The following is a 56,481-nucleotide window of genomic DNA, read 5'->3' as shown; positions in this document are numbered from 1 at the left end:
TGGAGCGCCAGCGCCTCGCGGTGGCCCTGGAGCGAGGCGTCGACGAAGGCCGCATCGTATTGCGGACCGCCCTGAAGACCGGAAAGCTGCCCCAGGATCTGCGCCTTCTGCTCGTCCGAGGTCATGCCGCCGGGGGCGCCGCCGGGGCCCGGCACGCCGAGCACCCCGCCGACGGTTCCGGCCGCGGCCCCGGCCACGCCGCCCGCCACCGCGAGGGGCGCCGCCACCAGGCCGCCGACGAGTCCGCCGGGGCTCGCCAGACCTCCGCCCGCCAGACCTCCGCCGACCGGCACCGCCACGTTGCCGCCGGTGACCGCGTCGATCTTGTTGGCGAGGTTGACCTGCTCGGTCACCTCGGCCCGCGCGAACCGCTTGATCCGCGGGTTCCCGGTCTTGGCGTAGGCGTCCCGGGCGGTGTTCTCGAGGAAGAGGCCGCCCTTGGTGGCCATCGCCAGGTAGGCAGGGGTCGGCATGGCGCCGGCCGCGACCGGCTGGGCGACGGCGGTGCGGGTGACCGCCAGGGCGGCAGTGGCGGACGCGAAGCCGGCGAGGAGATGGCGGCGATGCATGAATCGGGCTCCGGGTGAGGGCGCGCAACCCGACGCTCTCGGCCCCGGATGCTCGGGGGGAGTAATTTTCTCGCCCTGCCGACGTTCCGCCGCGCCGAAACCCGGCGCCCCGATCGCGGCACTATCACGCAGCGCGGGCGTTCAGGCCCGGCGCGGCCACGCCTCCGGCGTCGCCCGCCGCGTGAAGCGCCGCCACGGCCGGCTCATCAGCGCGAAGGCCAGCACCACGCCGGCGGCGTACCAGCCGTGCAGGCTGGCGTAGCCGCCCTCCGGCGTCCAGGCGAAGCCCCCCAGGAAGACATAGGAGACGGCCGCCGCCAGGGTGCGGAAGGCGAGCAGCCAGGGATGCTGCAGGATCGGATCGCCGTTCGCGACCGCGATCCCGAGCCCGGTCAGGGCGAAGAGCACGCCGCCGAGCGGCAATCCGAGGAACAGCGAGAGGACGGCACGCAGGAAGAGCCCCGGCCAGTCGCGGCGGCGACGGGTGGAGGCGGGGATTGCGGGCGCGTCGGTCACGGTCGTGTGCGGCATGCGGCTTTCGGCGCTGGCGGGCCGCGCGACGCGGCCGGGGCGGATCAAGCCACCAGCGTGTAGCCCAAACCGGGCCGCTCGCTCCAGGGTGTCCGTGCGGCCAGGGTGTCCGTGCGGGAGGGGCCGCGCGAAGCGCTCCTCCCGCCGCTGCGCCGCGCCTCAGGTCTCCAGTTCGCTGTCCCAGTACAGGTAGTCGATCCAGGTGTGGTGGTACTGGCGGTGGTCGAATTCCGGCTGGCGGCGGTGCAGCTCGTGGCGGCTCGGCCGGCGCGGCTCGTTGAGGAGCGGCATCTCGGCCTCCTCGGGGGTGCGGTTGGCCTTGCGCAGGTTGCACGGGCTGCAGGCCGCGACGACGTTCTCCCAGCTCGACAGGCCGCCGCGGGAGCGTGGCACCACGTGGTCGAAGGTCAGGCCGCCGGAGGGCAGGCGCAGGCCGCAATACTGGCACGAGAACGTGTCGCGCAGGTAGATGTTGTAGCGCGTGAAGGCGGGGCTGCGCGCCATGGCGACGTAGCTCTTGAGCGCCACCACGCTCGGCACCCGCAGGGAGCGGCTGGGGGAGCGCGCCTCGACGTCGTAGCTCGCCACCAGGGTGACGCGGTCGAGGAACAGGGCCGTGAACGCATCCTTCCACGACCACAGCGAGAGCGGATTGTAGGAGAGCGGCCGATAATCCGCGTTGAGCACGAGGGTTTGAAGATCCAGCATCATCCTGCCCTGGCGACGGGCCGACCGCAGCGAAGGGGGCCGGCGCGATGCCGGTCCTCGCGGTGCTCGCCAGGAGAGGAGATGGGGACCATCGCCTACCCTCCGAGCCGGTCGGGAAGAGTGGGGGGACACGGCGGATGGACGCGGCGGCCGCTCGCGGAGCGCACGCCGTCGAGCCTGCCCGGGATGCGATCCGGGCGCCGTCTGGGCTGCCGATGAGGCGCGATCACCGCCATCCTCTCGCAGCAGAACGAAAAGGCCGTGTCCATCGGGGCTTAGTCTAATAGCAGCATGACAGGGTTGTGAAGGTTTCGGGTCGGGGCGTCTCGTCACGCCCCACCGGTTTCGCGCTCCACAGGGGAACGCCCGTCCCGTTCCCTCGGTCCGTCCTCCGCGCCGCGGTGCCGGATGCCGTGGCGTCAGGGTCCGCCCGGCACCGATTTTCGCCCCATTGATTCGCGATTCCCCCGGCCCGCCGCGTTCGACCGTCCGTCCCCGATGACGTAGGTGGGGCGGGCAACCGTCCCCGCCGCCCCGGCCGACGGGCGGCCCGCGCGGGCCCCCGGAGCCCTTGCGGCGGCGGGCGGACGACGACGCGACGCGGGTGAGAAGGAGTAGGCATGAGACAGCTTCGCCGATGGACGATCGCCCTGGCCGCATTCCTCGTGAGCCCCGGGCTCGCGGCTGCGCAGGGCCCCGCGGCGAAACCGGAGCGGGCCGTCCTCACCCAGGCGCAGGGCGCCAAAGCCGACGCCAAGGCCGACACCAAGGGCGAGAAGCCCGCCCAGCCCGCCGCGGCCCAGCCCGGCGCGCCCGCGGAGGCGGCCAAGCCCGCCGCCCCGCCGCCCCAGACCCCGATCTCCGAGCAGATCAAGCAGATCCGCGCCCAGCTCGACGCCGAGAAGGCCGACCTCGACCAGCGCGAGCAGGCCCTGACCCATCGCGAGCTGAACAAGGACGACCTCGCCCTCCTGCGCGAGGGCATCCCGCCGGTGGCCGATCGCCTGCGCCAGGTCGTCGACCAGCTCGGGCCCCGGCTCGATGCGGCCAAGGAGCGGCTGACCCAGCTCGGGCCCAAGCCCAAGGAGCCCGAGGGCGCCGACGTCGCCCAGGAGCGGGCCCAGCGCGAGGCCGGCGTCGCCGAGATCGACGACACCCTGCGGCTCGCCCGCTCGCTCCTGGTCCAGAGCGACCAGATCACCGACCAGATCAGCAACCGCCGCCGCGCCGCCTTCACCCGCGCCCTGTTCGAGCGCACCGACGGCCTGGTGAGCCCAAGCCTGTGGCTGCGCGCCACCAGCGACTACGGCCGCGACCTGCGGGCGCTGAAGGCCTCCCTCGACGACTCGGTCGTCCAGGTCCAGCGCCGGGGCACCGCGCTCAACCTCGTCCTGCTGGCGCTCGCGATCGGCGTGTCGGTGGCGCTCTATGTCGGGCGGCGCCACATCGCCCCCCGGGTCGGCCACCGCGCCTCGACCGACGCGCAGCCGTCCCGCTACGCCCGGGTGATGGCGGCCTGGCGGGTCTTCCTCGTCGGCGCCGTGCCGGCGGTGCTCGGCAGCTTCCTCGTCGGCTACACCCTCGACGTCACCGAGCTCCTGCCGGTGCGCCTCCTGCCCGCCGCCCACCGGATCGTCGCCTCGCTCGCCTTCGTGGCGGTGGTCGAGGCGATGGCCGACGCGCTGCTCTCGCCCGACCGCCCGGCCTGGCGCCTCGTCGCGATGACCGACGCCACCGCCGAGCGGCTGAACCGCCTGATCCTCGCCATCGCCTCGGTGATCGCGGTCGGGCGCACCATCGAGGGCCTGAACGAGGGCATCTCGCTCAGCCTGCCGATCACCATCGTCACCAAGGGGGTGTTCGCCGCGGTGGTCGCCGTGGTGCTGGCCGAGGGCCTGCGCCGGTTCGCGGCCCGGGCCGAGGAGGCCGACGAGGCCTGCCTCGGTCCCTACATCGCGGCCGAATCGAATGCCGGCATCGGCGGCCCCCTGCGCATCCTCGGCTGGATCGTGGTGGCGGCGATCGGCGCCTCGGCGCTGGTCGGCTACATCGCCCTGTCGTCGTTCCTGATCGACCAGCTGATGTGGACCGCGATCGCCGCGGCGATGCTCTACCTGGCGATCTCGAGCGTCGACGCGGTGGTCAGCTCGACCCTCCAGGACGATTCCCGCATCGCCACGGCGCTCCAGGCCAATACCGGCCTGCGCAAGCGCTCGCTCAACCAGATCGCGGTGCTGATCTCGGGCTTCGTCCGGGTGCTGCTCCTCACCGCCGCCGGCGTGCTGCTGCTCGCCTCCTGGGGCGTCGATTCGACCGACCTGTTCACCTGGGCCCAGGCCGCGTTCTTCGGCTTCACGGTCGGCGGGGTGACGATCTCGCTCTCGACAATCGCCATCGCGATCGGGCTGTTCACGCTGGGCCTCGTCATCACCAAGGCGATCCAGCGCTGGCTGGAGAACACCTACCTGCCGGCCACCGACCTCGATCCGGGCCTGCGCAACTCGATCTCGACGGTGAGCGGCTATGTCGGCTTCCTGCTCACCCTGGCGCTGGCCTTCTCGTATCTGGGCCTGAGCCTGGAAAAGCTCACCATCGTGGCCGGCGCCCTGTCGGTCGGTATCGGTTTCGGCCTGCAATCGATCGTCAACAACTTCGTCTCGGGCCTGCTGCTGCTCTGGGAGCGGCCGATCCGGGTCGGCGACCTCGTGGTGATCGGCGACAACGAGGGCTATGTCCGCCGCATCAGCGTGCGCTCGACCGAGATCCAGACCTTCGACCGCTCGGCGGTGATCGTGCCGAACTCGAACCTGATCTCCGGCGTGGTGAAGAACCGGGTGCGGGGCGACCGTACCGGGCGGGTCACGATCACGATCAGCGTCCTGCGCAACCAGGATCCGGTCCACGCCGCCGAGCTGATCGTCGGCTGCGCCAAGGCCCATGCCGACGTGCTCAAGGAGCCGCCGCCCCGGGTGGTCTTCCGCAAGATCGGCGATCCCTTCCTCGAGTTCGAGCTGATCGCGATGATCACCGACGTCGGCTCGCAGGCGAAAGTGCAGAGCGACCTCAACTTCGCGGTGTTCAAGACCTTGTCGGAAGGCGGCCTCATCCCCAATCTCGGACCCGGATCGAGCATCGTCACGGTTCAGGGGCTCGACGCGATGCAGGACGCCATGGGGCAGATCGCCCGCATGACCCTGCCCGGCGCCGCCCGCCCCGAGACCCGTCCCGAGGCTCGCCCCGATTCCGAGGCCGAGCGCCGCAGAACCCCCGAGACCGTGCCGTGACCGCCATCCCCGCCGCGCTGAGGCGCCTCGCCCTCCTCGCCCTCCCGGCCGGCCTCGCCGCCTGCTCGGCGACCGAGGCGACGCGGGTATCGAGCGCGGCGGGGGCGGGGCCGAGCCTGTACTGGCCGATGGCGGCGACCGGCGCCCAGATCGACGCGGGCGCCGCCCAGCAGATGATCGCGGCATACCGCAGCAACAAGGGCCTGCCCCCGCTCGCCCTCGATCCCGGCCTGCAGCGCCTGGCCGAGACCGAGACCGCCGCCATGGCGGCGGCCGGCCGCCCGAGCCAGGCCGACATCGTCAAGACCGTGGCGTCCCGGATGGGCTTCCCCGAGCCCGGCGCCAACCTCTCGGCCGGCTACCACACGCTGGCCGAGGCGTTCTCGGGCTGGCGCGAGAGCCCGTCCCACAACGCCGTGATGCTCGATCCGAGCGCGACCCGGATGGGCATCGCCACGGCCTACGCGCCGGGTTCGAAGTACAAGGTGTACTGGGCGCTGCTGGTGGCGAAGTAGGCCGCCCCGAGGCCGGTCGACGGGGACTGCCCGGCCGGTCCGATCCTCACCCCGGCTTGCGCGCCACGCTCAACAGGTTACCGACGTCGAGCGCCACCCCGAATCCGCCGAGGCCGAGCGTCTCCGCGGCGGCGAGGGTGGCGGGCTTCAACGGGCCGGGGAGGGGCAGCAGGCGCAGCCAGTAGCGCAGGGGATAGCGGTTGCGGATCGCCCGGATGGCGATGTCGGCAAAGCCCGCCTCGCCGAGCAGCCGCTCCAGGCTCGCCGGGCAGAAGAGCTGCATGTGCTCGATGTCGATGATCGGCGAGCGGCGGCCGAGCAGTCGGTTGATCGGCGCCCGGTAGTCGTGGGTGACGAAGGCGATCAGCCCGCCGGGCCGCAGGAGATCGAAGGCGGCCCGGGTCAGGGCGCGGGGATCGGGGACGTGCTCCAGGGTCTGGAAGCAGCAGACCAGGGACAGGCTGCCGGGGGCGTGGTCGCCGGGTTCGAACACCCCGATCCGCAGGTGGGGGCGGATGTCCGCCGGGGCGGCCTCGGCGGCGGCGTGCGAGGGCTCGACCCCGATCACCTCGGCAAAGCCCAGCCGCTGCAGGTCGCGCAGGAAGATCCCGCTGCCGGCGCCGATCTCGAGGGCGGTGCCGCCGCGATGCTCCGGGCGCAGGTGCGGCGCCAGGGCCTCGGCATAGGTGCGGGCGGCAAAGCGCGCCTCCTCGGCGCTGTCGTAGCCGGCTTGCCCGTAGGCATGCGCCAGGGCCTCGGCGCTCGGCGCCTCGGCGGCGTACACGGTCTCGCAGGTGCCGCAGCGCACGAGGCGGAACGACATGTATTCCGGCGGCTTGCGCGAGGCGAAGCTCAGCGCGCCGATCCGGGCCGGGTCGATCGAGGCCGACAGGAACGGGCGTGCGCCGCGCTCGGGCGTGCCGCAGACCGGGCAGTCGCGGCCCTTGAGCCCGTCGAGGAGCGCGGCCGGCGCGGTGGGATCGGGGCGGTCCGGGGTCACGGGCGCATCTCGTCGGTCGCGAGTGGGAGCGGGGGCGGAAGGGGAGGGCGCGCCGCGATGTCCGCGGGCGTCCCCGGCCGGGGCCGGCTTACGGGAACCCCGTCCCCCGCGGGGTCGGCGGCGCCTCGTTCATCAGCGTCACCGTCACCCGGCGGTTGGCCGGCAGGTAGGGGTTGTCGGGAAACAGCGGCTCGGTGTCGGCCTTGCCGGAGACCGACGCGAAGCGGTCGGCGGGCAGGCCGTTGCCCGCCAGGATCTCGCGCACGCTCACGGCGCGGCCGGCGGACAGCTCCCAGGGCGGGGCGGCGGAGCGGCGGCCGGGCCGGTCAGCGGCGGTGTAGCCGGTCACCGCGATGCGGTTGGGCAGCCGGCGCAGGGTCGGCACGATCCGCTCCAGCACCTGACGGGTGCGGTCGTTCGGCCGGGTCGAGCCCTCCGGGAACATCGAGCGGTTGTCCTGGTCGACGAGCGAGATGTCGAGGCCGCGCGCCGTGACCTCGATGACGATGCTCTTCGACAGTTCGGCGATTTCCGGCAGGTCCTGCAATGCCTGGCGCAGGGAGGTCATGGCGAGGCCGAAGCCGTCCTTGTAGCCGTGGTGCGAGATGCCGTCGGCCAGGATCTCGTCGTCCGTCGGCGGCTCGGCCCGGTCGGAGGCCTTCTCGGGCGGGATGTCGCGGACGTCCCGCAGCTTGGTCGCCGAGGGCAGGCCGTTCTTCTCGATGATGCCGTTGAAGCGCGATTCCCGGTTGGTGCCGAAGGCGTCGCGCATCGAGCCCGCCACCGCCTGCAGCTTCTTCTGGTCCTGGGTCGAATAGGCGGCGATCATGACGAAGAAGCTCATCAACAGCGCCATCAGGTCCGCGAAGGTCACGAACCAGCCGTGACCGCCATGGGCCCCGCCCCGCTTCTTTCTGGCCACCGCTCAGGTCTCCTCGAAGGGCGAATGCCCGTGGCTCGAGCCGCCTCGGCGGCCCCGTCCTCGCGGTGCGTCAGGCCGCCTCGGCGGCCATGTCCTCACGATGATTGTGCGGCAGGTAGGCGATCAGCATCTCGCGCACGAGCGACGCGCTCTTGGCGTCGCGGATCAGCAGCACGCCGTCGATGATGAGCGAGCGCGACACGTCCTCCTCCTCGAGCTTGACGTGCAGCTTGTCGGCGATCGGCAGGGTGATCATGTTGGCGATCAGCGCGCCGTAGAGGGTGGCCAGCAGCGCGGTCGCCATGGCGGGGCCGAGCTTCGAGGGGTCCGACATGTTGGCGAACATCGTCACCATGCCGAGAATCGTGCCGATCATGCCCCAGGCCGGCGCGCAGTCGCCGAAGGCGCGGTAGACCTTCGACCCCTCGTCGAGATGCATCAGGAAGTTGTCGCGGTCGCGTTCCATCGTGTCGCGGATGAACTCGCGGTCGTAGCCGTCGGCGATGTAGCGCACGCCCTGCGCCAGGAACGGATCGGAGATCTCGAGGCTCTCGAGCGCCATCGGGCCCTGGCGCTTGACCACGTCGGCGATCTTGGTGATCTCGTCGATCAGGTCGCGCGGCCGGACCGCCCGCATGTTGAAGGCGTAGCGCAGGCCCATCGGCACGCCGTGGACGATGACCGAGAACGGGAAGCGCAGCATGGTGGCGGCGGTGGCGCCGCCGAAGATCACGATCACCGCGTGCTTGTCGAAATAGGCGGCGAAGTTGCCGCCGTCGATCATGATCAGCACGAACACGACCGCGATGCCGCCGACGAGGCCGGCGCCGGTTGCGATATCCATCTGGGGTCGGCCTCTTCATGCGCCGCCGCGCGGCCCCCGCGATCGTGGGGCGCATCGTCGGACGTCGCGTGTGTCCTGGCCGGCAGATTACGCCCGACAGGCTCAACGAAGCGTAAAGGTCCCCCCTCCGCGACCCTGCGCCGTCATGCGCCGTTCAGCGAGAACCCGTTAAGAGAATCCCCATGCGATCGAACGGCCGCCACAACAAGGCCGCGCGCGGGGCAGGCGGCGGGCGAGGGCCAGGGCCGCGGACAGGGTCATCTCACCAGGGTTCACCGTCCATGCGGTTGATCAGGCTCTATGTTCGGGTCATGGGCCAGCTCGGCTCCGATCTGCGCCTCGGCGCGTTGCTGACCGCCGCCAACGTCGCCCTGGCGGTGGCGGCCTTCGCCGAGCCGGTGCTGTTCGGCCGCATCATCGACCGGCTCACCCACATGCCGGCCGGCGGCGCCGGCACGTCGAGCCTGCTCGGCCTCGTCGCCCTCTGGGTCGGCTTCGGCCTGTTCTCGATCGGGGCCGGCGTGCTGATCGCGCTCCACGCCGACCGGCTCACCCATCGCAGCCGCCTTTCGGCGATGGCGAACTACTTCGAGCACGTCCTCGACCTGCCGCTCGCCTTCCACTCGTCCAACCATTCCGGCCGGGTGCTGAAGGCGATGCTGGAGGGGACGAGCGGCATGGCGGCGACCTGGCTCGGCTTCTTCCGCGACCATTGCGCGGCGCTCGTCTCCCTCGTCGTGCTCCTGCCGATGACGCTGTTCCTCAACTGGCAGCTCGGCTCGATCCTGGTCGCCCTGATGCTGGTGTTCACCGGCCTCACCACCTTCGTGCTGCGCCGCACCGAGACGCTGCAGGGCGAGGTCGAGGCCTATCATTCGGGCCTCGCGGCCCATGCCTCGGACGCGCTCGGCAATGTGGCGGTGATCCAGTCCTTCACCCGCGCCAAGGCCGAGAAGGAGGCGATGCACGGCATCATCCGCGACCTCCTCGCCGCCCAGACCCCGGTCCTGTCCTGGTGGGCGCTGGCCTCCGTCGCCACCCGCGCCTCCGCCACGCTGACCATGACGGCGATCTTCGTCACCGGCATCGTGCTGCACGGCCACGGGCTGGCCACCGTCGGCGACGTGGTGTCCTTCATGAGCCTCGCCACCATGCTGGTCGCCCGGCTCGACCAGGTCGTCGCCTTCGTCAACAGCCTCTTCCTGCAGGCGCCCAAGATGCAGGAGTTCTTCGACATCCTCGACACCGTGCCGGCCGTCCACGACCGGCCCGGCGCCAGGTCAGTGGCGCGGCTCGACGGCACCGTGTCGTTCGAGGACGTGCGCTTCTCCTACGACGGCCGCCGCCCGGCGCTGGACGGGGTGTCGTTCTCGGCGCGGGCCGGCGAGACCGTGGCGCTCGTCGGCACCACCGGCTCGGGCAAGTCGACGACGCTCGGCCTGCTCCACCGCGCCTTCGACCCGGATGCCGGCACGATCCGCATCGACGGCGAGGACCTGCGCGACATCGGCCTCTCGTCGCTGCGCCACAACATCGGCGTGGTGTTCCAGGAGCCGATGCTGTTTGCCCGCTCGATCCGCGAGAACCTCCAGGTCGGCCGGCCCGACGCCACCGACGCCGAGATGCTCGACGCGCTCGAGCGCGCCCAGGCCTCCGAGTTCATGGCACGCCAGCCCGACGGTCTCGACACGGTCATCGGCGAGCGCGGCCGCTCGCTGTCCGGCGGCGAGCGCCAGCGGCTCTCGATCGCCCGGGCGCTCCTGAAGAACCCGCCGGTCCTGATCCTCGACGAGGCGACGAGCGCGCTCGACGCCACCACCGAGCGCAAGCTCCAGGGCGCGCTGGAAGCGGTGATGGAGGGGCGCACCACCTTCGTGATCGCCCACCGCCTGGCGACGATCCGCGACGCCGACCGCATCCTGGTCTTCCACGAGGGCCGCATCGTCGAGAGCGGCACCTTCGACGAACTGGTGGCTGAGGGCGGCCGCTTCGCCGCCCTCGCCCGGGCGCAGTTCATGGCGGCCGAGCCCGCGGCGGACTACGCCCTGGCGGCGTGAGGCGGTTGGCGGACGTTTCCTTCCGCCAACCGAATCACCGGCCCGCGCGGTGAAGCCGATCGAAATCCGAACCGTTGCGCAACCTTCCGAGCAGGCGGCGTCCTGAACAGTCTACGGCGATCCCGCCGAGAACCGGTAGGTGATGACGTTCCGGTACGTCGCCCCCGGATCCAGCCGGGCGGTGCCGAAGGCAGGCTGGTTGGGCGTGTCGGGAAACACCTGCGGCTCCAGCGCCAGCGCGTCCGACTGGCGGTAGGACAGGCCCGACTTGCCCACCGCCGTCGCGTCGAGGAAGTTGCCGGCGTAGAACTGCACCCCGGGCTGGTTGCTCGCGACCTCCATCACCCGGCCCGAGGCCGGGTCCTCGACGCGGGCGACGAGGTGGGCATCGGGGGTCGGGGCCGGCGTCACCACGAAGTTGTGGTCGTAGCCGCGCCCGCGCACGATCTGCGGGTCGCGCCCGTCGCGGATGCGCGCGCCGATCGGCGTGGCCTTGCGGAAGTCGAACGGGGTGCCGGCGACCGTCGCGATCTCGCCGGTCGGGATCAGGGTCTCGTCGACCGGGGTGTAGCGCTCGGCCGGGATCGTCAGGACGTGGTCGAGGATCGTCCGCCCCGAGCCCTCGCCCGCGAGGTTGAAGAAGCTGTGGTTGGTCAGGTTGACGATGGTCGGCTTGGTCGTGGTGGCCGTGTACTCGACCGTCAGGGTGCCGCCGGCGTCGAGCGCGTAGGTGACGCTCGCCGTCAGGGCCCCGGGATAGCCCTCCTCGCCGTCGGCGCTGAGGTATTGCAGCGTGACCGACGGGGTGGCGCCCTCCTTGACCGCGGTGATCGTCCAGAGCCGCTTGTCGAAGCCCTCGCGGCCGCCGTGCAGCGCGTTCGGGCCGTCGTTGCGGGCGAGCGTGTAGTCCCGGCCGTCGAGGGTGAAGCGGCCGGCCCGGATGCGGTTGGCGTAGCGCCCGACGCTGACCCCGAAATAGTTCGGCGCCTTGAGGTAGCCCGCCAGGTCCTTGTAGCCGAGGACCACGTCGGCGGCCCGGCCGGCGCGGTCCGGCACCTCGAGGGTGCGCAGGAGGGCGCCCCAGGTCAGGATCCGGGCGGTGAGGCCGCCATTGGCGAGCGTCACCTCCTCGACCGCGCGTCCGTCGGGCAGCGTCCCGAACGGCGACCGCCTGGCGTCGCCGGCCTGGGCCGTCGCGAGGCCGGCCGGCAGGGCGCAGGCGCATGCCAGCGCCGTGATCGATCCACGCATCCGCGTTCCCTCCATGGCTGCCGCCTCTCGGGCTGCCGCCTCTCGCGGGCGGCCGATCCGGCGCCTTTCCCGCGCCGGTCGCCATATACTCATACAAATCGCGGTGCGGTGGCAATGCCCTTGGGAGAGGTGGCGTGCGGCGCCCGGATTATTCCCGCACGGAGGAGTTCTGCCGGAGGGCGCATGACGAGCGCGCGTCCTCCGAGCGACGCCGCTTCCGGGGTCGCGATCGAAAGGGCGTATCAGCCCCCGTCGGCCCGGGCGGCGTCGCGCCAGGCGAGCACCACCCGTTCCAGCTCCGCCACGTCGCCGGGGGGCAGGCCGCCGAGGGTGCGGGTCACGTAGGCGCGCTGCGCCGCGATGCCGGAGCGCGCGAGCGCCAGGCCGGCTTCGGTCAGGTGCAGGGCGTGGGAACGCCGGTCGCCCGGGATCGGCCGGCGCTCGACGAGGCCCGCCTCGACCAGCCGGTCGATCAGCCCCGAGACGTTGCCCTTGGTGACGTAGAGGCGCTCGGCCAGCTCCTGCTGGGTCAGGCCCTCGCGCTCCGACAGGGTCGAGAGCGCGTCGAATTGCGGGATCGAGAGCCCGACCGCCTTCAACTCCGCCGCCACCGCGGCCGAGACGCGCCGGTGCAGGCGGATGAAGCGGAACCAGACCCGCAGCGGGTCGGCCCCGGCGGGGTCGTCGGCAGGGACGGCGGCAGGGACGGCGGCAGGGACGGCGGCAGGGGCGCGGGCGGGAGAGAACGCGGTCATCGGGATAGTTTACATCGGAACCATCTCGGCGCCATCCACCGCCGCCGCCGATCCCCCGGATGCGCGCGGGCGCCGCTCTAGCCGCCTCCGCACCGCTGCCGTAAGCTCCCCCTCCACGACCGCGGGCCCACGAGGCCCCGGCGATCGAGGGCGCGGCCGCGACCGCGCTCCACCACGGGAAGGAAGACACGCCATGCTCGGCCTGATGCAGGACTGGCCCCTGCTGATCCACCGCGTCATCGACTATGCCGCGCTCCAGCACGGCGCCCGCCCGGTGATCTCGCGTTCGGTCGAGGGGCCGATGCACCGGACGACCTACGCCGAGGTGCGGCAGCGGGCCTTGCGTCTCTCGAAGCGCCTCGCGGCCGACGGCATCGGGCTCGGCGACCGGGTCGCGACGCTGGCCTGGAACACCTGGCGCCACCTCGAGGCCTGGTACGGCATCACCGGCGTCGGCGCGATCTACCACACGGTCAACCCGCGGCTGTTCGAGGAGCAGATCGCCTACATCGTCAACCACGCCGAGGATCGGATTCTTCTCCTCGACCTGACTTTCCTGCCCCTCGTCGAGCGTCTGGCCGACAAGCTGCCGACGATCGAGCGCTACGTCGTGCTCACCGACGGCGCCCACATGCCGCCGACATCCCTGCGCAACGCCGTCGCCTACGAGGACTGGCTGGCGGAGGCCGACGACGACTTCGCCTGGGCGACCTTCGACGAGAACACGGCGGCCGGCCTCTGCTACACGTCTGGCACCACCGGCCTGCCGAAGGGGGTGCTCTACTCGCACCGCTCGAACGTGCTGCTCGCCCTGATGGTGAACAACCCGGCCTTCATCGGGCTCTCGCCCAACGACATGGCGATGCCGGTGGTGCCGCTGTTCCACGCCAATGCCTGGGGCTTCAGCTTCGCGGCGCCGATGTCCGGCGCCGGCCTCGTCATGCCCGGCCCGAAGCTCGACGGCGCCTCGGTGCACGAGATCCTGGAGACCACCGGCGTGACCGTGACGGCGGCGGTGCCGACCGTCTGGCTCGGCCTGCTCCAGCACCTCGACGCGACGGGCAAGCGCCTCACCCACCTCAAGCGCGTCGTGATCGGCGGCTCGGCCTGCCCGCGGGCGATGACCGAGCGGTTCGAGCGCGAATACGGCGTCACCGTCGACCACGCCTGGGGCATGACCGAGATGAGCCCGATCGGCTCCTACTGCTCGCTCAAGCCCGAGGTCGCCCATCTCGAGGGTGAGGCCCGCCTCGACCTCAAGATGAAGCAGGGCTACGCCCCCTTCGGCGTCGAGTTCCGGCTCACCGACGACGACAACCGCGACCTGCCCTGGGACGGCACCACCTTCGGGCGCCTCAAGGTGGCGGGCTTCGCGGTGGCCAAGGCCTATTTCCGCTCCGACGAGCCGATCCTCGACGATCGCGGCTTCTTCGACACCGGCGACGTCGCGACCATCGACGAGCACGGCTACATGGCGATCACCGACCGCTCGAAGGACGTGATCAAGTCCGGCGGCGAGTGGATCTCCTCGATCGACCTGGAGAACCTGGCGGTCGGCCATCCCGACGTGGCCGAGGCCGCGGTGATCGGCGTGCAGCACCCGAAATGGGATGAGCGTCCGCTCCTCATCGTGGTGCCCAAGGAGGGCCGCACCCCCGACAAGGCCGACATCCTGGCCTTCATGGCGCCGCGCATCGCCAAGTGGTGGATACCCGACGACGTGGTGGTGGTGCACGCCATCCCCCACACGGCCACCGGCAAGATCCAGAAGACGGCGCTCCGCGACCAGTTCCGGGACTACCGGCTGCCCGGCGCGGCGTGAGAGAACGGGGGGCGCCCCCGGGCGGGGCGCCCCCCATCCCGCGTGAATCCCCGGACGCCTCCCGGCGCGACCATTTCGCGCGTCCGCCGGACCGTGACGGCGGGCCGGCCGCGCCCATCTCGCGAAGGACGAGCGTCCGGCAGCGAGGGGTGCGATGGGGGCCGACCTGACCGTCTACTACGATGGGGCCTGCCCGCTCTGCCGCCGCGAGATCGCGCATTACCGCGGCCGGGCGGGGGCCGAGCGCGTGCGTTTCGTCGATCTCGCCGGCCCGGGCCGTCTCGATCCGGGGTCGATCGACTTGGGGCCCGGCCTCGACCTCGCCGCCGCCCGGGCCCGGTTCCACGTCCGCGAGGCGGACGGGCGCCTGGTCTCGGGAGCCGCGGCCTTCGCGCGGCTGTGGCGGCGTTTCGCGGGCTGGCGCTGGCTCGCCCGCCTCGTCGAGCTGCGTCTCTTCGGCTGGCGGCCCCTGCTGCCCTTCGCCGAGGCGGCCTACCGCCTGTCGCTGATCGTCCGGCCCTGGCTGGCGCGCCGCCTGCGCGACACGCATTGCGACGAGGCCTGCCGGTGAGCGCGCCGGCTCCCGAGGGTGCGCAGGGCTCGGCGGTCGTCGTCGGCGCCTCCGGCGGGGTCGGGGGCGCCCTCGTGGCGGCGCTCGCGGCGGGAGGGTCCCACGGCACGGTCTTCGCCCTGTCACGCACGCCTGCGCCCCGGCTCGACGGGGTGCGCGCCCTGGCGATCGACGTCACGGACGAGGATTCGGTCGCCGCCGCGGCCCGGAATGTGGGCGAGGCCGGCCCGGTCGGGCTCGTCGTCGTCGCGAGCGGCATCCTGCATGGGCCCGGCATCGCGCCCGAGAAGGCGATCCGGGCCCTCGACCCGGCCGCGATGGCGCGGGTCTTCGCCGTCAACACCCTGGGCCCGGCTCTCGTCGCCAAGCACTTCGTGCCGCTGATGCCCCGCAGGGGCCGCAGCGTCTTTGCCGCCCTCTCGGCGCGGGTCGGGTCGATCGGCGACAACCGGCTGGGCGGCTGGTACGCCTACCGGGCCTCCAAGGCGGCGCTCAACCAGGTGCTGCGCACCCTCGCGGTCGAGACCGCGCGCACCCACCCGGATCTGATCGTCGCAGGCCTGCATCCCGGCACCGTGCAGACCGGCCTGTCGCAACCGTTCCGCCCCGAGCCCGGCCCCGGCCTGTTCACCCCGCAGGAGAGCGCCGCCCACCTCCTGCGGGTGATCGCGGGGCTGACCCGGGAGGAATCCGGCCGCGTCCTCGCCTGGGACGGGCAGCCGATCCCGCCGTGAGTTTTCGGTGATTCCCGGGTGATGGGCCGGGGGCAGCCCTGTGCCCCCGCCGCCACGCTCCGCGAAATCCCTGTGCAGCACGTCCCGTTCGCCCTTGAGGCAACGCCTCCTTGAATGCGAGCGCGGCAGGATGGGGCCTGGCCGCGCGCGGGAGCAGGGATGGGTATCGAGGGCTTCGTCGTCGACGGGCTGACGCAGGCGGCGCAGCGGCGCGCCGCCGATCCGCGGGCCTCGGCCTGGGTGTCGGCCAATGCCGGGGCGGGCAAGACCAAGGTGCTCACCGACCGGGTGGTGCGCCTGCTGCTGCACGGCGCGGCTCCGGCCAAGATCCTCTGCCTGACCTTCACCAAGGCGGCCGCCGCCAACATGGCGATCCGGGTGTTCGAGCGCCTCGGGCGCTGGGTCACCCTCGACGAGGCGGCGCTGCGCGAGGAACTGACGGCCCTGGAGGGCGAGGCGCCGGACGGCGCCACCCTGCGGCGCGCCCGGCGCCTGTTCGCCCGCGCCGTCGAGACGCCGGGCGGGCTCAAGATCGAGACCCTGCACGCGCTGTGCGAGCGGCTGCTGCACCTCGTGCCGTTCGAGGCCAACGTGCCGGCCCGCTTCGTGGTGCTGGACGAGGCCCAGACCCGCGAGGCGATCGACCGGACGATCGACAACGTGCTGGCCGACGCGGTCGATACGCGCCACCCGCACCTCGCCGACGCGCTCGCCCTCGTCGCCCCCGAGGCGGCGGGCGAGGCCCTGCGCCGCGCCATGACGGCGGCGGTACAGAATCGCGGCCTGATCGGCCATCCCGGCGGGGTGCCGGCCCGCCTCGCGGCGCTGCGCGACGCCCTCGGGCTCGGCCCCGACGAGACGCTGCCGGCGATCGAGGCCCGGATGCGCGACGGCGGGCCCGACCTCGCCGGGCTGGCGGCGGCGCTCCGCACCGGCAAGGCCAACGACGAGAAGCGCGCCGACGCCCTGGCGCTCGCGGCCTCCGCCACCGGCCCGGCCCGGCTGACGCTGACGCTCGCGGCGTTCTTCAAGGACGAGGGCGAGGGCGACCCCTACGCCGCCTCGTCGCTCGGCACCAAGTCCGTCCCGGCCGAGGCCAAGGAGGCGCTGCTCGCCGAGCAGGCGCGGCTCGCCGGCTTGCGCGACCGCCTCAAGGCCGCCCGGGCCTTCGCCCGCACCGAGGCCCTGTTCACGCTCGCCGGCGAGATCCACCGGCGGATGGAGGCCCAGAAGGCGCGCCTCGGCGCCCTCGACTTCGACGACCTGATCCACAAGACCCTCGACCTGCTGACGCGGGTCGATTCGGCCTGGGTGCTGTACAAGCTCGACCGCGGCGTCGACCACGTCCTGATCGACGAGGCGCAGGACACCAACCCGCAGCAATGGGAGATCCTGCGCCGGATCACCGAGGATTTCTGCGCCGGCGAGGGCGCCCGCGAGGTGGGCCAGGGCCTCGCTCGCACCCGCTTCGCCGTCGGCGACCCCAAGCAGTCGATCTACAGCTTCCAGGGCGCCGCGCCGGAGGAGTTCGAGACCACCCGGCGGGCCTGGCGGCGCGACGCGGAAGCGGCGGGCCTGCCCTTCGCGGATGTCGGCCTCACCCTGTCGTTCCGCTCGGCGATCGGCGTGCTGCGGGCGGTCGACGCGACCTTCGCGCTTCAGGACCATTATCGCGGCCTGTCCTTCGGCGACACCGCGGTCGGCACCGTGCATTCCACCGCCCGGGTGCGGGCGCCCGGCCAGGTCGAGCTGTGGCCGGTCGAACGGCCGAGCGCCGAGGAGGAGCCCGACGCCTGGACCCATCCGGTCGACGCGATCGAGGCCGGGGCGCCGGCGCTCGTGGCCGCCCGGCGCGTCGCGAAGGCGGTGCGGCTCTGGACCACCTCGGGCGACGAAGCCGGCCGGGTCTGGCGCCCCGGCGAGGTCCTGATCCTGGTGCGCAAGCGCTCGGCGGCCTTCGAGGGCGTGATCCGGGCGCTCAAGGCCGAGGGCGTGCCGGTGGCCGGCCAGGACCGCCTCGACATCGCCGCCCACATCGCCGTCCTCGACCTCGTGGCGGCCGGCCGCGCCGCGCTGCTGCCGCAGGACGACCTGACGCTCGCGACCGCCCTCAAGACGCCGCTCGTCGGCCTCACCGACGACGACCTCGTCGGCATCGCGGCCGGTCGCGACCCGGCCGAGGCGCTGGTCGCGGCGCTGCGCCGCCGCGCCGAGGCCGGCGATCCGGCGGCCCTACGCGGCGCCGCCGCGCTCGATCGCTGGGCGGCGCTCGCCCGGGCGCACGGACCGTTCGGGTTCTACGCCGAGCTGCTGGGACCGCTGGGCGGCCGGGCGCTCCTGGTCCAGCGCCTCGGCGGCGAGGCGGGCGACGCGATCGACGTCTTCCTCACGGCCGCCGCCCAGGCCGAGGCCGGGCCCGACGCGCCCTCGCTCACCGGCTTCCTGTCCCGCTACGCCCCGAGCGGCGGGCGCGATGCCGGCGGCCATACGGTCAAGCGCGACCTCGATGCCGCCCGCGACGAGGTGCGGGTGATGACGGTGCACGGGGCCAAGGGCCTGGAGGCGCCGCTGGTGCTGGTGCTCGACGGCTGCGACGCGCTCGGTCGCGACCCGGCCCTGATCCCGATGCGGCTTGCCGACGGCAGCACCGTGCCGGTCTGGTCGAGCGCCAAGGCGTATGACTCTCCGGCGATCGCGGCCGCCCGCGACGCGCTCCACGCCAAGGCCGGCGAGGAGCACAACCGCCTGCTCTACGTCGCGATGACCCGGGCCAAGGACCGGCTGGTGATCGCGCCCTATTCCGGCAACGACAAGGAGACGCCGGCCGAGGCCTGGTGCGAGATGATCCGCCGCGGCCTGGTCGCGGAGTTCGGCGGCGTCGAGATCGCCGAGATGCCCTACGGCCCGGCCGAGAGCTGGCGCGAGGGTGCCGCCCTGCCGGAGGCCCCGGCCGCGCCCGAGGGGATCGCGGAGCCCGAGGCGGTGCCGGACTGGCTGCACCGCGCGGTCGTGCCCGAAGCCGAGCCGCTGCCGCCCCTCCGGCCGTCGGGCCTCGGGGCCGCCGACGAGCCGCGCCGCTCGGATGCCCGCTCCAGCGACCCGGCGGCGCGCCGCCGCGGCGTCCTGGTCCACGCCCTGCTGGAGCATCTGCCGAGCCTCGCCCCCGAGCGCCGGGCGGCGGCCGCCGAAGCCTTCGTCGCCGCCCGCGCGCCCGGCCTCGACGCCGGGCAGCGCGCGGCCACCGCGACGGAGGCCCTGCGTCTCCTCGAAGATCCCGGCCTCGCGGTGCTGTTCGGGCCCGACGCGCGGGCCGAGGTGACGCTCGCCGGCAGCATTCCGGTCGCGGGCGTCGCGCGTCCGGTGCATGGCCGGGTCGACCGGATCGCCGTGACCGGGGAAGCGGTCTGGCTCGTCGACTTCAAGACCGGTCGCCCGCCCCGGGACGGCGCCCCCGCCCCGCGCGGCCAGGCGGCGCAGGTCGCGCTCTACGCGCGCCTCCTGGCGACGATCTATCCCGACCGGCCGGTGATCCCGCTGCTGGTCTGGACCGCCAGGCCGCTCGTCCGCCGCCTCACCGCGGAGGAGTGCGCCGCTGCGCTCCACACGCTGGCGTGAGCGGGGGTGCGCCATCACACGAGCGGACCGGGGATGGCGCAGCCGTTAAGCTTGATCGGCCCCGGCCCGGTTCTTACCTTCACCCTCACGCGGGCCGGTCCGCGGCGTCGGCCGGCTTTCAAGGACGCAGAGAAGGATTTTGGCGATGGCAACCGTGAAGGTGACCGACGCGAGCTTCGAGCAGGACGTGCTGCAATCGGCCGAGCCGGTGGTGGTGGATTTCTGGGCCGAGTGGTGCGGCCCCTGCCGGGCGATCGGCCCGGCGCTGGAGGAGATCTCCAGCGAGATGAACGGCCGGGTGAAGATCGCCAAGGTCAACGTCGACGAGAATCCGGAGATCTCGGCCAAGTACGGCATCCGGTCGATCCCCACCCTGATGATCTTTAAGGACGGCGAGCTCGCCGGCCAGAAGGTGGGTGCGGCCCCGAAGGGCGACCTCTTCCGCTGGATCCAGGCCAGCGCCTGAGCGGAACCAAGCCAGCGCCTGAGCGGAACCAGGCCAGCGTCTGGGGCTCCGGCGATGGAATGACGGACAGCCCGGCCTCGCGGCCGGGCTGTCTTCGTTCGAACGGATTCGTTCGCCGTGTGGGGGCGGTCCGCCTGTCGCGGGCCTTCTCGACGCCGGTCGGGGGTCCGGGAGGGAGCCGAGAGACAATCGGGCCGCCAGAGCGAACGACCGGCGCCTCAACCCCGCCGCAGCAGCTGCAACGGGCTTCCCGGCCCATACGCCACCCAGATCGCCGCGCAGGCCGCCTCGCGGTCGGTCCGGAGCCGGCCGTCGAGGTCGTCGAGGGCGGCCTGGAGGCGGGCGGAGCGGATCTTCTGGAAGAAGTCGGCGTGGTTGAGCTGCGCCTGCGACGAGAAGGTCCGGAAATGCTCGGCATCGATCCGCACGCCGTCGCAGCGGCGGCTGGCGAGATCGGCCTCGATGCCGGTGAGGAGCACCGGATCCTGCGGGGAGGCCGGCTCCCGGTGCGGCTGGGCCGTGAAGCAGAAGGCCGCCCAGGCGGCGGCGACGAGAAGTGGCCGAACGATCATGGCTGCGCTCGTGCAAGGGCACGGGGTTGATCCTGCCCCACGGAATCGCCGGTTCCGACCGGCGTTCCCGAGCCCACCCTCCGTCATGTGCGCGAGCGCACGCGCCCGCGTCAGGCCGGATCGCGCTCGATCCAGGCCGGATCCATCGCCGGCATCGCCTCGTCGAACGGCGCCGGCCCGGGCGCCTCGCCGCGGATCAGGCTCTCGGCCTCGTCGTGGTCGACGTCGCGCATCTGCTCGGCGAGCAGCGCGAGGTAGCTCGCCGCGGCGGCGGTGCCGAACAATTCGGCGAAGCGCGCATGGGCCACCGCCGTCATCGTCTCGACCACCGCCTCGGGCGGGCTGCCGGCCGCGACGGCGTTGTCGAACACCGCCCGCCAGGCGCGCGACAGGCGCTCGCGCAGTTCGAAGGTATCGTCCACGGGGCGGCCTTTCCGGGCCGGGAACGGCCGGGGCGGAGTATGGCCGCGCGGCGACGTGGTTTCCAGGCCGGGAAGGGGTGTCAACCGGCCTGCCGGGCGCGATATCCGCCCCGGCGGCGTCCCGGCCGCGAGGGAGAACACCCGATGAAACTCTACGGCACCAGCCTGTCGCCGTTCGTCCGCAAGGTGCTGGTCGTGCTGGCCGAGAAGGGCGTCGAGGTCCGGCACGTGCCGCTGCGCTTCCACGACCCCGATCCGCGCTTCCAGGCCGCGAGCCCGCTCGGCAAGATCCCGGCGCTCGACGACGACGGCTTCCTGCTGGCCGATTCCTCGGCGATCATCCACTATCTGGAGCGCAAGCATCCGGCGCCGGCCTTGCTGCCGACGGAGGCCCGGGATCTCGGCCGGGCGATCTGGTTCGACGAGTTCGGCGACACCGAGCTGTTCCCGGTCCTGATCAAGCCCTTCGTGCAGCGGGTGATGCGGCCGAAGATGATGAACCAGCCCTGCGACGAGGCCGTGGTGGCCAAGTGCCTCGGCGAGGAGCTGCCGCGGCTCTACGACTACCTGGAAGGGCAGGTCGACGGGGAGTTCCTCGTCGGCGGGACCTTCGGCCTGGCCGACATCTCCGTCGTGACGAGCTTCCACAATCTGCGTCTCGCCGGCGAGACGGTCGATGCCGGGCGCTGGCCGCGGCTCGCGGCCTACGTCGAGGGCATCCTCGAGCGCCCGTCGTTCAAGACGGCGATCGCGGCCCGCCAGGGCTGAGGCGGGAGGCGAGGGGGCGGGATGCCGTCCCCTCGCTCAGCGCCTCGCTGTCATTAGCGTCCCTTGGCGCTGCGGCGATAGAAGCCGTCGACCTGGGACTGGGCCTCGGCCCGGTCACGCTCGTTGGCGGCCGCCATCGCCTGCTCCTGCAGGGTGACGATCCACTGGTCCTTCGGGCCGTCCGCCGCGTCGCGGGCCAGCGTCAGCCAGGCGAGGCCCCTGGCGCGCTGCACGGTGACGCCCTGGCCGTTGATCAGGAGCTGGCCGAGCAGCGCCTGGGCCGCCGGATGCCCCTTCTCGGCGGCGAGGTTGAACCAGCGCGCCGCCTGGCGCGGGTCCTGGGTCACGCCGGTGCCGTCGAGGTAGAGCCGGGCGAGGTTGTACTGCGCGTTCGGGTCGCCGTAGTACGTCGCCGCGTAGTTGAACATGTCGTAGGCGCGCTCGACGTTCGAGCGCACGTAGGAGCCCTTGATCCCGTCGAGGAAGTAGCGGCCGAGCGCCGTGAAGGCGCTCGCCACCACGCCGGCATTCGGCGCCTCCGGGCCCTCGTCGGCGTTCTCGTCGGCGATCTTCGAGAAGAACTCGAACGCCTTGAGGTCGTCGTGCGGGACGCCGTCGCCCTCCGCGTACATGCGGCCGAGCTTCCACAGCGCCAGGGCGTGGCCCTGCCCGGCGGCGTATTCGAGGGCGCGGGCGGCGCCTTCCTTGTCGCCCGCATTGTAGTCGCGCATGCCCGTCCGCATCGCCTCGCGGGCGTTGCGGTAGCCCGTCGCGGCCGGCACCGGGGTCCGCACCGCGGCATCGAGCGCCGCGGTCGGGCCGGCCCCGGCCATGACGAGGCCGAGAAGCGCGAGGAGGAACCGGCGGCCCGCCCGACGGGGCAGGCCGGCCTCAGATATCCGCATAGGAGAGCGTCTCCTGGGCCCCGCCCGGATGCGTCACCGCGCCGTTCACCGCCGGGCCGACGGTCTGCGCGTATTTCCACAGGTAGCCCGAGGTCGAATCGTTGGCCCGCGGCTGCCAGGCCGCGCGGCGCTGGGCCAGTTCCTCGTCCGAGAGGTCGACCGAGAGCGTGCCCTGGATCGCGTCGATGCGGATCATGTCCCCATCCTGCAGGAGGCCGATCGGGCCGCCCACCGCGGCTTCTGGCCCGACATGGCCGATGCAGAAGCCGCGGGTGGCGCCCGAGAAGCGCCCGTCGGTGATGAGCGCCACCTTGTCGCCCATGCCCTGGCCGTAGAGGGCGGCGGTGGTCGCCAGCATCTCGCGCATGCCGGGGCCGCCGCGCGGGCCCTCGTAGCGGATCACCAGGACCTCGCCCTCCTTGTAGGTGCGGTTCTTCACCGCCTCGAAGCAGGCCTCCTCGGTGTCGAAGACGCGCGCCGGGCCGGCGAAGGTCTGCTTCTCCGGCGGCATGCCGGCGACCTTCACGATCGCGCCCTCCGGCGCCAGGTTGCCCTTGAGGCCCACCACGCCGCCGGTCGCGGTGATCGGCTGGCTGGAGGGGCGGACCACGTCTTGGTTGGCGTTCCAGGCGACCTTGGCGAGGTTCTCGGCGATGGTGCGGCCGGTCACCGTCAGGCAGTCGCCGTGGAGGTAGCCGCCGTCGAGCAGCGTCTTCATCAGGAGCGGGATGCCGCCGACCTCGAACAGGTCCTTGGCGACGTAGCGCCCGCCGGGCTTCAGGTCGGCGATGTAGGGGGTGCGCTTGAAGATCTCGGCGACGTCGAACAGGTCGAACTCGATGCCGCATTCATGGGCGATCGCCGGGAGGTGGAGCGCCGCGTTGGTCGAGCCGCCCGACGCCGCCACCACGGTGGCGGCGTTCTCCAAGGCCTTGCGGGTGACGATGTCGCGCGGGCGGATGTTCTTGGCGAGCAGCTCCATCACCATCTCGCCGGCGGTGGCGCAGAACCGGTCGCGGATCTCGTAGGGAGCCGGCGCGCCGGCCGAGTAGGGCAGCGCCAGGCCGATCGCCTCGGAGACGGTCGCCATGGTGTTGGCGGTGAACTGCGCCCCGCAGGCGCCGGCCGACGGGCAGGCGACCTGCTCCAGCTCCTCGAGGTCGTCGTCGCTCATCGCGCCGACCGAGTGCTTGCCGACCGCCTCGAACAGGTCCTGGATGGTGACCGGCTGGCCCCGGAAGGTGCCGGGCAGGATCGAGCCGCCGTAGATGAAGACGGAGGGCACGTTGAGGCGCACCATCGCCATCATCATGCCGGGCAGGGACTTGTCGCAGCCGGCCAGGCCCACGAGCGCGTCGTAGGCGTGGCCGCGCATGGTCAGCTCGACCGAGTCGGCGATCACCTCGCGGGACGGCAGCGAGGCGCGCATGCCGCGATGCCCCATGGCGATGCCGTCGGTGACCGTGATGGTGCAGAACTCGCGCGGGGTGCCGCCGGCCGAGGCCACGCCCTTCTTCACGGCTTGCGCCTGGCGCATCAGCGAGATGTTGCAGGGCGCCGCCTCGTTCCAGCACGAGGCCACGCCGATCAGCGGCTGGTGGATCTGCTCGCGGGTCAGCCCCATGGCGTACAGGTACGAGCGATGCGGCGCGCGGTCGGGACCCTCGGTCACGTGGCGGCTGGGCAGCTTCGATTTGTCGGTGGTGTGACGCGCGTCCATGGCCCTGTCCCGTACCCGTGGTTTCTTGAAAGGCCGGTGTTTCCCCGGTCCCGCTCCCTGCGCCGTCCCGGGACGGCATGCGCGAAACGATGCCACCCGAGGGCCGGTCCGCCAGCGCCGCCCGTGATCTCCGGCAACTCCCGAATGACCGCGATAAAGCGCTGTAGGGACAATCGCTTAACGTGGCCGTTGAGGTGCCGCCGGTTTATGGCGGGAACGCGGCGGAGCAAAGTGCGGTCTGAGGCAAACCTGGGATGCTTTCGGGGTGTTGCGACCTCGCCACAGCTAAGCTTGCGGCGGACGTCCGGCGGGGGTGGGAGATGTCCGTCGGAAGCCGGCCTCTACATGGCGGCCGTTTGTGCCCGGTATGAGGCGGGTTCGTGCGGATGTCGGGGCCGGGGCGGGGCATTCGCGGCGCCGATCGGCGCCGCAGCGGCGGGTGGAAGGCCGTCCGTTCGTGCCTGGACCGGCCGCCGCGTCTCAGGCCGAGCGCGGTGCCGCCACCGGGTGGCGCAGGCCCGCGATCACCGCCCGGAGCGCGCCGGCCTCGGCCTCCGTCGCGTCGGTGAGGGCGTAGATGCGGTCGTGGACGAAGGAGAGCTTGCCAATCGTCGCCGGGGTCATCCGGAACGGATACAGGTCGGGCTGGCCCATGCTGCGGTTGAGCGAGTTCATCGCGAAGGTCAGCGGCAGCCAGGCCTCGATCAGCCGGCCGAAATCCGGGCTGCGGTAGGGATCGAAATCGACCTTCGCGGCGAGCGTGATCGGCGCGTGCAAGGCCGGCCCGGCCTGGAGCTTTGGCTGCACCCGTACCCCGAACTGGCTGGCGGTCTCCAGCGTGTCGACGATGTGCATGTAGTGGGCCCAGGTCTCGGCGAAGTCCTCCCAGGGGTGGGAGGTGGCGTAGGTCGACACGAAGGTCTCCTGCCAGCCCTCCGCCGGGCCGTGCGCGTAGTGGCGCTGGAGCGCGGCGCCGTAATCCGCCCGCTCGTCGCCGAACACCGCCCGGAACGCCTCGAGGCAGGGATCGGCCCGCACCAGCACGTTCCAGAAATAATGCCCGATCTCGTGGCGGAAGTGCCCGAGCAATGTGCGGTAATGCTCGCCGAACTGCGTGCGCCGGCGCTCGCGCTCGACGTCGTCGGCCTCCGCAATGTTAAGGGTGATGAGGCCGTTGTCGTGCCCGGTCAGCACCGGCGGGCCGATCAGGTAGGATTCCGCCGGATCGACCAGGAAGTCGAAGGCGAGGCCGGCCGTATCCTCGCGCCGCGAGGTGAGCGGCAGGCGCAGCCGCAGCATGGCGTAGAACAGCCGGCGCTTGGCGGCCTCGACCTCGCGCCAGCGGGTCTGGTTCCAGGGGATCGACAGGTCGGGCACCACCCGGTTGTGCCGGCAGGCGACGCAGAACGTCTCCGCCGAGCCCGCGGGAACGAGCCAGTTGCAGCCGCCCGATTCGCGGTTGGCGCAAGGCTGGTAGCGGCGGCGCGCGTCGGCCAGCCCGCGCCAGCGCGAGCCGGCCGGGACCATGGCGGTCAGGTCGGCGAGGTCGGGGTCGTAGCCGAGGCGGCACTCGCAGCTCTCGCAGGCATCGGCCTCGAAATGGGCCGGCTGAGCGCAGGCCTGGCACTGGAAGATCTTCATCGCGGCGTCCGGCGGGCCCCGGCCGGATGCCGAGCGGGGCCATGGCTCACCAAGGACGGATACCGGCCGGAAGTTCCGCCGCCGACGGCACGGGACTTGCCTCAATTTCGCCCAGCCGCCCGGGACGAGGCCTCGCGATGACGTAGAGAGACGCGACACCGGTTGACGCCCGCGACGCGGCGGCTGACGCGGGCCCGGCCAAGGTGTAAAACGCCCTCGAACGCGCGGACAGGCCGGCGGGCGCCCCTTCTTCCAGCATCAAGGTTCGGAGTCGTCGTGTCGATCAAGGCCGCCCTGCACCACGTCACGTCCTACACCTACGACCGACCGATCGCCCTCGGGCCGCAGGTGATCCGCCTGCGCCCGGCGCCGCATACCCGGACCCGGATCGAGAGCTACGCCCTCAAGGTCACCCCGGCCAATCACTTCGTGAACTGGCAGCAGGACCCGAACGGCAACTGGCTCGCCCGGCTAGTCTTCCCCGAGAAGACGACGCAGTTCCGCGTCGAGGTCGACCTCGTCGCCGACATGTCGGTGATCAACCCGTTCGACTTCTTCGTCGAGGACTACGCCCAGACCCGGCCCTTCGCCTATCCGGACGAGCTGAAGGCCGAGCTCGGCCCCTATCTCGCGGTCGAGGAGGGGGGACCCGAGATCGACGCCCTGATGGCGCGGCTGCCGGCCGAGCCCAGCACCGTGCAGTTCCTCGTGGCGCTGAACGCGCTCGTCCGGGACACGGTGTCGTACGTCGTGCGGATGGAGCCCGGGGTGCAGACCCCGGCCGAGACGCTCGAGAAGGGCAGCGGCTCGTGCCGCGACTCGGCCTGGCTGCTGGTGCAGGTGCTGCGGCGCCTGGGTCTCGCCGCCCGCTTCGTCTCCGGCTACCTCCTCCAGATGGTGCCCGACACCACGGCGGTCGACGGGCCGGCCGGCACCACCACCGACTTCACCGACCTCCACGCCTGGGCCGAGGCCTACGTGCCGGGCGCCGGCTGGATCGGGCTCGACGCGACCTCGGGCCTCCTGTGCGGCGAGGGCCACGTCCCGCTGGCGGCCACGCCGCATTACCGCTCGGCGGCGCCGATCGCCGGCCTCGCCGAGCCGGCCGAGGTCGCGTTCGACTTCGCCATGACCGTCACCCGGGTCGCCGAGGCGCCGCGGGTGACCAAGCCCTTCTCCGACGAGGCCTGGGCCGCCCTCGACGCGCTCGGCGAGCGGATCGACCGCGACCTCGCCGGGCAGGACGTGCGCCTGACCATGGGCGGCGAGCCGACCTTCGTGTCGGTCGACGACTTCGAATCGCCGGAATGGAACGCCGCCGCCGTCGGCCCGACGAAGCGGGGGCTGGCCGACCAGCTGATCCGGCGCCTGCGCGACCGCTTCGGCCCCGGCGGGTTCCTGCATTACGGCCAGGGCAAGTGGTACCCGGGCGAGAGCCTGCCGCGCTGGGCCTTCGCGCTCTACTGGCGCAAGGACGGTACGCCGGTCTGGCGCAACCCGGACCTCATCGCCTCCGAGACCGGCCCGCGCGAGGCCGGCCTCAAGGAGGCCGAGGCGCTGATGCGCGGCCTCGCCCGCCGGCTCGGCCTCTCGCCCTACATCCAGCCGCTCTTCGAGGATCCCGAGCACTGGGAGCGCAAGCTCGCCGAGCTGCCGGTCAACGTCACGCCCCTCGATTCGAAGGTCGGCGACGCGGAATCGCAGGCCCGGATGGCGCGGGTCTTCACCCGCGGGCTCGAGATCGCCGTCGGCTACGTGCTGCCGCTCGCCAACGTCGCGGTCGGTCCCGAGCGGCACTGGGTGTCGGAGGCCTGGCAGCTCAAGCGCGGCGCGATCTACCTGGTGCCGGGCGATTCCCCGGCGGGCTTCCGCCTGCCGCTCGCCTCGCTGCCCTACGTGCCGCCGGGCGCCTACCCGTACTACGTGCCCCAGGACCCCGTGGAGCAGCGCGGGCCGCTCAAGCCCGGCGCCAAGCCGCCGCGCAGGCCCGCCCCGGTCGGCGTCGCGGTGCGCACCGCCCTGGCGATCGAGCCGCGGGACGGCGTGCTGTGCGTGTTCATGCCGCCGATCGAGCGGGTCGACGAGTACCTCGCGCTCCTCTCCGTCCTGGAGGAGGCCGCCGCCGAGATCGGCCAGCCGCTCCACGTCGAGGGCTACGAGCCGCCCTACGATCCGCGCCTCGCGGTGATCAAGGTCACGCCCGATCCCGGCGTGATCGAGGTCAACGTCCAGCCGGCCGCGACCTGGCGCGAGGCGGTGGAGATCACCACCGGGCTCTACCAGGATGCCCGCCAGACCCGGCTCGGCGCGCAGAAGTTCATGACCGACGGGCGCCATACCGGGACGGGGGGCGGCAACCACGTCGTGCTCGGCGGCGCGACCCCGGCGGATTCGCCGTTCCTGCGCCGGCCCGACCTGCTGAAGAGCCTGGTGCTGTACTGGCAGCGCCACCCGTCCCTGTCCTACCTGTTCTCCGGCCTCTATGTCGGCCCGACCAGCCAGGCGCCGCGGATGGACGAGGCGCGCCACGACGGGCTCTACGAGCTTGAGATCGCGCTCGCCCAGGTGCCGCCGCCGGGCGGGCCCGAGGTGCCGCTCTGGCTCGTCGACCGGCTCTTCCGCAACATCCTCACCGACGTGACCGGCAACACCCACCGGTCCGAGATCTGCATCGACAAGCTCTACTCCCCGGACGGCCCGACCGGGCGCCTCGGCCTCCTGGAGTTCCGCTCGTTCGAGATGCCGCCCGAGGCGCGGATGAGCCTCGCCCAGCAGGTGCTGCTGCGCGCCCTCGTCGCCTGGCTGTGGCGCGAGCCGCAGGAGGGCGGGTTCGTGCGCTGGGGCACGGCGCTCCACGACCGCTTCATGCTGCCCCACTTCCTGTGGGAGGATTTTTCCTCGGTCCTCGCCGATCTCGGCCGGGCCGGCTACGCCTTCGATCCGGCCTGGTACGAGGCGCAAGCCGAGTTCCGCTTCCCGCGCTACGGCGAGGTCGAGCGCGGCGGCGTGAAGCTCGAGCTGCGCCAGGCGCTGGAGCCCTGGCACGTTCTCGGCGAGGAGGGCGCCATCGGCGGCACCGTGCGCTACGTCGATTCGTCGGTCGAGCGGCTGCAGGTGAAGGTGACGGGCTACGTGCCGAGCCGGCACGTCGTCACCTGCAACGGGCGGCGCCTGCCGATGACCGATACCGGCCGCTCCGGCGAGGCGGTGGCGGGCCTGCGCTTCAAGGCCTGGCAGCCGGCCTCGGCGCTGCACCCGACGCTGCCGGTCCACGCGCCGCTGACCTTCGACGTGCTCGACAACTGGAGCGGGCGCTCCCTCGGCGGCTGCGTCTACCACGTCGCCCATCCGGGCGGGCGCAACTACGAGACCTTCCCGATCAACACCTACGAGGCGGAAGGGCGCCGTCTCGCCCGTTTCCAGGAGAACGGCCACACCCCGGGCCGGGTCGGCACGCCGCCGGAGGAGCCCCGGCGCGAGTTCCCGCTCACCCTCGACCTGCGCACGCCCGCGCCGCGATGAGCGCCGCGGGGACGGCGCCGGGCGACGCCCTCCCGGGGACCGGGCTCGTCGACCGGGATCCCGTCGACGGGGAGCCCGGGGCTTCGGGGCCGGTCGCCGACGGCCCGACGCAGGGCGCGTCGGACGGGGATCCGGACGACCGCGACTGCCTGGGCTGGATCGAGCCCGCCCGGGCGGACGACCCCGAGGCGCGCCTGGCGCGCTGGACCGCCGGCTACGCCGCCCTGCCGGGCCGGCCCGACGAGCTGGTCTCGGCGGACGGCGCCCTGCGGCCGGCCTGGGCCCGGTTCCTGGGCCAGCTCGCCGGGCTGCCGGATTGCGAGATCGCCGCCCGGCTCGCCGCGGCGGGGCGGCACATCCACGGCACCGGCATCGCCTACCGGGCCTACGGCGACACGACCGAGCGCGACTGGCCGATCGGCGCCCTGCCGCTCCTGATCGAGGGGACGGAGTGGCAGGCGATCGCCGCCGGGGTGGCGCAGCGCGCCGAGCTGCTCGAGGCGGTGCTGGGCGACGTCTACGGCGAGGGCGCCCTCGCCCGGGCCGGCCTCGTGCCGGCGGCGGCGGTCGCGGGCGACCCGGAATTCCTGCGCCCCCTGGTCGGGGTGCCCCCCTCGGGCGGGCGCCACCTGCACTTCTACGCCGCCGACCTCGCCCGCGGGCCGGACGGCGCCTGGCGGGTGCTGGCCGACCGGACCCAGGCGCCGTCGGGCGCCGGCCACGCCCTGGAGAACCGGCTCGTGATGGCCCGGGCCCTGCCGGAGGTCTACGGCGCGCTCGACGTCGAGCGCGTCGCCTCGTTCTTCCAGGCGTTTCGCGACGGGCTCGCCGCCACGGCCTCCCGCGAGGAGCCGCGCATCGGGCTGATGACCTCGGGGCCCTACAGCGACACCTATGTCGAGCAGGCGGTGCTCTCCCGCTATCTCGGCTTCGCCCTGGTCGAGGGCGACGACCTCCTGGTGCGCGACGGGCTGGTGTTCATCCGCACGGTGGCCGGCCTCAAGCGGGTCGACGTGCTCTGGCGCCGCATCGACGGCGACTTCGTCGATCCCCTGGAGCTCAACCCCGCCTCGCGCCTCGGCGCGCCGGGCCTCGTCGAGGCGCTGCGTGCCGGTGCGGTGGCGATGGGCAACATGCCGGGCACCGGCCTCGTCGAGAGCGCCTGGCTCGCCGCCTCGCTGCCGGCGCTGTGCCGGCATCTCCTCGGCGAGCCCCTGCGCCTGCCCGGCCTGCCGACCTGGTGGTGCGGCGACCCGGCCCAGCGCGACGCCGTGCTGGAGCGGTTCGACTACCTGGCCTTCCGCCCGGCGGCCGCCCCGGCGCAGGGGGCGTTCAGCAGCCGCGCCTTCGGCGGGGGGCGCGACGCGGCCGAGACCGCGCGCCTGCGCGGGGTGCTGCGCGACCGGCCCGGCGACCTCGTCGCCCACGAGCCGGTGCGCCTCTCCACCGCCCCGGTCTGGGACGGCACCCGGCTGGTGCCGCGCCCCTTCGTGCTCAGGGTCTTCGCCGCCGCGACGCCCGAGGGCTGGCGGGTGATGCCCGGCGGCTTCTGCCGCATCTCCGAGACGCCGGACGTGCACCCGGTGGCGATGGGGGCCGGGGTGCGCGCCGCCGACGTCTGGGTGCTCTCCGACGGCTCAACCGCCGCGCAGGCGAGCCTCCTGCCGCCGAGCGACCGGGTCGCGGTGCGCCGGGTGCCCGGCCTGCTGCCGAGCCGGGCCGCCGACAACCTGTTCTGGCTCGGCCGCCACCTGGAGCGGGCCGAGGCGGTGATCCGCCTCACCGCCTGCCTGCTCGACGGAGCCGGCAGCGTCTCGATGGCGACCGAGGACCGCGCCACCTCGGCCCGCATCCGTGCCCTGCTGCACGCCTGGGGCGCCGTGCCGGCGACGGAGGGGCCCGCCGCCCGGCTCGCCCACCATGCCCTCTCGGACGGGGGGATGTGGGGCTCGGCGCTCGCCCACGCCCTGTCGGCCCGGCGCAACGCCGCCTCCCTGCGCGAGCGCCTGTCGGGCGAGACCTGGCGGGCGCTCTCGGCCCTGCGGGAGGTGCTGGAGGCCCCGGCCGAGGGGACCGATTCGGAGGCCGCCCTCCTCGACCGGGCCGAGCGCGCCCTCTCGCTCACCGCGGCGCTGGCGGGCCTCGCCCAGGAGAACATGAACCGGGCCGGGGGCTTCGCCTTCGTCGACCTGGGCCGGCGGGTCGAGCGCGCCGTCCATGCCTGCCGCTTCGCCCTCGAGTTCGGGGCGGCCGGCGCCAGCACCGACGACCTCGGCGTGCTGCTCGAACTCGCCGATTCCCGCATCTCCTACGGGGCGCGCTACATCCTCGGGGTCGCCCTGGCGCCGGTGCGCGACATGGTGCTGCTCGACCCCTACAACCCGCGCTCCCTCGCCTTCCAGGTCGAGCGCCTGGCCGAGCGCCTGGCCGGCCTGCCGTCGCTGCGCCAGGACGGGGTGGCGGAGGCGCCGGTGCGCCTCGTCGCGAGTCTGGCCGGGGAGGTCGCCGGCGCCGAGGCCGGCACGCTGCCGCTCGAGACGGTGGCGGCCTGGGAGACCCGCTTGTGGGAGATCGCCGAGGCGGTCGCCGCGCGCTATTTCCCCGGCGGGTCGGACGCCGCGCGGCCGGAAACCCTCGCCACCCTGGCCTGAGCCGCGGCACCCGGGCCCGGCACTCTGGACGATCGATCGGCTGCGATGCTCTACCGCCTGCGCCACCTCACGGCCTACGCCTACCGCAACCCGGTCGGCTATGCTCGCTGCACCCTGCGCCTCGCGCCGGCGGCGGGGGAGGGGCAGGTGCCGCTCTCGCACGAGGTCGTGGTCGAGCCCGCGCCCCGCACCGCGACCGAGCGCGGCGACTTCTTCGGCAACCGCACGGTGTCGCTCACCGTCGAGACGCCGCACCGGGATTTCCGGATCGACGCGCAGTCCCGCGTCCGCGTCGAGCGGCCGCCGCTGCCGGAGCCGGAATCCGGTCCGGCCTGGGAGGAGGTGCGCGAGCGGGTGCTGACCCGGCCCGGCCTCGATCCCGACGCGCCGGCCCATTTCACGGCGCCGAGCCGGCGGGTGCCGCTCCTGCCCGAGGTCACCGACTACGCCCGGGCGAGCTTCCCCCCCGGCGGCGGCGCCTATGCGGGAGCCTTCGACCTGATGCGCCGCATCCGCGCGGACTTCGCCTTCGACGCCGAGGCGACGGAGGTCGGCACGCCGCTCGCCCAGGCCTTCGCGGGCCGGCGCGGCGTGTGCCAGGACTTTTCCCACATCATGATCGCGGCGCTGCGCGGCCTCGGCCTGCCGGCCGCCTATGTCAGCGGCTACCTGCGCACCCTGCCGCCCCCGGGCCAGCCGCGGCTCGAAGGGGCGGATGCGAGCCACGCCTGGGTGGCGGTCTGGTGCGGGGAGGGCTGGATCGGCCTCGATCCGACCAACGGCATCGGCGTCCAGGACGACCATATCGTGGTCGCGCGCGGCCGCGACTACGCCGACGTCGCCCCGGTCGCCGGCATCATCGCCGGGTCGGGCGCGCAGAGCCTGCGGGTCGCGGTGGACGTGGTGCCGGAGGACGAGATCGCCTGAACGACGCGCGCGGCGATGCGCGGGGGGGACGTTCGGCGAGGGGAATGGGCGGGCCGGGCGATGCGCTGAACGCCGAGGAGAGATGTCCCGGCCCGCGGGTCGCGACACCAACCGAGTGCCGTCGCTGGGACGGGACAGGGCCGGCGTGGCGAGGGGGACCATGGGCCTGTTCGCCGCCCGCGTCCTCAACTTGGATCAATCTCCGGCGATTTACCCGGTCCGGACGATTCACCCGGCGAAAGCCCCCGGCGCCGCGATCCCCGCTGCGTCACGGCCGCCACCAGCCCCGTGCCGCCGCCGACGAGCACGACGCATTGCGGGAAAACTCGGCGGAAAAAACATCGGCGTGAAGACTTCGCCGGACCCGCCCGAACCATCGCAGCGGCGCGCCGTTGCCCTGCCATGGATCTCACGCTCCAGCCCGTGCGCGTCAGGACCGGCAGCGAGGACGAGCGGGGCCTGTTGGTCTTCGCGAGCGGCGCGCTCGCGGCCGTGCTCGTCTGCCTCTCCGACGCCTACGGCGACGAAGCCGGCTCCTGGTTCCTGGAGGCGGGGTTCGGCCCCCTGGCGTCGCACCAACCGGCGGCCTTCGCCGATCTCGACGCGGCGCAAACCTGGATCGCCCGGCGGCTCGCCGCCGAGCCTAGTCCTCGTCCTCCGTGACCGGGTCGGAGAACGGCACCGTCATCACCGGCCGGCCGTCCTCGTCCGTCACCTCGAAGGTGCAGGCGAACCAGTCCCGCACCGCGTGCACCCGCGTCCGGGCGATCAGGTCCAGGGCGATCGCGAGGGCGTGGGCGCGGGCCTCGCCGGGGCCCGGCAGGGCATCCCCCTCGGGGTCGTGGGCCAGGCCGCCCGGGCCCGGGGCGTGCCGGAGGTGGAAGAAGAAGCGCGAATGACTGGTGAATGTCGGGTGCCGCTCCGCGATCGAGCGGGTCGCGCATCTCCTGTGCGAGCTGCACGCGCGGCTCGGCACCGTCGGCTGGGCGACGCGGGCGGGCTACGACCTGCCGCTGACCCAGCAGGACATCGCCGACACCGCCGGCCTGTCCAACGTCCACGTCAACCGGGTGCTGCGGCAGCTGCGCCTGATGCGGCTCGTCGAGGTCGGCGGCCGGCGGGTCGACGTGCTCGACCGGGCCGGGCTGCGCCGCGTCGCCGAGTTCCAGGACGGGTACCTGCAGCCGACGGGCGCCTGATCGGCCGTCCCGCCCCGTCTCAGGCCGGCTCCACCGCCAGCTCCACCGTCACCGGGACGTGGTCGGACGGCTTCTCCAGCCCGCGCAGGTGCTTCTGCACCGAGGCCGAGACCAGCCGGTCGAGGGCCTGGGGCGCCAGCAGCAGGTGGTCGATGCGGATGCCCTGGTTCCGCGGCCAGCAGCCGGCCTGGTAGTCCCAGAAGCTGTAGACGCCCGGGCGCCCGTCGCAGGCCCGCAGGGCGTCGGTGAAGCCCTCGGCGAGGAGCGCGCGGAACGCCGCCCGGGTCTGGGGCAGGAACAGCGCGTCGTGCGCCCAGGCGGCCGGATCGGCGGCGTCCTCGGGCTCCGGGATCACGTTGTAGTCGCCGGCGAGCACCAGGATCTCCTCCTTCCGGCGCAGGGCCACGGCATGGGCCTGGAGGCGGCGCATGAAGGCGAGCTTGTAGTCGTATTTCGGCGTGCCGACGGGGTTGCCGTTCGGCAGGTAGATCGAGGCCACCCGCACCGGCACGGTGCTCGTCGGGATCACAGCCTCGATGTAGCGCGCCTGCTCGTCGGCGGCGTCGCCCGGCAGGCCGCGGCGGATCTCCTGGAGCGGCAGCGGCCGGCGGGCCAAGAGCGCCACGCCGTTGAACGCCTTCTGGCCGTGGGTCGCCACCACGTAGCCGGCCTCCTCGATCTCCGTGCGGGGAAACGCGTCGTCGACGCATTTCAGCTCCTGGAGGCAGACGACGTCGGGCTGCGCCTCGGCCAGGAAGGCCAGGAGATGGGGCAGGCGCTGCTTGACCGAGTTGACGTTCCAGGTGGTGATCCGCATCGCGTCCCGCGCCGCTCGTGAACCGCACTCGTGCCGAGGCCCCGTCATCGGGGTTTCGCGCCGCGCTGGCAAGCGGGAGGCCGCGCGTGAACTGGGGACCGGGCATGGCGGCGGGATGGTGGGAGCCGGTGTGCGACTATTGCGAGCGCACCGGGCCGGAGCTTCTGGCAGAGCCGCTGAACGCGGTCTCGAACGTCGCCTTCGTGGTCGCGGCGGTCCTGCTCCTGCGCCGCGGCCGGGCGCCGGACCCGGTCGCCGACGGGTTCGCGGTGCTGGTCGGGGTGATCGGGTTCGGCAGCGCGCTGTTCCACACCCTGGCGGTACAGTGGGCGATGCTCGCCGACGTGATCCCGATCGCGCTGTTCATCCACGCCTACTTCTTCCTGGCGCTCCGGCGCTTCCTCGGGCTCTCCGTCCCGGCGGCGCTCGCCGGCACGCTGGCCTTCGCGCTCGCCGCCGCCCTGTTCGAGCCGGCCTCGTCGTGGCTCGCCGGGCGGCCGCTCGGGCCGCTCAGCAACGGCTCGATCGCCTACGCGCCGGCCATCCTGGCGCTGTTCGGCGTCGGGATCGCCTCGCTTCGGTTCGGCCGGCGGGAGGGCGCCGCCCTGATCGGGATCGGCGGGCTCTTCATGGCCTCGCTCACCGCCCGCACCCTGGACGCCGCCCTCTGCCCGGTCGTGCCCTTCGGCACCCACTGGCTCTGGCACCTCCTCAACGCCGCCGTGCTCTACGCCCTGGTGCGGGCCGCCCGCCGCGCCCGCGAACCGGGCCCCGGCCCGGCCGCCTGACGCGCCGGAAACCGACCTCACCGCGGCTTCCTTGCACGGGTCCCGAAACCGTTGCAGAAGAACGCCGCCGCCAGGGCGCCGTCCGTGGCGCCCGGCGCCCGCTGCCCGGATCGCTCGCCCCGGATTTTTGCCATGACTCAAGCCCTCCGCCTCGGCATCGCCGGTCTCGGCACCGTCGGAGCCTCCGTCGTCCGCATGGTCGCGCGCCGCGCCGAGGCGATCGGCGCCACCGCCGGCCGGCCGGTCGTCGTGACCGCGGTCGCGGCCCGCGACCGCTCCCGCGACCGTGGCCTGGACCTCTCCGGCGCGACCTGGTTCGACGATCCCGTGGCGCTCGCCCGCTCCGCGGAGGTCGATTGCGTGGTCGAGCTGATCGGCGGCGCGGAGGGCAAGGCCCGCGAGACCGTCGAGGCGGCGCTCGCCGCCGGCAAGCACGTGGTGACCGCCAACAAGGCTTTGCTCGCCAAGCACGGCCCGGCGCTCGCCCGCGCGGCGGAGGCCTCGGGCGCCGCGCTTGCCTTCGAGGCCTCGGCGGCGGGCGGCATCCCGGTGGTCAAGGCCCTGCGCGAGGCGCTGGCCGGCAACCGGATCTCCCGCGTCTACGGAATCCTCAACGGCACCTGCAACTACATCCTGAGCCGGATGGAGCTCGAGGGCCTGACCTTCGAGGCCTGCCTGAAGGACGCGCAGGCGCTGGGCTACGCCGAGGCCGACCCGACCTTCGACGTCGAGGGCTTCGACACCGCCCACAAGCTCTCGATCCTGACGAGCCTCGCCTTCGGCACCGAGCTCGACGCCGAGGGCGTCTCGGTCGAGGGCATCTCGGCGATCACGCCCCTCGACCTGCGCATGGCCGACGAGCTCGGCTACCGCATCAAGCTGCTCGGCGTCGCCGAGGCGACGGCGGGCGGCATCGAGCAGCGCGTCCACCCGACGATGGTGCCGAAATCCTCGGCCATCGCCCAGGTGATGGGCGTGACGAACGCCGTCACCATCGACACCGATGCGCTGCGCGAGCTGACCCTGATCGGCCCCGGGGCCGGCGGCGAGGCCACCGCCTCGGCGGTGGTCGCCGACATCGCCGACGTGGCGGCGGGCCGCACGCCCCCGGCCTTCGGCCGTCCGGTCGCGACCCTCACCGCCCCGGTGCGGGCCGAGATGCAGCGCCACGAGGGCGGCTACTACATCCGCCTCACCGTCCACGACCGTCCCGGCGTCGCCGCCGGCGTCGCGACCAAGATGGCCGAGCGCGAGATCTCGCTCGAGAGCATCCTCCAGCACCGCTCCGAGAGCGCCGCGGCGCGCGACCGCCACGGCCGCTCTGGCCTGCCGGTGCCGCTGGTGCTGATCACCTACGCGGCGACGGAAGCCGCGATCCGCGAGAGCCTCGACGCGATGGCGGCGGACGGGCTCCTGTCCGAGCCGCCCCAGCTCATCCGCATCGAGCGCGAGTGAGGTCGGCCCGCGAGGGTTTTCACACGTCGAGGACGCCCGCCGATCCCGCGCCATCCACCGATGATCGGCTGGGCGAGCGACAGAATTCAGTTCAGCGGCGCCGGTTTCTCCTCTAAGACCCGGCCCCAAGGACCAGTACGGGGATCACGAACGCATGTCGGACGCCAAGAAGCCGGGGCCGAGCCAGGTCATCGAGCGCATCCTGACCCTCGAGCTGGTGCGCGTCACCGAGCGGGCGGCCGTGGCCGCGGCGCGCCTGCGCGGCCAGGGCAACGAGAAGGCCGCCGACCAGGCCGCCGTCGACGCCATGCGCCGCGAGCTGAACCGCCTGCCGATCGACGGCACCGTCGTCATCGGCGAGGGCGAGCGCGACGAGGCCCCGATGCTGTTCATCGGCGAGACCCTCGGCAACGGCTCGGGCCCGAAGGTCGACATCGCGGTCGACCCGCTCGAGGGCACGACCCTCTGCGCCAAGGACATGCCGGGCTCCGTCGCCGTGATGGCGATGGCCGAGGGCGGCACGCTGCTGGCCGCCCCCGACGTCTACATGCACAAGATCGCCATCGGCCCGGGCTACCCGGTCGGCACCGTGCATCTCGACGCCTCCCCCGAGGAGAACATCCACGCGCTGGCCAAGGCCAAGGGCGTGCCGCCGTCCGAGATCACCGCCCTCGTCCTCGACCGGCCGCGCCACACCGACCTGATCGCGGCGATCCGCCGGACGGGTGCCGGCGTGCGCCTGATCTCCGACGGCGACGTCGCCGGCGTGATCTTCACCACCATGCCGGAGGAGACCGGCATCGACATCTATCTCGGCATCGGCGCCGCCCCCGAGGGCGTGCTCGCGGCGGGCGCGCTGCGCTGCATCGGCGGCCAGATGCAGGGCCGCCTGATCCTCGACACCGAGGAGAAGCGCGACCGCGCCGCCAAGATGGGCGTCGCCGACCCGAACCGCCTCTATTCCCTCGAGGACCTCGCCCGCGGCGACGTCGTGGTGGCGATGACCGGCGTGACCGACGGAGCGCTCGTCAAGGGCGTGAAGTTCGGCCGCAACACCATCCGCACCGAGACGGTGGTCTACCGCTCGCATACCGGCACCGTGCGCCGGATCGAGGCCGAGCACCGCGACTTCGACAAGTTCCACCTGAAGTAGGACTGTTTCGAGCGGGGCCGCGCCGGGATCCCGGTGCGGCCCCCTTGATCCGGGGGGCTTTCCCCGCGACCCTGCGGCGTCTCTCACCCGAGGATTCGCCGCTCATGCCGAGCCCCATCATCCGCCCGCTGCGCCCCGACGAGCGCGCCGCCTGGGACCCGCTCTGGCAGGGCTACCTGACCTTCTACGGCGCCACGGTCGCGCCCGAGGTCACCGACATCACCTTCGCGCGCCTGCACGACGCATCGGAGCCGATGCACGCCCTCGTGGCCGAGCGGGACGGCGCCGTGATCGGCCTCGTCCACTACATCTTCCATCGCTCGACCTGGACCGCCGGGCCCTACTGCTACCTGCAGGACCTGTTCACCGCGCAGGCCGCGCGCGGGCAGGGGGTGGGCCGTGCCCTGATCGAGGCGGTCTACGCCGCCGCCCGCGAGGCGGGGGCGAGCCGGGTCTACTGGCTGACCCAGGAGGCCAACGTCACCGCGCGGGCCCTCTACGACACGCTCGCCGACCGGCCGGGCTTCATCCAGTACCGCAAGGTGCTGTGAGTTCTCGCGGAGCGGGCCGCGGCTGAACGCTCCTGCCTCTGCGAGGAAGCGCGACGCTGGTCCAGGAGACCGCTCGTTAGAACGGTTTCGGTCTCAGTCCGAAGCGTGGTGTCCCTCTCCCGCCCCCACTCCGCGGGGCAACCTTCTTCCGCAGAGGGGGAGAGTTCAAGCGCGCGTGTACTCCCAAGAAAAAAGCCCCCGGCATATTGCCGGAGGCCCTTTTCATCCTGGAATTCTGTCGTCCCTACCGGAACAGCGACGCCACCCCGCCCTGCATTCGGCCGAGACCCTGCTTGGCGATCGCGTTGCCCTGGTCGATGGCGACGGCGCGCTGGTAGCTCTCCAGCGCCTCCTGGCGGCGGTTCGACTTCTCGTAGGCCAGCCCGCGATAGGCCCAGGAATCCGCGTCCTTGTTGTTGACGTTCAGCGCCGCGTTGTAGTCCTCGATCGCCTTGTCGTACTGGTTGGTGGCGATCAGGCTCTGCCCGCGGGCGGCGTAGGGGGCGGCCACGAAGGGGTTGCGGTCGATGGCGGCGTCGAAGTCGCCGATCGCGGAGCGGTGCTGGCCCTGCGCCTGCCGCACCAGGCCGCGGGCGTGGTAGGCCTCGGCCGATTCCGGGGTCAGGCGGATCGCCTGGCTGAGGTCGCTGTAGGCGGCCTCGTAGTTGCCCTGCGCCCGCTGCAGGTTGGCGCGCCCGATATAGGCGGCGGTGTAGTTCGGGTCGGCGGCGACCGCCTTGCTGAAGTCCTGCAGCGCCGCGTCGTTGCGGCCCGACTGGCGGTAGGCCAGGGCCCGGTTGCCGTAGGCCGAGGCCGAGTTCGGGTCGAGCTGGATCGCCTTGGTGAAGTCGGCGATGGCCGAATCGAAGTTGCCCGCGCGGGCGTAAGCCGCGCCGCGGGTGTTGTAGGCCGCCGCGTCGCTCGGGTTGCGCTGGATCACGTCCGACAGGGAGGCGATGTTCACCTCGGTCGCGCCGGACTTGTCGGCCTCGACCACCGCGAATTGCCGCGTCGCGGTGGCCCGGCTGACGGTGTCGCAGCCGGCGAGCGAGAGCGCGGCCAGCACGGTCGCCCCCAGCATCCGGGCCGCCGGTGTCACACGGCTCCAGCCGATCACGTTGTTCATCACCCGCTCCCCCGGGGCGGCGCATCCTCGTCGCGCCGCGCACCTTCGCAATCCGCACGCGCGCCCCGCCTCGAAGCGGTCCCGGCGCCGGACGACCCTTCTCCGATCGCGGTGAAGGCCGGCTTAAAGGCAGTGCGCCTCTTCGCTTGTGCGGGACGATGTGGCGAAGGTGTGGCTCCCGGCGCCGTCGCGGCAGGGGAGGGCGCCGCGGGGCGACGGGTGTGGCCGTGCGGCCTCACCCGTCCGGGCGAGGCGCGGGGTCAGGCGCCGGTCGCGACCCGGGTGAGGTGGCCCATCTTGCGGCCGGGCCGGGCCGCGCCCTTGCCGTAGAGGTGCAGGTGGCTGCCGGGCTCGGCAAGGATCCGGGCCCAGTCGTCGGCCTGGTCGCCGATCAGGTTCAGCATCTCGACCGCGGTGCCGGTCAGGGCGGCGCTGCCGAGCGGCCAGCCGCAGATCGCCCGGACGTGCTGGGCGAATTGCGAGGTCTCGGCCCCCTCGATGGTCCAGTGGCCGGAATTGTGCACCCGCGGCGCGATCTCGTTGACGACGACGCCCGCCCGCCCGTCGGCTCCGCGGACCAGGAACATCTCCACCGCGAGCACGCCGACGTAGCCCAGCGCCTCCGCGATGGTGCGGGCGATCGCGACCGCCTCGGCGGCGGTCTCCGGCGTCATGCCGGGGGCAGGCACGACGGTGCGGGCGAGGATGTGGTGGCGGTGCTCGTTGGCGCAAGGCGCGTAGGCCGAGAAGCGCCCTTCCGCGTTGCGGGCGGCCACCACCGAGACCTCGGCCTCGAACGGCACGAAGCCCTCGAGGATGCAGGGCTGTCCGTTCAGGGAGGCCATCACGGCGGCGGGGTCGAAGCCCGCCTCGCCGAAGTCCTCCTGGCGCAGCATGACCTGGCCCTTGCCGTCGTAGCCGAAGCGCCGGGTCTTCAGCACCGCCGGCAGGCCGATCTCGCGGACGGCCTCGGCCAGGCCCGCGGCGTCGTCCACCGCCCGGAACGGCGCCACCGGGATGCCCAGGCCCGCCACGAAGCTCTTTTCCGTCAGCCGGTCCTGCGTCGTCGCGAGCGCCGAGGCGCTCGGATGCAGCGGCCGGTGCGCGGCCAGGATCTCGGCGGTGCGGCTCGGGATGTTCTCGAACTCGTAGGTCACCACGTCGACGGAGTCGACGAAGGCCTGGAGTGCCGCCGAGTCGTCGTAGGCCGCCACGGTCCGGCGGCCCGCCACCTCGAAGGCCGGGCTGTCGGGGTCGGGGCAGTAGATGTGGGCCTTGAGCCCGTACTGCGCCGCCGCGACCGCGATCATGCGGCCGAGCTGGCCGCCGCCGATGATGCCGATGGTGGCGCCGGGGGCGATGGGGGGCGTGCTCACGGGGCGCTCGTGTCCGGATGCTCGGCGACCGCCGCGCTCTGGCGCGCGCGCCAGGCGTCGAGCCGCTCGGCCAGGGGTTCGTCGGTGAGCGCCAGGACGGCGGCGGCGAGCAGCGCCGCGTTGACGGCGCCGGCCCGGCCGATGGCGAGCGTGCCGACCGGGATGCCGGCCGGCATCTGCACGATCGACAGGAGGCTGTCCTGGCCCGACAGCGCCTTCGACTCGACTGGGACGCCGAACACCGGCAGCGGCGTCATCGCGGCGGCCATGCCGGGCAGGTGGGCGGCGCCGCCGGCGCCCGCGATCACCACCTTGACGCCCGCCGCCTTGGCGCCCTTGGCGAAGGCCACCAGGCGGTCCGGGGTGCGGTGGGCCGAGACGATGCGGGCCTCGTAGGGGATGCCGAGGGCGTCGAGGGTCTCGGCCGCGTGGCGCATGGTGGCCCAGTCGGACTGGCTGCCCATGATCACTGCGACGGGGGGCGATGCCGCCATCGTCAAGCGCATCCTCTCGCAAAAGCGCCGCAAAGCCGCGCGAACGGGCCGCGACCGGTCATTCATCCGCAGTAGCGGCGCGCCCGCGCTCCCGCAAGCCGCCGCGGGACGTCCTCAACCGCGGGGACGTCCTCGATCGCCGGACGCCGTCCTCAGGCGATGATGTCCGGCGTGAGCTGGTCCTCCAGGAAGGAGATGCGGTCGCGGATCCCGAGCTTGCGCTTCTTCAGGCGCTGGAGCTGGAGGCGGTCGCCGGCCATCACGCCCGCCAGCGCCTCGATCGCGTCGTCGAGGTCGCGATGCTCCTCCCGGAGCCGCGCCAGCTCGCTCTCGTACTCCGCCGTCGATTCCGCACTCAACTCGAACGCCATCGCCGCCCTAAGCCCTTGGACAATGCGGTGAAGCATGAACCAGGCCCCGCCCTCCGGCAAGGGTGTCGCAAGGGCGCCGGCGGGGTTGTACCGCCTCCTCGGCGGCCTCGCGCTGCAGCGCACATTACGCAATTGCAATACGGAATGCCTTAGACATCGGCCGCGGGCTGTGGCAGGCTTCGTGTGTCACGTACATGACAGGAGGCTATGGCTGATGTCGCTGCACACGCATCTCACCGAGCTCGAGCGTAAGCACGAAGCCCTGGAGCGCGAGATTCAGGACGCCTGCACCCATCTCTCCACCGACGACTTGCGAATAGTCGAACTCAAGCGGCGCAAGCTTCACTTGAAGGATGAGATCAGTCGCCTGCGGACGACGTCCACCCGCGTGATGCACTAGCCCGGCAGAATTCAGCGCGCCGCCGCGTCGGCGTGTCGACGCGGCGGTCCTCGCTCATTGCTCAAGACGACCGGCGGGTTTTGCTCCCGCGAGATGGATAGCGCAGAGCGCGCGACGCGGGGTGAGCCCCGCCGGCGCCGTTTCGGCGGTCACTTCCTTGATGGAAGCCTGTGCGCCGGCACCTCGCACCGAGGCCGCGGGTGCCCGTTCGACGAACCGGGCTCACAGGGCGACGATCTTCGATCCGATTTGCATCCTCATCCCGAGGCGTTGGTCGATCCGTGATCGGCTGACCTCGAAGAAGGGCTGCAGGGATCGCGAGACTTCTGGAGCTCTCCTTCGAGGTCAGTTCATCTGCGATGACCTGACACCTCAGGATGAGGTCGAGGTCAGGAGGTCGTCTCCAATCCGGGCCGAGCGGGCTTGAGTGGCTCGAAGCCTGGATGCCTGGCGTCCGGCCCGAATCCGAGAAGAACCCCGGGGGCTGGATCCCGAGGTCCCGTCACAGGGCCTTCGCCATCTCCCGCAGCACGAACTTCTGCACCTTGCCGGTCGAGGTCTTCGGCAACTCGGTGAACACGACGTGCCGGGGCACCTTGAAGCCGGCGAGCGAGCGGCGGCACCAGCCGATCAGCTCCTCGGCCGAGACCATCTCGGAGCCCTTCAGCTCGACGAAGGCGCACGGCGTCTCACCCCATTTCTCGTCGGGCTTGGCCACCACGGCCGCGGCCGCCACTGCCGGGTGCTTGAACAGGGCCTCCTCGACCTCGATCGACGAGATGTTCTCTCCCCCTGAGATGATGATGTCCTTCGAGCGGTCCTTGAGCTGGATGTAGCCGTCCGGGTGCTTCACCCCGAGGTCGCCCGAGTGGAACCAGCCGCCCTTGAAGGCAGCCTCGGTGGCGCTCGGGTTCTTCAGGTAGCCGCGCATCACCACGTTGCCGCGGAACATCACCTCGCCCAGCGTCTCGCCGTCGGCGGGCACCGGCGCCATCGTCTCGGGGTCGAGCACGTCCAGGGCCTCGAGCGGCGGGTAGCGCACGCCCTGGCGCGCCTTGCGGGCGGCCTGCTCGTCCTTGCTCAAGCCGTCCCAGTCGGCGTGCCACTCGTTCACCACCGCGGGGCCGTAGGTCTCGGTCAGGCCGTAGACGTGGGTGACGTCGAACCCGGCCTCCGCCATCCCGGCGAGCACCGCCTCCGGCGGCGGCGCGGCGGCGGTGAGGAACGAGACCCGGCGCGGCAGGTCGCGGCGCTCGGCCTCGGGCGCGTTGATGAGGAGCGACATCACGATCGGCGCGCCGCACAGATGCGTCACCCCGTGGTCGGCGATGGCGTCGTACATCGCCTTGGCCCGGACCTGCCGCAGGCAGACATGGGTGCCGGCCACGACCGACAGGGTCCAGGGGAAGCACCAGCCGTTGCAGTGGAACATCGGCAGGGTCCAGAGATAGACCGGGTGCCGGCCGAGATTGCCCGCCACCACGTTGCCGACCGCGAGCAGCGAGGCGCCGCGATGGTGGTAGACCACGCCCTTCGGGTCGCCGGTGGTGCCCGACGTGTAGTTGAGGCTGATCGCGTCCCACTCGTCGCCCGGCATCGTCCAGGCATGGGCGGGATCGCCCCCGGCCAGGAAGTCCTCGTACTCGACCGTGCCGAGCCGCTCGCCGGGTCCGTCGTAGTCCGGATCGTCGTAATCGATGACGAGCGGCGTCACCCCGGCCTGGGCCAGGGCCGGGCCCATGGTGCGGGCGAATTCCCGGTCGGTGATCACCACCTTGGCCTCGCCGTGATCGAGGCAGAAGCCGATGATCGCCGCGTCGAGCCGGGTGTTGAGGGTGTTGAGCACCGCCCCGGCCATCGGGACCCCGTAATGGCACTCGATCATCGCCGGGGTGTTGGCGAGCATCACCGCCACCGTGTCGCCGCGGCCGATGCCGTGGGCGCTCAAGGCCGAGGCGAGGCGCCGGCAGCGGGCGTAGAGGTCGCGGTAGCTGCGGCGCAAGGCCCCGTGGATCACCGCGGTACGGTCCGGGAAGACCGCGGCGGCCCGCTCCAGGAAGGTGAGCGGCGTCAGCGGCTGGTGGTTCGCCGGGTTCCGGTCGAGGCCGTGATCGTAGATCGTCGCGCCGGTCATGGGTCGTCCTGCTGGCTGTCCGGCCACAGTACCCGCGAGGACGGCGCGATCAATCCATCTCGGTCCTTACGAAAGTTCGACTTCCGGAGGCCGCGGCCGCTGCTCTATCCCAGGCGCACGACCGCCCCGAGACGGTCGACACCGGAGGACGACGCCATGGCCAGCCCGAGCCGCTACCCGGAGACCTATGCCGCCTGGCAGCGCGACCCGGAGGCGTTCTGGGGCGACGCCGCGCAGGCGATCGACTGGGTGACGCCCCCCTCCCGGGTCTTCTCCTCCGGGGAAGGGCCCTACGGCCGCTGGTTCGTGGGCGCCGAGGTCAATGCCTGCCACAACGCGGTCGACCGCCACGTCGCGGCCGGCCGAGGCGACCAAGCGGCGATCCTGTACGATTCCCCCGTCACCGGGACGAAGCGCCGGATCACCTACGCGGAGCTTCTCGACGAGGTCGCGGCGCTCGCCGCCGTGCTGCAGGACCTCGGCGTCGGGCGCGGCGACCGGGTGGTGCTCTACATGCCGATGGTGCCCGAAGCGCTGTTCGCGATGCTGGCCTGCGCCCGCATCGGCGCGGTGCACTCGGTGGTGTTCGGGGGGTTCGCCGCCCGCGAGCTCGCCGCCCGCATCGAGGACGCCGCCCCCAAGGTGGTGCTCGCCGCCTCCTGCGGCATCGAGCCGGCCCGGGTCGTCGCCTACAAGCCGCTCCTCGACGAGGCCTGCCGGCTCTCCTCGCACAAGCCCGATTCCTGCCTGATCCTGCAGCGGCCTCAAGCCGTCGCCGAGATGGTCGAGGCGCGCGACCGGGATTGGGCCGAGGCCGTGGCGCAGGCCAGGGCCGCGGGCCGCGCCGCCCCTTGCGTGCCGGTCGCCGCCACCGATCCGCTCTACGTGCTCTACACCTCGGGCACCACCGGCAAGCCGAAGGGCGTGGTGCGCGACACCGGCGGCTACCTCGTGGCGCTGGCCTGGTCGATGCCGAACCTCTACGGCGTCGCCCCCGGCGAGACCTACTGGTGCGCCTCCGACGTCGGCTGGGTGGTGGGCCATTCCTACATCGTCTACGGGCCGCTGCTGCACGGCTGCACCACGGTGCTGTACGAGGGCAAGCCGGTCGGCACCCCGGATGCCGGGGCGTTCTGGCGCGTGATCGCCGAGACCGGGGCGGTGGCGCTGTTCACCGCGCCGACGGCGCTGAGGGCGGTGAAGAAGGAGGATCCGGAGGCCCGCCTGATGCAGGGCCACGACCTCTCGCGCTTCCGCACCCTGTTCCTCGCCGGCGAGCGGGCCGACCCCGACACCGTGGCGTGGGCCGAGCGGGCCTTGGGCGTGCCGGTGGTGGACCATTGGTGGCAGACCGAGACCGGCTGGCCGATCGCCGCCAACCCGGTGGGGCTCGGGGCCCTGCCGGTCAAGCACGGCAGCCCGACGGTGCCGATGCCGGGCTGGGACGTGCAGGTGCTCGACGAATCCGGCAAGCCGGTGCCCGCCGACACGATGGGGACGATCGCCATCAGGCTGCCGCTGCCCCCCGGTGCGCTGCCGACCCTGTGGCGGCAGGACGAGCGCTTCCGCGAGAGCTACCTCGCGACCTATCCGGGCTACTACAACACCTCGGATGCGGGCTTCCTCGACCGCGACGGCTACGTCTACGTCATGGGCCGCACCGACGACATCATCAACGTCGCCGGCCACCGCCTCTCGACCGGCGGCATGGAGGAGGTGCTGGCGTCCCATCCGGCGGTCGCCGAATGCGCGGTGATCGGCATCAAGGACGCCCTCAAGGGCGAGGCGCCGTGCGGCTTCGTGGTGCTGAAGGCCGGCGTCGCGAAGGCGCCGGACGTGATCGAGCGCGAGCTGGTGGCGCTGGTGCGCGAGCGCATCGGCCCGGTCGCCGCCTTCCGCCTCGCCCTCACGGTCGGGCGCCTGCCCAAGACCCGTTCGGGCAAGATCCTGCGCGGCACGATGAAGAAGATCGCCGATGGCGACGCCTGGACGATGCCGCCGACCATCGAGGACCCCGCCGTGCTCGACGAGATCGGCGCCTCGCTGCGGGAGCGGGGCCTCGGCTGAGCGGATCCGCGCGCGATCCGCGACGAGTCCGGTCAGCCGGTCGCCGCGGCCTCCTGGCATGCGACCGTCCCGAACGGCGGGAGCGCGGCAGCGGCCTCGAGGGTCATCGGCCGGCCGGTCAGGAAGCCCTGCACCCGCGTCACGCCGATGCCCCGCAGCACCGCGTACTCGGCCTCGGTCTCCACCCCCTCGGCGACGATCTCGCAGCCGATGCGCCGGCCGTAGCCGGTGAGCGCCTCGGTCAGCGCGCGGCGGCCGGAATGGGTGTCGATGTGGCGGATCAGGCTCATGTCGAGCTTGATGATCTCGGGGGCGAGGTCGAGGACGTGCCGCAGCGTGGCGTGGCCGGCCCCGACGTCGTCGATCGCCAGGAAAAGGCCGCGGGCGCGCAGCGGACCCAGCACCGCGCGCAGCTCCTCGTAGGACGCCACCGCCGCGTGCTCCGTCAGCTCGATCACCAGCCGCTCCGAGGGAACGTCGCCCAGCGCCTCGACGAGCCGGTGCGAGGCGAGGGCCGAGGGCGACAGGTTCACCGACAGCTTGATCCCGGCGGGAAGGGCCGGGAACGCCGCCAGGGCCTTGCGCAGGGCGAGGTGCTCGAGCTCCTCCCCGAGCCCGACCTCCGCCGCGTCGGCGAACCAGATGTCGGGGCCCTGCCCGGGCGGCGACGGGAAGCGGGCCAGCGCCTCGAAGGCGGCGAGGCTCCCGTCCTGGGTGCGGTAGATCGGCTGGAACGCCATCTCGATCGCGCCCGACTCGAGCAGGGCGGCGATCCGCCGGCGCTTGGCGTCGCGTTCGCGCGCAGCGCCGTGGTCGCGGGCCAGGATCGCCTCCACCATCTCGGCGCACAGGCGCAGCAGGCCGAGGTCGCGGGCGGTGAGGCTGCGATCCGGCGCGTAGCTGAAGCAGCACAGCGTCCCGAACGCCTCGCCGTCGGCGTGGCGGAGCGGGACGCTCAGATGCGCGCCGACCGGCATGTCGCGGGTGACCGGCATGGCGGCGGCGACGGGATCGTCCGCCGCGTTCGGCATCAGCCCGGGCATCAGGCCCTTGGCGACGTAGTAGCAGAAGCTCTGCTCCAGCGGCGCCGAGGTGCCGACCACGACGGGATTCGGGACCGGTCCCCCGACATCCGAGAAGCGAATCACCCGGTCGCCCGCGATGAATTCCGAGATGAAGCCGACATCCATCGCCAGGTGGCGGCGGACCGCCCGAAGCAGGGACAGGACCTGGTCGCCGGTGCTGCCGGGATGATCGCCGAAAATGGGACGCAGGGTCATCGTTCGATCCAGCTTCGTCGGTGTCGATGATGCAATCGATGGTATTTTATATGTATTTGCGAATATTCTTGATGCGTCCTCAAGGTGAGGTCGGCTCGAACAGCGGATGTCTTCGTGGGCGGGTATCGGCGGAAATGTTGCAATGAAATGGTCGAGGGTCAGGAAAGATACGGTTCGACATCTTTGGCCTGAGGCTCGGTCTTGATGTAATGGATTGTAGTAAGAGCTTGGATATCTAGCCGAGCCGTTGGGCTCGCACAAGTGGTTGAATTGCCTCGACGGGTTTGGCACCATGGCGTGTGATCTGCGGCCGGTCTCCATGCGTAGAGGACGCCATGCTCGTTTCGGGGATCCACGGGGAGCCGTCGTGCCAGGGCGCCGGGCCGGTCGCGGTCGCCGCCGTGGTGCCGGAGCCGCTGAGGGCGCTCCTGGAACGCATCGAGCAGGGCATCCTCGACCTCGCCCGGGGGGCCGACCCGCGCGAGGCGATGCACGCGCTCCGCAGCAGCCTGTCGGACATCTGCGCCCTCACCGAGTCCGACCCGAAGACCCTGCAGGCGGTCGAGCGCGTGGTGAGCGCGGGCGAGCGGCTGGCCGAGATCGAGGACACTTCGCTGCGCTCGCGCGCCGCCGCGGCCGCGCGCGGCGGCGCGACCCGGGCGCGCAGGCGCCTGGCCGCCGCCCTGGTCGGAACCCGTCCGAGCCGGATCGCCATGAGCCTCGGCCGGGGCTGGTGACCGACCGGCCTTTCTCGACCAGGCTCTAACGCGCAGGCGCCCTGCAGCGCCTGCGCTGGCACGCGCGGGTGGGGCGCGCCACATTGCGGCCATCCCCACCCGGAGACCCCGCATGAGCAGCCCCGCCCTGTTCCAGCCCCTGCGCCTCGACGGCCTCGAACTGGAGAACCGCATCATCGTCGCGCCGATGTGCCAGTATTCGGCCCGCGACGGCGCGGCCACCGACTGGCACATGATGCATCTCGGCCAGCTCGCGATGTCGGGCTCCGGGCTGCTCACCCTGGAGGCGACCGCGGTCTCGCCGGAGGCGCGGATCACCCACGGCGACCTCGGCCTGTGGGACGACGGCACCGAGCGGGCGCTGGCGAAAGTCCTCGACGCGGTGCGCGACTACGCGCCGGTGCCGATCTGCATCCAGATCGCCCATGCCGGCCGCAAGGCGTCGAGCGAGGCGCCGTGGCGCGGCGGCCAGCAGGTGGCGCCGGACTTGCCCCATGGCTGGCTGACCGAGGCGCCCTCGCCCCTCGCCCATGCCGAGGGCGAGGTCGCGCCGCGCATGCTCGACCGGGAGGACATGAAGCGCATCCGCGACGGGTTCGCGGCCACCGCCCGTCGCGCGGCACGCCTCGGCATCGAGGCGGCGGAGATCCATGCCGCGCACGGCTACCTGCTGCACCAGTTCCTGTCGCCGCTCGCCAACCAGCGCAGCGACGAGTACGGCGGCAGCCTCGAGAACCGGATGCGCTTCCCCCTCGAGGTGTTCGACGCGGTGCGCGAGGCGTTTCCCGCGGGCAACCCGGTCTGGGCCCGGGTCTCGGCGACCGACTGGGTCGAGGAGGGCTGGGAGGTCGAGCAGACCATCGCGTTCACGCAGGCCCTGAAGGCGCGGGGCGCCGCCGCCATCCACGTCTCGACCGGCGGCGTCTCGCCCCGCCAGAAGATCGCGATCGGCCCGGGCTACCAGGTGCCCTTCGCCGAGCGGGTGCGGGCGGCGACCGACCTCGTCACCATCGCGGTCGGCCTGATCACCGAGCCGCGCCAGGCCGAGGCGATCCTGGTCGAGGGCAAGGCGGACGCGGTCTCGCTCGCCCGCGCGCTGCTCTACGACCCGCGCTGGCCCTGGCACGCCGCCGCGGAACTCGGCGCCCGGGTCCGGGCGCCCAAACAGTACTGGCGCTCGCAGCCCCACCACCTGAAGGACCTGTTCAAGGAGGCGAGCTTCGGCCAGCGCTGAGGCCGGCTCCGGCAGGGCGGCCTCAGCCGTCCTGCTCCTCCAGCAGGATCTCGCGCTTGCCGGCATGGTTGGCGGGGCCGACGATGCCCTCGCGCTCCATCCGCTCCATCAGCGAGGCGGCGCGGTTGTAGCCGATCTGCAGGCGGCGCTGGATGTAGCTCGTCGACGCCTTCTTGTCGCGCAGGACCACCGCCACCGCCTGGTCGTAGAGGTCGGCGCCCGGCTCGCCGAAGCCGCCCTGGTCCATGACCGGCGCGTCCGGCTCCTCCTCGCCCTCCTCGGCGGTGACCGCCTCCAGATACGAGGGACGGCCCTGGCGCTTCAGGTGCGCCACCACCTGCTCGACCTCGTCATCCGAGCAGAACGGGCCGTGCACGCGCGTCGTGCGCCCGCCGCCCGCCATGAACAGCATGTCGCCCTGGCCCAGAAGCTGCTCGGCGCCCATCTCGCCCAGGATCGTGCGCGAGTCGATCTTGCTCGTCACCTGGAAGGAGATCCGGGTCGGGAAGTTCGCCTTGATCGTGCCGGTGATCACGTCCACCGACGGCCGCTGCGTCGCCATGATCAGGTGCAGGCCGGCGGCCCGCGCCATCTGGGCGAGACGCTGGATCGCCCCCTCGATGTCCTTGCCCGCCACCATCATCAGGTCGGCCATCTCGTCGACCACGATCACGATGTAAGGGAGAGGGGCGAGATCCATCATCTCGTCCTCGTAAATCGCCTCGCCGGTCTCGCGGTCGAAGCCGGTCTGGACCGTGCGGGTGATCACCTCGCCGCGGGCCCGCGCCTCCGCCACCCGGGCGTTGAAGCCGTCGATGTTGCGAACGCCGAGCTTCGACATCTTCTTGTAGCGCTCCTCCATCTCGCGCACCGCCCATTTGAGGGCGATGACCGCCTTCTTGGGGTCGGTGACGACCGGGGAGAGCAGGTGCGGGATGCCGTCGTAGACGGAGAGTTCCAGCATCTTGGGGTCGACCATGATCAGGCGGCACTCCTCCGGGGTCATCCGGTAGAGCAGCGACAGGATCATGGTGTTGATGGCGACCGACTTGCCCGAGCCGGTGGTGCCGGCGACCAGCAGGTGGGGCATGCGGGCGAGGTCGGCGATGATCGCCTCGCCGCCGATATTCTTGCCCAGACACAGCGCGAGCTTCTGCTTGGTCTCGGCGAAGGCCGGGGAGGCGAGGAGCTCGCGCAGGTACACGGTCTCGCGCCGCGCATTCGGCAGCTCGATGCCGATGGCGTTGCGGCCCTGCACGACCGCGACGCGGGCCGAGACCGCCGACATCGAGCGGGCGATGTCGTCGGCGAGCGAGATGACGCGGCTCGACTTGGTGCCGGGTGCGGGCTCCAGCTCGTAGAGCGTCACCACCGGGCCCGGGCGCACGGCGAGAATCTCGCCGCGCACGCCGAAATCCTCCAGCGTCGATTCGAGCAGGGTGGCGTTCTGCTCCAGCGCGTCGGTCGAGACCGCGGCGCTCGGCGCCGGGTGGCGCGGCTCGGCCAAGAGCGTCAGCGCGGGCAGGTCGTAGGAATCCGGCGAGGCCGGCCCGGGCGCCGGGGCGCGGCGGGTCTGGATCGGCGGGGGAGGGGGCGCGACCCGGCCGCGGGGTGCGGCCTCGGCGGCGAGCCCGTCCTCGTCGTCCTCCGGCTCGTCCTCGAAGGCCGGCTCGGCCCGGCGCGGGGCGCCATCCGCGAAGACCGGCTCGCGCCGCCCGCCCTTGGCCGGAGGTTTGGGCGCGCCCTTGGCGCCGGGGCGCGCGGGCGCCTCGGCCTCGGGCTCGTCCCAGGCCTCGCCGTCGCCGGGCTCGGCGAAGGCGCGGCGGGCGGCGAGCGCGGGCGAGTTGCCCGCATAGGGGTCGTGGCCGGCCTGGCGCCAGGACCCATCGCGGATCGCATCGACCCGCTGGGTCACCGCCGCCTTGGCGCTCATCGCGAGGTGCGCCAGCGCGCCCAGGGAGGCGAGGCCGATCCCGGGCGATTCGTCGTCGTGCGAGGCGGCCGGGCCGCGGCGGCCCTGGCGCTCGTCGTAGCGGCTCACCACCGGGGCGTAGCTCTCCGCCTCGTCGTCCCCGTCCTCGTCCTCGATCAGGCCGAAGCCGCAGGAGCCGGTCAGGCTGATCACCGCGACCGCGGCGTAGAGGAAGCCCGCGAAGGCCCCGGCCGGCCCGGCGATCGCCTTGGCGGCACCGAGCAGCGCATCGCCGGCGACGCCGCCGAGGCCGGTCGGCAGCGGCCAGCGCGCGGTCGGCGGCAGCGCGCTCGCCATGCCGCTCGCCGCTCCGAAGCCGATGATCCAGAGCACGATCCGCAACTGCATCCGGGCGAGGCGGTGGGTGCGCAGCAGCCGCATGCCCCATACCGCCGGGGGCAGCGCGAAGGCCAGCGCCCCGAGCCCCAGGAGCTGCATGCCGAGATCCGACACCACGGCGCCGCCGAAGCCCAGCAGGTTGCGGGCCGCGCGCGAGGTGGCGTGGTTGAGGCTCGGGTCGTCGATCGACCAGGTCGCCAGGGCGACGGTGAAGCACGCCGCCCCGACGAGCAGGGCGAGGCCGGTGACCTCCGTCGCCCGCCGCGTCAGGAACGCGCGGAGCGTGTCGATGAGGCCATCGTAGGGCGATGCCGAGCGACGAAGCGAACGCATGCAGGACAAAGACCGGTTACGCGGAACTGGACCGTGAGGATGAGGCGGTGCGGTTAATGGTGGTTTAAGGCTAACTGCCTCTTGCGGCATTGCGGGAGAGCGGCGGGAAGGTGCTGGCTCTGCTGAGTTTTTTCCAGCACGCCGCTCCGCTTTCGATCGAGGGGCGCAAGAAATCCGAGCCCCTTTGTTCGGTGGGGAGGCATCAAAGAAAAAAGCCCCGGCGCGACCGCACCGGGGCTCTTCGATTCGCGTCGACGAGCCGGGGCGCATCCGCCCCGGCCCCCGAGCCTCAGTAGTTGTAGGCCCGCTCGCCGTGATCGGCGAGGTCGAGGCCCTCGCGCTCCTCGTCCTGCGTCACCCGCAGGCCGACGACCACGTCGACGATCTTGTAGAGGATCGCCGAGCCGACGCCCGACCAGACGATGGTGAAGCCGACCGCCTTGGCCTGGGCCAGGAAGGCCGGGCCGAACTCGTAGGCGGCGGCGACGAGCTCGCCGGGCTTCGCGGCGTAGTCCGGGGCGCCGACGCCGCCGAGCGCCGGGTTGACCAGGATGCCGGTGGCGAGCGCGCCCAGGATGCCGCCGACGCAGTGCACGCCGAAGACGTCGAGGGAGTCGTCGTAGCCGAGCGCGTTCTTGACGGTCGAGCACATCACGAAGCAGACGGCGCCGGCGACGAGGCCGAGCACGATGCAGCCCATCGGGCCGGCGAAGCCGCAGGCCGGGGTGACGGCGACGAGGCCGGCGACCGCGCCCGAGAGCATGCCCAGCAGCGAGGGCTTGCCCTTGGCGGCCCACTCGACGAGGAGCCAGGACAGGCCGGCCGCCGCGGTGGCCACGAAGGTGTTGATCATCGCGAGCGCGGCCGAGCCGTTGGCCTCCAGGTTGGAGCCGGCGTTGAAGCCGAACCAGCCGACCCACAGCAGCGAGGCGCCGATCATCGTCATAGTGAGCGAGTGCGGGGCGAGCAGGTCGCGGCCGTAGCCGATGCGCTTGCCGAGCATCAGGCAGCCGACGATGCCGGCGATGCCCGCGTTGATGTGCACCACGGTGCCGCCGGCGAAGTCGAGGGCGCCCCACTTGAACAGCAGGCCGGCATCGGCGTTGACGGCGTCGAGCGCGTCCTGGGCCGCCTTCTTGGAGGCCTCGTCGGTGGCCGCCGCCAGCGCCTTGGCGGCGTTGCCGACCGCATCCGGGCCGCCCCAGTACCAGACCATGTGGGCCATCGGGAAGTAGATGAAGACCAGCCACAGCAGGCTGAACAGCATCAGGGCCGAGAACTTCATCCGCTCGGCGAAGGCGCCGACGATCAGCGCCGGGGTGATCATCGCGAACGTCATCTGGAAGCAGATGTAGACGTATTCGGGGATGACGACGCCGTTCGAGAAGGTGGCGACGGTCGAGTTGGCGTCGACGCCGCGCAGGAACGCCTTCGAGAAGCCGCCGACGAAATCGTTGAGGCCGCCGCCGTTGGTGAAGGCGAGGCTGTAGCCGAAGAACACCCAGACGATGCAGGCGAGGCTGACGATCGCGAAGACCTGGGTCAGCAGCGACAGCATGTTCTTGGTGCGCACGAGGCCGCCGTAGAACAGCGCCAGGCCGGGCACCGACATCATCAGCACCAGCGCCGACGAGATCAGCATCCAGGCGGTGTCGCCCTTGTTGGGCACCGGGGCCGCCGCGGCGGCGGCCGGCGCCGCCTCGACCGTCGGCGTCTGCGCCAGGGACGGCTCCACCAGGAGGAGCGCCAGCGCGGCGCCTCCCAGGCCCAGAGCCAGGACGTTGCGAAGCTTCATGGAAGAAAAACTCCCGATGGAATAAGGCGATGGCGTGAAGGGAGCGGCGGGGCGCGGGACCGGGCCCCGCCCTAAGCAGACTTGCGTTGGCAGGCCGACGCTTCGTCCGCTTGGGTCATTGTCGTGTCGCAGATTTTCGCCGCAAAACCGGTGACCGATTTCGCGAAATCTGCTTAGAGGGCGTCGACGTCGGTCTCGCCGGTGCGGATGCGCACGGCCTTCTCGAGCGGCATCACGAAGATCTTGCCGTCGCCGATCTGGCCGGTGCGGGCGGCGGCCGCGATGGTGTCGACGACGTTCGACACGAGGTCGACCGCCACCGCCACCTCGATCTTGAGCTTGGGCAGGAAGCTGACGGCGTACTCGGCCCCGCGATAGATCTCGGTGTGCCCCTTCTGCCGGCCGTAGCCCTTCACTTCGGTCACGGTCAGGCCGTGCACGCCGATGCTGGTGAGGGCGTCGCGGACCTCCTCCAGCTTGAACGGCTTGATGATGGCCATGACGATCTTCATGGGACGAGCCCCCTTTCGATTGGCGCTCCCGCCGGCTTGCGCCGGGTCGGGGCATGATCCGCCGCCATTCGCGAACCCGTTCGGGCCCCGGCGCCGGTCTCGAGGGAAGCTCAATCAAGGAACGTGCCAGCGCGCGGATCGCCCGTTGCGGCTACGCTGCCCGGTTCCTGGGCCGATTGCGGAGATTGAAGCCGCTCCCAGCGCCATTGCAGTTCAAAAAATCAGCACATGCCCGGGAATAAGGCAGTGGACGTCAGGCCTCGGGCTCCGGCGGCGTCCGCTTCTCGCGGATCATGCCCTCCTGGGCGACCGAGGCCACGAGCGTGCCGTCGCGGGTGAAGATCAGGCCGCGGGCGAAGCCGCAGCCGCCGGACGCGCTCGGGCTGTCCTGGGCGTAGAGCAGCCACTCGTCGGCCCGGAACGGGCGGTGGAACCACAGGGCGTGGTCGAGGCTCGCCGGCTGGATCTCGCTCTCGAACACCGTGCGGCCGTGCGGGCTGAGCGAGGTGTCGAGGAGCGTCATGTCGGAGGCGTAGGCCAGCACCGCCTGGTGGATGGCGGGGTCGTCCGGCAGCCGCGAGGTCGCCCGGATCCAGACGTGGAAGCGCGACGAACCGGGCTTGCGCTCGCCGTAGCGCTCGAGCTCGACCGGGCGCAGCTCGATCGGCCGCTCGCGCTCGAAATAAGCCCGGACCGGCTCGGGCATGCGGGGCATCACAGAGGCCTTGAGCAGGCCCTCGCCCGGCAGGTCCTCGGGCATCGGCACCGCCGGCATCGGGGCCTGGTGGTCGAAGCCCGGTTCCTCGACGTGGTAGGACACCGACATCGAGAAGATCGGCCGGCCGTGCTGGATCGCCACCACCCTTCGCGTCGTGAAGCTGCGGCCGTCCCGGATGCGGTCGACCTCGTAGACGATCGGCACCTTCGGGTCGCCGCCGAGCAGGAAGTAGGCGTGGAGGGAGTGCGGCCGGCGCTCCGGCGGCACGGTGCGGGTCGCCGCGACGAGGGCCTGGCCGATCACCTGGCCGCCATAGACCCGCTGCCAGCGGTCCTTCGGCGAGCGGCCTCGGAAGAGGTTCTGCTCGAGCGTCTCCAGGTCGAGGATGTCGAGGAGTTCGGCGACCGCGCGCAAGGGAAGGTGTCCGGGCTTTGAGGGGGAGGGGCGCGTAGCTGACGCAGGCCGATGCGCGCCGTCAAGCGACGCGCGGCGCCGCCCGACGTGCTAAGAGCCGTGCCCGACGGATGTGCAGCGGACGGTCACGAGATGGCGCAGGGTGAAGGCGTGAGCGGGCGGCGGGCGGCGGCGCGGGAGATCGTGGTCGCGGGCGGGGGATTGCCGGGGCTCGCCCTGGCGCTCGCCCTGCGCCAGACCCTCGGCGAGGCGGTGCGGATCACGGTCTGCGACCCGGCCTTCGGCCGCGCGGACGCCCCCCGGGACCTGCGCGCCTACGCGGTGGCGGCCGCCGCCCGGCGGATGCTCGCGCGCCTCGGCGTCTGGGACGCGGTCTCGGGGAGCGCCCAGCCGATCCGCGAGATGGTGATCACCGACAGCCGCCTCGCCGACCCGGTGCGGCCG

At 72.5% G+C, this 56,481-nt stretch carries 47 protein-coding genes (2 of these 47 only partly in view); 23 read left to right on the top strand and 24 right to left on the bottom strand.

The window, feature by feature from the left end; genetic code table 11:
• The 3 genes from BMX97_RS17990 to BMX97_RS17980 form a co-directional block, all read right to left on the bottom strand.
• Positions 1–569: the 5' portion of a DUF4142 domain-containing protein gene (locus tag BMX97_RS17990; RefSeq protein ID WP_091752711.1), read on the bottom strand. Its footprint begins 133 nt before the window's first position; 569 of the gene's 702 nt are visible here — the first part of the coding sequence; the start codon lies at positions 567–569; its stop codon lies off the left edge, out of view.
• A gap of 141 nt (positions 570–710) precedes the next feature.
• Positions 711–1,100 carry a hypothetical protein gene (locus BMX97_RS17985; RefSeq protein ID WP_091752710.1) on the bottom strand — a complete coding sequence of 130 codons (390 nt, stop codon included), beginning with the start codon at positions 1,098–1,100 and terminating at the stop codon, positions 711–713.
• 159 nt (positions 1,101–1,259) lie between these two features.
• Complete coding sequence (locus BMX97_RS17980) at positions 1,260–1,808, bottom strand: HNH endonuclease (RefSeq protein ID WP_048431169.1); 549 nt, start codon at positions 1,806–1,808, stop codon at positions 1,260–1,262.
• 620 nt (positions 1,809–2,428) lie between these two features.
• Between BMX97_RS17980 and BMX97_RS17975 the strand changes: the two genes are divergently transcribed.
• The gene (locus BMX97_RS17975; RefSeq protein ID WP_091752709.1) at positions 2,429–5,092 is read left to right on the top strand and encodes a DUF3772 domain-containing protein; all 2,664 of its coding nucleotides are present in this window, start codon (positions 2,429–2,431) and stop codon (positions 5,090–5,092) included.
• On the top strand, positions 5,089–5,607 hold the full coding sequence (locus tag BMX97_RS17970; protein WP_244538490.1) for a CAP domain-containing protein: 519 nt from the start codon (positions 5,089–5,091) through the stop codon (positions 5,605–5,607). The genes BMX97_RS17975 and BMX97_RS17970 overlap by 4 nt, the downstream gene beginning before the upstream one ends.
• A 46-nt stretch (positions 5,608–5,653) precedes the next feature.
• Here the strand turns inward: BMX97_RS17970 and BMX97_RS17965 are convergent, their stop codons facing one another.
• The 3 genes from BMX97_RS17965 to BMX97_RS17955 form a co-directional block, all read right to left on the bottom strand.
• Complete coding sequence (locus BMX97_RS17965) at positions 5,654–6,607, bottom strand: class I SAM-dependent methyltransferase (RefSeq protein WP_091752708.1); 954 nt, start codon at positions 6,605–6,607, stop codon at positions 5,654–5,656.
• An 88-nt stretch (positions 6,608–6,695) separates the two neighbouring features.
• Positions 6,696–7,529, bottom strand: a complete 834-nt coding sequence (locus tag BMX97_RS17960; RefSeq protein ID WP_091752707.1) for an OmpA/MotB family protein — start codon at positions 7,527–7,529, stop codon at positions 6,696–6,698.
• A 70-nt stretch (positions 7,530–7,599) separates the two neighbouring features.
• On the bottom strand, positions 7,600–8,373 hold the full coding sequence (locus BMX97_RS17955) for a motility protein A (protein WP_091752706.1): 774 nt from the start codon (positions 8,371–8,373) through the stop codon (positions 7,600–7,602).
• A gap of 281 nt (positions 8,374–8,654) precedes the next feature.
• Here BMX97_RS17955 and BMX97_RS17950 point away from each other — a divergent pair, with 281 nt between their 5' ends.
• Complete coding sequence (locus BMX97_RS17950; RefSeq protein ID WP_091752705.1) at positions 8,655–10,430, top strand: glucan ABC transporter ATP-binding protein/ permease; 1,776 nt, start codon at positions 8,655–8,657, stop codon at positions 10,428–10,430.
• 111 nt (positions 10,431–10,541) lie between these two features.
• Here the strand turns inward: BMX97_RS17950 and BMX97_RS17945 are convergent, their stop codons facing one another.
• Together BMX97_RS17945 and BMX97_RS17940 are read right to left on the bottom strand one after the other, a co-directional pair.
• The gene (locus tag BMX97_RS17945; RefSeq protein ID WP_091752740.1) at positions 10,542–11,681 is read right to left on the bottom strand and encodes an aldose epimerase family protein; all 1,140 of its coding nucleotides are present in this window, start codon (positions 11,679–11,681) and stop codon (positions 10,542–10,544) included.
• 242 nt (positions 11,682–11,923) lie between these two features.
• Positions 11,924–12,436, bottom strand: a complete 513-nt coding sequence (locus tag BMX97_RS17940; protein WP_091752704.1) for a MarR family winged helix-turn-helix transcriptional regulator — start codon at positions 12,434–12,436, stop codon at positions 11,924–11,926.
• A gap of 193 nt (positions 12,437–12,629) precedes the next feature.
• Here BMX97_RS17940 and BMX97_RS17935 point away from each other — a divergent pair, with 193 nt between their 5' ends.
• The 5 genes from BMX97_RS17935 (at position 12,630) to trxA (ending at position 19,644) form a co-directional block, all read left to right on the top strand.
• On the top strand, positions 12,630–14,258 hold the full coding sequence (locus BMX97_RS17935) for a long-chain-fatty-acid--CoA ligase (RefSeq protein ID WP_091752703.1): 1,629 nt from the start codon (positions 12,630–12,632) through the stop codon (positions 14,256–14,258).
• A 154-nt stretch (positions 14,259–14,412) separates the two neighbouring features.
• Entirely contained in the window at positions 14,413–14,829 is a 417-nt protein-coding gene (locus BMX97_RS17930; protein WP_091752702.1) for a thiol-disulfide oxidoreductase DCC family protein, read from the top strand.
• Complete coding sequence (locus tag BMX97_RS17925) at positions 14,826–15,563, top strand: SDR family NAD(P)-dependent oxidoreductase (protein ID WP_091752701.1); 738 nt, start codon at positions 14,826–14,828, stop codon at positions 15,561–15,563. Before BMX97_RS17930 ends, BMX97_RS17925 begins: the two co-directional genes overlap by 4 nt.
• A 159-nt stretch (positions 15,564–15,722) precedes the next feature.
• A complete protein-coding gene (gene addA / locus BMX97_RS17920; RefSeq protein WP_091752700.1) occupies positions 15,723–19,178 on the top strand; it encodes a double-strand break repair helicase AddA in 3,456 nt (1,151 codons plus the stop codon).
• A 145-nt stretch (positions 19,179–19,323) separates the two neighbouring features.
• Complete coding sequence (trxA, locus tag BMX97_RS17915; RefSeq protein WP_091752699.1) at positions 19,324–19,644, top strand: thioredoxin; 321 nt, start codon at positions 19,324–19,326, stop codon at positions 19,642–19,644.
• 218 nt (positions 19,645–19,862) lie between these two features.
• Here trxA and BMX97_RS17910 read toward each other — a convergent pair whose 3' ends face one another.
• A complete protein-coding gene (locus BMX97_RS17910; RefSeq protein WP_091752698.1) occupies positions 19,863–20,216 on the bottom strand; it encodes a hypothetical protein in 354 nt (117 codons plus the stop codon).
• 110 nt (positions 20,217–20,326) lie between these two features.
• Positions 20,327–20,638 carry a hypothetical protein gene (locus tag BMX97_RS17905; protein ID WP_091752697.1) on the bottom strand — a complete coding sequence of 104 codons (312 nt, stop codon included), beginning with the start codon at positions 20,636–20,638 and terminating at the stop codon, positions 20,327–20,329.
• 144 nt (positions 20,639–20,782) lie between these two features.
• Between BMX97_RS17905 and BMX97_RS17900 the strand changes: the two genes are divergently transcribed.
• The gene (locus BMX97_RS17900; protein ID WP_091752696.1) at positions 20,783–21,406 is read left to right on the top strand and encodes a glutathione S-transferase family protein; all 624 of its coding nucleotides are present in this window, start codon (positions 20,783–20,785) and stop codon (positions 21,404–21,406) included.
• Between the two features lie 53 nt (positions 21,407–21,459).
• Here the strand turns inward: BMX97_RS17900 and BMX97_RS17895 are convergent, their stop codons facing one another.
• The 3 genes from BMX97_RS17895 to BMX97_RS17885 all read right to left on the bottom strand — a co-directional run bounded on the left by BMX97_RS17895 (position 21,460) and on the right by BMX97_RS17885 (position 25,672).
• The gene (locus BMX97_RS17895) at positions 21,460–22,239 is read right to left on the bottom strand and encodes a tetratricopeptide repeat protein (RefSeq protein ID WP_060849369.1); all 780 of its coding nucleotides are present in this window, start codon (positions 22,237–22,239) and stop codon (positions 21,460–21,462) included.
• A 58-nt stretch (positions 22,240–22,297) separates the two neighbouring features.
• A complete protein-coding gene (gene ilvD, locus BMX97_RS17890; protein WP_091752695.1) occupies positions 22,298–24,031 on the bottom strand; it encodes a dihydroxy-acid dehydratase in 1,734 nt (577 codons plus the stop codon).
• A gap of 480 nt (positions 24,032–24,511) precedes the next feature.
• Positions 24,512–25,672, bottom strand: a complete 1,161-nt coding sequence (locus BMX97_RS17885) for a zinc-binding metallopeptidase family protein (RefSeq protein WP_091752694.1) — start codon at positions 25,670–25,672, stop codon at positions 24,512–24,514.
• Positions 25,673–25,948: 276 nt separating this feature from the next.
• On the opposite strand from BMX97_RS17885, the gene BMX97_RS17880 reads away from it, so the two are divergent.
• From BMX97_RS17880 to BMX97_RS17855, 5 genes are all read left to right on the top strand, one after another.
• Positions 25,949–29,194: a transglutaminase family protein gene (locus tag BMX97_RS17880; RefSeq protein WP_091752693.1), complete on the top strand. Its 3,246-nt coding sequence runs from the start codon at positions 25,949–25,951 to the stop codon at positions 29,192–29,194.
• The gene (locus BMX97_RS17875; protein ID WP_091752692.1) at positions 29,191–31,845 is read left to right on the top strand and encodes a circularly permuted type 2 ATP-grasp protein; all 2,655 of its coding nucleotides are present in this window, start codon (positions 29,191–29,193) and stop codon (positions 31,843–31,845) included. The genes BMX97_RS17880 and BMX97_RS17875 overlap by 4 nt, the downstream gene beginning before the upstream one ends.
• Before the next feature lie 45 nt (positions 31,846–31,890).
• Positions 31,891–32,772, top strand: coding sequence for a transglutaminase family protein (locus tag BMX97_RS17870; RefSeq protein ID WP_091752691.1), 882 nt, complete (start codon positions 31,891–31,893; stop codon positions 32,770–32,772).
• A 402-nt stretch (positions 32,773–33,174) separates the two neighbouring features.
• Positions 33,175–33,435 (top strand): hypothetical protein, encoded by a 261-nt coding sequence (locus BMX97_RS17865; protein ID WP_091752690.1) that lies wholly within the window; start codon positions 33,175–33,177, stop codon positions 33,433–33,435.
• A gap of 239 nt (positions 33,436–33,674) precedes the next feature.
• Positions 33,675–33,971, top strand: a complete 297-nt coding sequence (locus BMX97_RS17855) for a Crp/Fnr family transcriptional regulator (protein ID WP_177202267.1) — start codon at positions 33,675–33,677, stop codon at positions 33,969–33,971.
• 19 nt (positions 33,972–33,990) lie between these two features.
• Here BMX97_RS17855 and xth read toward each other — a convergent pair whose 3' ends face one another.
• The gene (gene xth, locus BMX97_RS17850) at positions 33,991–34,788 is read right to left on the bottom strand and encodes an exodeoxyribonuclease III (protein ID WP_091752688.1); all 798 of its coding nucleotides are present in this window, start codon (positions 34,786–34,788) and stop codon (positions 33,991–33,993) included.
• Between the two features lie 104 nt (positions 34,789–34,892).
• Between xth and BMX97_RS17845 the strand changes: the two genes are divergently transcribed.
• The 4 genes from BMX97_RS17845 to BMX97_RS17830 all read left to right on the top strand — a co-directional run bounded on the left by BMX97_RS17845 (position 34,893) and on the right by BMX97_RS17830 (position 38,735).
• Positions 34,893–35,576, top strand: a complete 684-nt coding sequence (locus BMX97_RS17845) for a ceramidase domain-containing protein (protein WP_091752687.1) — start codon at positions 34,893–34,895, stop codon at positions 35,574–35,576.
• 132 nt (positions 35,577–35,708) lie between these two features.
• The gene (locus tag BMX97_RS17840; protein WP_091752686.1) at positions 35,709–37,031 is read left to right on the top strand and encodes a homoserine dehydrogenase; all 1,323 of its coding nucleotides are present in this window, start codon (positions 35,709–35,711) and stop codon (positions 37,029–37,031) included.
• Positions 37,032–37,185: 154 nt separating this feature from the next.
• Positions 37,186–38,184 carry a class II fructose-bisphosphatase gene (gene glpX, locus BMX97_RS17835; protein WP_091752685.1) on the top strand — a complete coding sequence of 333 codons (999 nt, stop codon included), beginning with the start codon at positions 37,186–37,188 and terminating at the stop codon, positions 38,182–38,184.
• A gap of 104 nt (positions 38,185–38,288) precedes the next feature.
• Complete coding sequence (locus tag BMX97_RS17830; protein WP_091752684.1) at positions 38,289–38,735, top strand: GNAT family N-acetyltransferase; 447 nt, start codon at positions 38,289–38,291, stop codon at positions 38,733–38,735.
• Positions 38,736–38,979: 244 nt separating this feature from the next.
• Here BMX97_RS17830 and BMX97_RS17825 read toward each other — a convergent pair whose 3' ends face one another.
• From BMX97_RS17825 to BMX97_RS17810, 4 genes are all read right to left on the bottom strand, one after another.
• Positions 38,980–39,861, bottom strand: coding sequence for a tetratricopeptide repeat protein (locus BMX97_RS17825; RefSeq protein WP_091752683.1), 882 nt, complete (start codon positions 39,859–39,861; stop codon positions 38,980–38,982).
• 260 nt (positions 39,862–40,121) lie between these two features.
• A complete protein-coding gene (locus BMX97_RS17820) occupies positions 40,122–41,237 on the bottom strand; it encodes a 5-(carboxyamino)imidazole ribonucleotide synthase (protein ID WP_091752682.1) in 1,116 nt (371 codons plus the stop codon).
• Positions 41,234–41,731, bottom strand: coding sequence for a 5-(carboxyamino)imidazole ribonucleotide mutase (purE, locus tag BMX97_RS17815; protein WP_060847323.1), 498 nt, complete (start codon positions 41,729–41,731; stop codon positions 41,234–41,236). The genes BMX97_RS17820 and purE overlap by 4 nt, the downstream gene beginning before the upstream one ends.
• 152 nt (positions 41,732–41,883) lie before the next feature.
• Positions 41,884–42,102: a YdcH family protein gene (locus BMX97_RS17810; RefSeq protein WP_060849372.1), complete on the bottom strand. Its 219-nt coding sequence runs from the start codon at positions 42,100–42,102 to the stop codon at positions 41,884–41,886.
• A gap of 214 nt (positions 42,103–42,316) precedes the next feature.
• On the opposite strand from BMX97_RS17810, the gene BMX97_RS17805 reads away from it, so the two are divergent.
• A complete protein-coding gene (locus BMX97_RS17805; RefSeq protein ID WP_048427332.1) occupies positions 42,317–42,502 on the top strand; it encodes a YdcH family protein in 186 nt (61 codons plus the stop codon).
• 502 nt (positions 42,503–43,004) lie between these two features.
• Here BMX97_RS17805 and BMX97_RS17800 read toward each other — a convergent pair.
• The gene (locus BMX97_RS17800) at positions 43,005–44,636 is read right to left on the bottom strand and encodes an acyl-CoA synthetase (RefSeq protein ID WP_091752681.1); all 1,632 of its coding nucleotides are present in this window, start codon (positions 44,634–44,636) and stop codon (positions 43,005–43,007) included.
• Between the two features lie 156 nt (positions 44,637–44,792).
• On the opposite strand from BMX97_RS17800, the gene BMX97_RS17795 reads away from it, so the two are divergent.
• On the top strand, positions 44,793–46,703 hold the full coding sequence (locus BMX97_RS17795) for a propionyl-CoA synthetase (protein WP_091752680.1): 1,911 nt from the start codon (positions 44,793–44,795) through the stop codon (positions 46,701–46,703).
• Positions 46,704–46,735: 32 nt separating this feature from the next.
• On the opposite strand, the gene BMX97_RS17790 is transcribed toward BMX97_RS17795, so the two are convergent.
• Positions 46,736–47,983: a sensor domain-containing phosphodiesterase gene (locus BMX97_RS17790; protein ID WP_177202266.1), complete on the bottom strand. Its 1,248-nt coding sequence runs from the start codon at positions 47,981–47,983 to the stop codon at positions 46,736–46,738.
• A gap of 335 nt (positions 47,984–48,318) precedes the next feature.
• Between BMX97_RS17790 and BMX97_RS17785 the strand changes: the two genes are divergently transcribed.
• Positions 48,319–48,720, top strand: a complete 402-nt coding sequence (locus BMX97_RS17785; protein ID WP_091752678.1) for a hypothetical protein — start codon at positions 48,319–48,321, stop codon at positions 48,718–48,720.
• 112 nt (positions 48,721–48,832) lie between these two features.
• Positions 48,833–49,954 (top strand): NADH:flavin oxidoreductase/NADH oxidase, encoded by a 1,122-nt coding sequence (locus BMX97_RS17780; RefSeq protein ID WP_091752677.1) that lies wholly within the window; start codon positions 48,833–48,835, stop codon positions 49,952–49,954.
• 22 nt (positions 49,955–49,976) lie between these two features.
• Here BMX97_RS17780 and BMX97_RS17775 read toward each other — a convergent pair whose 3' ends face one another.
• The 4 genes from BMX97_RS17775 to tesB all read right to left on the bottom strand — a co-directional run bounded on the left by BMX97_RS17775 (position 49,977) and on the right by tesB (position 56,037).
• Entirely contained in the window at positions 49,977–52,598 is a 2,622-nt protein-coding gene (locus BMX97_RS17775) for a DNA translocase FtsK (protein WP_091752676.1), read from the bottom strand.
• Between the two features lie 289 nt (positions 52,599–52,887).
• On the bottom strand, positions 52,888–54,393 hold the full coding sequence (locus BMX97_RS17770; protein WP_060847330.1) for an ammonium transporter: 1,506 nt from the start codon (positions 54,391–54,393) through the stop codon (positions 52,888–52,890).
• A 173-nt stretch (positions 54,394–54,566) separates the two neighbouring features.
• A complete protein-coding gene (locus tag BMX97_RS17765) occupies positions 54,567–54,905 on the bottom strand; it encodes a P-II family nitrogen regulator (RefSeq protein WP_048450383.1) in 339 nt (112 codons plus the stop codon).
• A gap of 253 nt (positions 54,906–55,158) precedes the next feature.
• Entirely contained in the window at positions 55,159–56,037 is an 879-nt protein-coding gene (gene tesB / locus BMX97_RS17760; protein ID WP_091752675.1) for an acyl-CoA thioesterase II, read from the bottom strand.
• 132 nt (positions 56,038–56,169) lie between these two features.
• Here tesB and BMX97_RS17755 point away from each other — a divergent pair, with 132 nt between their 5' ends.
• A protein-coding gene (locus BMX97_RS17755) for an FAD-dependent monooxygenase (RefSeq protein WP_091752674.1) crosses the window boundary here: on the top strand, positions 56,170–56,481 show its start. 957 nt of this gene lie beyond the right edge of the window; 312 of the gene's 1,269 nt are visible here — the first part of the coding sequence; its start codon is at positions 56,170–56,172; its stop codon lies beyond the right edge, outside the window.

Source organism: Methylobacterium sp. ap11 (genome assembly GCF_900110515.1).
In the GTDB taxonomy this organism is placed as follows: domain Bacteria; phylum Pseudomonadota; class Alphaproteobacteria; order Rhizobiales; family Beijerinckiaceae; genus Methylobacterium; species Methylobacterium ajmalii.
Note: the sequence above shows the minus strand (reverse complement) of the source record. Positions and strands in the feature narration are given on the sequence as shown.

Bases quoted from the DNA above. Each gene is read 5' to 3' on its own strand.
- BMX97_RS17985 (WP_091752710.1), bottom strand. From the start codon at position 1,100: ATGCCGCACACGACCGTGACCGACGCGCCCGCAATCCCCGCCTCCACC.
- BMX97_RS17980 (WP_048431169.1), bottom strand. From the start codon at position 1,808: ATGCTGGATCTTCAAACCCTCGTGCTCAACGCGGATTATCGGCCGCTC.
- BMX97_RS17975 (WP_091752709.1), top strand. From the start codon at position 2,429: ATGAGACAGCTTCGCCGATGGACGATCGCCCTGGCCGCATTCCTCGTG.
- BMX97_RS17955 (WP_091752706.1), bottom strand. From the start codon at position 8,373: ATGGATATCGCAACCGGCGCCGGCCTCGTCGGCGGCATCGCGGTCGTG.
- BMX97_RS17950 (WP_091752705.1), top strand. From the start codon at position 8,655: ATGCGGTTGATCAGGCTCTATGTTCGGGTCATGGGCCAGCTCGGCTCC.
- BMX97_RS17945 (WP_091752740.1), bottom strand. From the start codon at position 11,681: ATGCGTGGATCGATCACGGCGCTGGCATGCGCCTGCGCCCTGCCGGCC.
- BMX97_RS17940 (WP_091752704.1), bottom strand. From the start codon at position 12,436: ATGACCGCGTTCTCTCCCGCCCGCGCCCCTGCCGCCGTCCCTGCCGCC.
- BMX97_RS17935 (WP_091752703.1), top strand. From the start codon at position 12,630: ATGCTCGGCCTGATGCAGGACTGGCCCCTGCTGATCCACCGCGTCATC.
- BMX97_RS17930 (WP_091752702.1), top strand. From the start codon at position 14,413: ATGGGGGCCGACCTGACCGTCTACTACGATGGGGCCTGCCCGCTCTGC.
- addA (WP_091752700.1), top strand. From the start codon at position 15,723: ATGGGTATCGAGGGCTTCGTCGTCGACGGGCTGACGCAGGCGGCGCAG.
- trxA (WP_091752699.1), top strand. From the start codon at position 19,324: ATGGCAACCGTGAAGGTGACCGACGCGAGCTTCGAGCAGGACGTGCTG.
- BMX97_RS17910 (WP_091752698.1), bottom strand. From the start codon at position 20,216: ATGATCGTTCGGCCACTTCTCGTCGCCGCCGCCTGGGCGGCCTTCTGC.
- BMX97_RS17900 (WP_091752696.1), top strand. From the start codon at position 20,783: ATGAAACTCTACGGCACCAGCCTGTCGCCGTTCGTCCGCAAGGTGCTG.
- BMX97_RS17895 (WP_060849369.1), bottom strand. From the start codon at position 22,239: ATGGCCGGGGCCGGCCCGACCGCGGCGCTCGATGCCGCGGTGCGGACC.
- ilvD (WP_091752695.1), bottom strand. From the start codon at position 24,031: ATGGACGCGCGTCACACCACCGACAAATCGAAGCTGCCCAGCCGCCAC.
- BMX97_RS17885 (WP_091752694.1), bottom strand. From the start codon at position 25,672: ATGAAGATCTTCCAGTGCCAGGCCTGCGCTCAGCCGGCCCATTTCGAG.
- BMX97_RS17875 (WP_091752692.1), top strand. From the start codon at position 29,191: ATGAGCGCCGCGGGGACGGCGCCGGGCGACGCCCTCCCGGGGACCGGG.
- BMX97_RS17870 (WP_091752691.1), top strand. From the start codon at position 31,891: ATGCTCTACCGCCTGCGCCACCTCACGGCCTACGCCTACCGCAACCCG.
- BMX97_RS17865 (WP_091752690.1), top strand. From the start codon at position 33,175: ATGGATCTCACGCTCCAGCCCGTGCGCGTCAGGACCGGCAGCGAGGAC.
- xth (WP_091752688.1), bottom strand. From the start codon at position 34,788: ATGCGGATCACCACCTGGAACGTCAACTCGGTCAAGCAGCGCCTGCCC.
- BMX97_RS17845 (WP_091752687.1), top strand. From the start codon at position 34,893: ATGGCGGCGGGATGGTGGGAGCCGGTGTGCGACTATTGCGAGCGCACC.
- BMX97_RS17840 (WP_091752686.1), top strand. From the start codon at position 35,709: ATGACTCAAGCCCTCCGCCTCGGCATCGCCGGTCTCGGCACCGTCGGA.
- glpX (WP_091752685.1), top strand. From the start codon at position 37,186: ATGTCGGACGCCAAGAAGCCGGGGCCGAGCCAGGTCATCGAGCGCATC.
- BMX97_RS17830 (WP_091752684.1), top strand. From the start codon at position 38,289: ATGCCGAGCCCCATCATCCGCCCGCTGCGCCCCGACGAGCGCGCCGCC.
- BMX97_RS17825 (WP_091752683.1), bottom strand. From the start codon at position 39,861: ATGAACAACGTGATCGGCTGGAGCCGTGTGACACCGGCGGCCCGGATG.
- purE (WP_060847323.1), bottom strand. From the start codon at position 41,731: ATGGCGGCATCGCCCCCCGTCGCAGTGATCATGGGCAGCCAGTCCGAC.
- BMX97_RS17810 (WP_060849372.1), bottom strand. From the start codon at position 42,102: ATGGCGTTCGAGTTGAGTGCGGAATCGACGGCGGAGTACGAGAGCGAG.
- BMX97_RS17805 (WP_048427332.1), top strand. From the start codon at position 42,317: ATGTCGCTGCACACGCATCTCACCGAGCTCGAGCGTAAGCACGAAGCC.
- BMX97_RS17800 (WP_091752681.1), bottom strand. From the start codon at position 44,636: ATGACCGGCGCGACGATCTACGATCACGGCCTCGACCGGAACCCGGCG.
- BMX97_RS17795 (WP_091752680.1), top strand. From the start codon at position 44,793: ATGGCCAGCCCGAGCCGCTACCCGGAGACCTATGCCGCCTGGCAGCGC.
- BMX97_RS17790 (WP_177202266.1), bottom strand. From the start codon at position 47,983: ATGACCCTGCGTCCCATTTTCGGCGATCATCCCGGCAGCACCGGCGAC.
- BMX97_RS17785 (WP_091752678.1), top strand. From the start codon at position 48,319: ATGCTCGTTTCGGGGATCCACGGGGAGCCGTCGTGCCAGGGCGCCGGG.
- BMX97_RS17780 (WP_091752677.1), top strand. From the start codon at position 48,833: ATGAGCAGCCCCGCCCTGTTCCAGCCCCTGCGCCTCGACGGCCTCGAA.
- BMX97_RS17775 (WP_091752676.1), bottom strand. From the start codon at position 52,598: ATGCGTTCGCTTCGTCGCTCGGCATCGCCCTACGATGGCCTCATCGAC.
- BMX97_RS17770 (WP_060847330.1), bottom strand. From the start codon at position 54,393: ATGAAGCTTCGCAACGTCCTGGCTCTGGGCCTGGGAGGCGCCGCGCTG.
- BMX97_RS17765 (WP_048450383.1), bottom strand. From the start codon at position 54,905: ATGAAGATCGTCATGGCCATCATCAAGCCGTTCAAGCTGGAGGAGGTC.